The following is a 55,894-nucleotide window of genomic DNA, read 5'->3' as shown; positions in this document are numbered from 1 at the left end:
GCCAGACTCCCCTTGACGAAGCCCAGCTCAGACGAGCTGGGCTTTGTGCATTGTGCTTGCCGGGTAGCCACGCGCCTGCCTTCGGCAAACCTTCCCGACCTGTCGTCGCTACCCGTACAGACCCTGGCCAACGCACGGCTTCTGCGCCGCCTCCCTATCGGGTCTTTGGCCTCCTTGCCAGCCTCTTCGGCAAACAGCATGTATATTTCATAAAAATTAGCGAGCTCTCAGGCTGTCTGGAGGAGGGGATGCCCCGTTCCAATGGCAAGTAAAAAGACATACGCAGACATACGATATCGATGATGGTCGGAGCGTTATACAATGTCTTCCTTGCTTATGCGCCGGCTTAGGCTCGCTGACAAAACCCCAGATCCTGCGTTGCGTTTCCTTGTCGTACTTCGTGTACTGATTGTGGTTGCGTGCCTTGGCTCAGGACCTCGACAAGGTTGTGTTAGCTGCTCTTGCTATGCTTTGCCACACTTACCAAACCGGGGAGAAGGATTCTGCGCCGCCGTTACCACTTTTTCATCCTGCTCTGGATGGGGGCTTCGCTGCTGATAGGCATCCAGTGGATGGTGTCTGAGTACCAGCGCGTGCAGGAGGAGTTCGACAGGGGAGCGCGCTTGGCGCAGAGCGCCGTTGCCCGCAAGCTTGATCAGAACGAATCAGTGTTGGCAGCGCTGGACGCATTGCTGATGTCACGGCAAAAGTTTGATATGCCGGTGCTGAAAACCTTTTCCCATCACATTCTTAGTCACTATCCGCAGTTGTATACCGTGGAGTTCTTGCAGAATGTGAATCGGGATGAGCGTACGCAATTTGTCGAGCAGATGGAGGAGCGCTTCGGCGATACCTTCTTCATCCGGGATTTCGATATCCGCGGCAAGCGCGCTTGGTCTCCTTCGCCAGTCAGAGACCAGCATCTGGTGGTCACCATGATCGAACCAGATATTCCTGCGGCAAGTTCGGTATACGGTTATGACGTATTGCATGATCCCTACTTTGCACCCGAGGTGCGCAGAGCGATCGTGACAGGGCAGAAGGTGGCCTCCAAGCCCTTTGATCTGTATGAGGGCGGCAAGGTGTATTTGCTGATGAAGCCGGTTTATCTCGGACCTGGGCATGAGTTGAGCGCGGATGCGCGCAATGGCCGCTTGATGGGCATGGTGGCCTTGCTGGTCTATTGCGATAAGCTGCTGTCCGGCTCGCTGACGGACAGTGTGCCGCAGGATCTGGATCTGGCGATTCAGTCTCGCGATGCGCGCGGGGAGCGCTTGTTTGGTTCTGAGAGTAAGCGCGGGGCCAGGGAGTGGTTGCCGGCGCTGCGTCATTTTGAGGTAACGCTGCCGTTGAGCAGCGATACGCAGCCGTTTTCGCTCAAGGTATCGCGTGATCTGTATTTCAGCGATATCAGGCTCGGCGGCTTACTGGTGCGCGAGGCGCTGATACTGCTGCTGGTGCTGTCGTTCTGGCTGGTCTACTCGCAGCGAATCGCCATGCTCAAGGTGCAGACGCAGGCCGACGAAGCTTTGTATCTGCAGAGCGAACGGGCCGCTGTGACGCTCAATGCCGTACATGACGGCGTGATCACGCTCAATCAGGAGCAGGTGATAGAGATGGCCAATCCCATGGCGCTGACCTTGTTGGGGATGGAGCCTGCTGAGGTGGTGGGGCAGCCCTTTCACAAGGTGTTTCGCTTGATTGGCGAGTTGTCTGCAGAGTTGGCCGAAGACCCAGTGTCGCAGTGTTACCGCGAAGCCAAACCGGTGGAGTTGCCTGATCGCATGCAGCTGACAACGGCGAAGGGCCATGTCCGTCTGGTGGAAGGCGCGGTAGCGCCGCTATTCTCTCGCAGTGGCGCGCTGAATGGCGTGGTCTGCGCCTTGCGCGATATGGGACCGGTGCGCATGCGCGCGGCAGAAGCGCTGGAAGCCAGCGAGTTGCGGGTGAAAGAGCACCTGGAGAAGTTGTCGCATGTGGCGCGCTTGCACACCATGGGCGAGATGGCTTCGGGTATTGCGCATGAGGTGAATCAGCCGCTGACCGCCATTTCCAATTATTGCCAGGCGTCCTTGCAGTTGCTGGATAGCGTTGAGGAGACGCGGCCGCAGATCGAATCCGCTTTGCGTCTTGCCGTGGCACAGGCCGATCGGGCGGGCGAAATCATCAAGCGCTTGCGCGCGCTGGTGAGCAAGCGGGCGGTGGAGACCCGGCTGATCGATCTGAACCAGGTGGTGGGCAACTGCATGTTCCTGGCGGAGTACGATCTCAAGGAGCGCGGTATCGAAATGGTGCAGTTGCTGTCGGTGTATCCGATGGTAGTGATGGCGGACAGCATTCAGATGGAGCAGGTGGTGCTTAATCTGCTGTCCAATGCCATGGATGCGTTGAAGGATGAACCAATGATGAAGCGCCATATCATCATTCACACCCGGCGCGAAGGCAGCAAGGCGATTCTGGAAGTGCGCGACACCGGGCGCGGCATCTCGCCGGAGTCGCTGGAAGTGTTGTTCCACCCGTTCTTCTCGACCAAGCCCAACGGCATGGGGCTGGGCTTGTCGATCTGCCAGACCATCGTCGAGCAGTATGGCGGGCTGATCAGTGCGGTGAATATTCCCGCCAGCGGGGCGTGCTTCTGCATTGAGCTGCCCTTGTCGCCCACGATATTGCAGCAAAGCCAGCAACCTGCAGCCAGGTTGGACAAGGCCTGATATTGGCAGTCCTGCCAAGCCTGAAATAAACAACGCCGGTGGCACATTGTGCCGCCGGCGTTTGCTTTTGGAGCTGAACAGCGTGCATCAGCCAGCCTGTTGCGTGCGCTGGGCACGCTCTTCGCGCGGCGTGATGCCGAAGTGATTGCGGTAGGTGCTGGAGAAGTGCGGACCGCTGGAAAAGCCGCAGGCCAGACCGATTTGCACGATGGACTTGCTGGTTTGCTGCAGCAATTGCCGCGCCCTGCGCAGGCGCAGCTCCAGATAGTATTTGGAGGGTACGGTGTTGAGATACTGCTTGAACAGGCGCTCCAGCTGACGGCGCGATACGCCCACGTAATAGGCGATGTCGTCAGTGGTGAGCGGCTCTTCGATATTGGCTTCCATCAGGCTGACCGCTTCCGTCAGCTTGGGTTGGCTGCCGCCGATGCGGGTGGCAAGCGGGATGCGCTGCCTGTCGCTGCCGGGGCGAATGCGTTCGGTGCTGAACAGCTCGGACAAGCGGGAGGCGAATTCGTGGCCGTGTTGCGAGCCCACGGTGGACAGCAGGAAATCCAGCGTTGCCGCACCACCGGCGCAACTGGATCGGTTGCGGTCGGCTTCGTAGAGATTGGACGTGACGATCACATCCTGGAATTCTTCGGTGAAGCGATTGATTTCCTGCCAGTGGATGGTGGCGCGGTAGCCGTTGAGCAAGCCGGCGCGGGCCAGCCAGTAACTGCCGCAACCGATGGCGGAGATGGGCAGCTTGTCCGGGTGCAGGCTGCTCAGGCCCTTGCTCAGTTCATCCTGATTGATGTCCGCGCCGAGGTCGTCGGCCAGTACAAACAATGCATCCAGCTTTGGGGCGTAGTTGAGCGGAAGATCCACTGCCAGTTTCATGCCGTTGGACATGACCACTGGCTGGCCGTCCAGCGACAGGGGCAGGAATTCGTACAGGCGCTTTTCGGCCAACTGGTTGGCACGGGTCAGCACCTCGCTGGCAATGGCGAAGTCCGCCATGGAGGCGTGCGGGAGCAGGAGAAAACCGTAACGTAGCGGTTTGGCAGCGTGCGGCTGATGACCCATGATGTCCGAAAAAAGTGAGCACTATACCAAAAAAGCACCCCATGCCGGAGGGCATGGCGGTGCTGCGGTGGCGCTATTGTACGATTTATTTAAGACTGCCGGAGATGAATTGTGCAAGCCGCTCGCTCTTGGGATTGACCAGCACTTCCTTCGGATTGCCTTGCTCTTCGATCTTGCCCTTGTGCAGGAAAATCACGTGGTTGGACACCTCGCGGGCAAAACCCATTTCATGTGTCACTACCACCATGGTGCGGCCCTCGCGCGCCAGGTCCTGCATCACGCGCAGCACTTCGCCCACCAGTTCCGGGTCCAGCGCCGAAGTGGGCTCGTCAAACAGCATCACTTCAGGCTCCATCGCCAACGCGCGGGCAATGGCCACGCGTTGCTGCTGCCCACCGGACATGTGAGCCGGGTATTTGTGCTCGGCATCCTTCAGGCCCACCTTGTCCAGATACTTGCGCGCGCGGACGATGGCATCGTCGCGCGACAGGCCCAGCACGTGAATGGGGGCTTCGATGATGTTTTCCAGCACCGTCATGTGCCCCCACAGATTGAAGTGCTGGAACACCATCGCCAGTTTGGTGCGCACTTGCTCCAGTTGTTTGTGGCTGGCGGCTTTCAGATAGCCGGTTTTCTTGTCGGCGGCCAGTTTCAGCTCTTCGCCGGTTACCTGGATGGTGCCGCTGTTGGGATGTTCCAGCAGGTTGATGCAGCGCAGGAAGGTGCTCTTGCCGGAGCCGGAAGAGCCGATGATGCTGATGACGTCGCCGGCGTGGGCGGTAAGCGACACGCCCTTGAGTACCTCGTGGTCGCCGTAGCTTTTGTGCAGATCGGTCACCTGCAGCTTGATGTTGGCCGAAGCATTTGCAGTCATGAAGTTTTCCTCGGGTGGGGTATCAGCTCTTGCGCGGCGCCAGGTAGGACAGCCAGCGTTTCTCGGCCGATCTGAACAGGGCGACGAACAGGAAGGTAAGCGCCAGATACAGGGCGCCGGCAATCAGGAAAGGCTCGAAAGCCATATAGGTGTCGCTGTAGATGCGGCGCGCCACGCCGGTGATGTCCGCCAGTGTGACCAGACCGGCCACGGCCGTGCTCTGCATCATCATGATCACCTCGTTGCTGTAGGCAGGCAGCGCGCGGCGCAGGGCTGAAGGGATGACGATGCGGCGCATCATCAGCCACTTGTTCATGCCCATGGCGCGCGCGGCCTCGATTTCGCCCCAGTGTGTGGCGCGAATCTGCCCAGCGATGATTTCGGTGGTGTAAGCCGCGGTATTGAGCGTGAAGGCCAGCACGGCGCAGAAGTAAGCCTGCTGCAAATACTGCCAGGCCCAACTGGCGCGGACGGCGTCAAACTGGGACAGGCCGTAGTAAATGATGAACAGCTGCACCAGCAGCGGCGTGCCGCGGAACACATAGGTAAACAACCAGACCGGCCCGGCCACAAGCCGGTTTTTTGATACCCGGCCCAGCGCCAGTGGGATGGACAGCGCCAAGCCGAACAGCAGCGCCAGCGCCAGCAGCTGCAGCGTCATCAGCAGGCCGTCGCTGGTGCTCATCACCGGCTGGCCGTCGCTGGCGCCGAAGAAGGCGGGCAGCTTGTCGGCGATCAAATGCAGATCGATCACAGTTCACTCTCCTTCAGTCCGGTCGCGTAGTGCTTTTCCAGCGCGCGCAGCAGCAGGTTGGATACGGTGGTGATGGCCAGGAACAGCCCGGCAACCACCATGTAGACATTGAAGGGTTCCTGCGTGGTGGATTTGGCCGCATCGGCGCGATACATCACATCATTGAGGCCAATCACCGACACCAGTGCGGTGGACTTCACCAGTACCAGCCAGTTGTTGGAAAAGCTGGGCAGGGCGAAACGCACCATCTGGGGGAAGGTAATGCGGAAAAACACCCGCAACGGTCCCATGCCGTAAGCGTAGCCGGCCTCCATCTGGCCTTTGGGCACCGCCATGATGGCGCCACGGAAGGTTTCGGTCATATAGGCGCCGAAGATGAAGCCCAGCGTCAGCACGCCGGCAACAAAGGGGTCGATGTCGGGCGCGGGCCAAGCCATCGCGGCGCACAGGTCGTTGAGCAACATCTGCACGCCGAAGAACAGCAAAAACATCCACACTAGGTCCGGTACGCCGCGCACTACGGTGGAATAGAGTTCGGCCAGCAGGCGAAGTGGTCTGGACGGGGCCATTTTGAACATGGCGCCAATCAGGCCCAGCGCCACCGACACCGCCAGCGCGGCGCCAGCCAGCTTCAAGGTCAGCACCGCTCCTTCGAGGATGCTGGGTAGGTAACCTTGCAAGAACATTGGGAAGCTCCCCGGGAATACGTTGGAAGAGGAGGACATCGCATTGCTGTGCGCCTGCCGTTGCATTGCGCCCGCGCTGCAGCCGGGTTGGCCGAAGAGGGGACGGCAACGCCCCTGCCGGGTGAGCGGCATGAGCGTGGTCTGCAACGGGAGGACGCCGGCAACGGCAGTTGCCGGCGAGACAGCGGGACGTTGGGCTTGGAACCGCTAACAAAACCTCGTAGAGGCTCTGAGCCAAGGCGCGCGACGCAGGCAGTACCCGAAGTACGACAAGGAGGCGAGCGCAGGATCAGGGCTTGGGTCAGCGGGTCTTAGTTGCCGTAGACGTCGAAGCGGAAGTACTTGTCCTGGATCTTCTTGTAAGCGCCGTCCTTGCGGATGTCGACGATGGCCTTGTTCAGACGGTCCACCAGTGCCTTGTTGCCCTTCTTCACGGCAATGCCGGCGCCCAGGCCGAAGTACTTCACATCGGCGTAGTTGGGGCCGACAAAGGCATAGCCCTTGCCGCCGTCGGTCTTGAGGAATTCCTGGTCGCCCACTGCGCCGTCAACGAAAACGGCGTCAACGCGGCCGGCTTTCAGATCCAGGAAAGACTCGGGCGATTTGGTGTAGGCCACAACGGTAGCGCCGTTTTTGCCCCAGAAGTCCTTGGCGAATTTTTCCTGGGTGGAGGCACGCAGCACGCCGATTTTTTTGCCCTTGAAGGAGGTCTGGCTGACCTGGGTGCCTTCCTTGGCGATGATGCGGCTGGCGATGTTGTAGTACTTGTTGGTGAAGTCGACGGCTTTCTTGCGCTCTTCGGTGATTTGCATCGAAGACAGGATGGCGTCGAACTTGTTGGCGTTGAGGGCCGGAATCAGGCCGTCCCAGTCTTGCGGGACGATCTGGCAGGTGACTTTCATCGAGGCGCACAGGGCGTTCGCCATGTCGATGTCAAAACCTTGCGGTTTGCCGTCCGCGCCTTGTTTGGAGAAGGGCGGGTAGTTGAGGTCGACGCCGAAACGCACGGTTTCAGCCTGGGCGGCAAATGCGGAAACGCTGGCGGTCAGCGCGGCGGCAAGGAAAACCTTCTTCATATGATGTGTCTCTTTTTCTCGCAGGGACGACCGTTGGCGGCCTGCCCCGGGCAATGTAAACCCGATCCGATGGGGATTCCCGCCACTCTGTGCGGCAAGACGGACCGGAGCCTGTTATTGTTATGTCTGCTTTGCACCGGGTAAGCGGTGCGCGCTGGACAAAATGTTGGCATGGAAAACCCTTGTCCAACAATCCGCCAGAAACAGGCTACAACTGGACGGAAGGTACCGCGCGCATTCTACCCTTATTTGTATACAATGTGAAACATACAAAAAATCAAAGAGTTATGTGCGGACAGCAGGATTGTATACAATGCAAGGCGCCAAAGCCTTTTTGTAATTGATCGTCGCATTGCTATAAGGCTTGGTGTGGGAGAAAAATCCGGTTACTCATCCCGGCCGGTTTTTCATGCTGCAATGCATCCCATGTTTCTGTACGTCGGCGTCGCAATATGGAAATCCCGCAGGTAGCGGGGTTACTACAATGCCCCCGACACACTCCGTGCATACAACAAGAGAAGCCCCATGTCGCTTACCAACAAGACCGAACTGGCCAGCCTGATCGCTGATATCCAGGCTGTTGCCGAGAGCAAGCTTTCTTCCAAGGAGACACAAAAACTGGCGTCGTTCTTCCCGATCTACTTCGAGGAAACCGAACACGCCGACCTGCGGCAGTTCTCGTCGCTGGACCTGTTCGGCGCGGCGCTCGCGCATTACGAATTTGCCCAGAAGCGCGCCCCGGGCGTACAGAAGGTGCGCATTTACACCCCCGATTTCGAACGTGACGGCTGGCAAAGCACACACTCCGTGATCGAGATCGTGAACGACGACATGCCGTTCCTGATCGACTCGGTCACCATGCTGCTGGCGCGTTACAACATCAATCTGCACTTGCTGGTGCACCCGGTGCTGTCGGTCGGTCGCGACAAGAACGGCAACATTGTCGAGATCCGCCGCACAGAAGACCGCAGCCTGCCGCTGGAATCCTTCATTCATGTGCAGATCGACCGCGTCAGCGACGCGGCCACCCTCGCTAAGCTGGAAGCGGAGTTGACCCGCATCATCACCGACATCCGTCTGGTGGTGAGCGACGAGCCCAAGATGCGCGACATGGTGGGCAACATCGCCAAAGACCTGGGCAAGCTCAAAGGCCCGCGCGCCGATGAGGCCAAGGAAGCCGTTGACTACCTGCAGTGGATGGCCGGCAATCACTTCCTGTTCATGGGCTACTGCGACTACGATCTGGTCAAGCGCGACGGCAAGGACAGCCTGAAGATCGTCAAGGAAAGCGGCCTCGGCATCCTGCGCGATCAGGGTGACAAGGAATACTCCGCCAGCTTTGAGCTCTTGCCGCAGCAACTGCGCGAACTGGCGCACCTGCCGCAGCTGATCATCCTCAACAAGTCCCAGACCCGCTCCCTGATCCACCGTCCTGCATACGTCGATTTTGTCGGCATCAAGCGTTTCAACGACAAGGGCGAAGTGATCGGCGAGCGCCGCTTCCTGGGCCTGTACACCGCCAGTGCTTACCAGGCGTCGCCGAAAGACATCCCCATCATCCGCAAGAAAGTGGCGGGCGTGGTGGCCGGTTGCGACTACGTTGACGACAGCTACAAGGCCAAGACCCTCAGTTTCGTGCTGGAGTCCTATCCGCGCGACGAACTGTTTGAAATCCCGGCGGAAGTGCTGGGCCCGATCGCCGAAGGCATCGTCAGCCTGCAAGAACGTCCGCGCGTGCGCCTGTTTGTGCGCACCGACCGTTATCACCGTTATGTCAGCTGCCTGGTGTACGCGCCGCGCGACAGCTTCAACACCGAAGTGCGCCTGAAGATCGAAAAGGTGCTGATGGCGGCTTTCAACGGCAATGCCGCTGAATTCAGCGTGCAGATCAGCGACAGCTCGCTGGCTCGCGTGCATTACATCATCCGCACCAACGCCTCCAAGCTGCCGGCCTTCCGCGAAGCCGACATCGAAGCCGAAATCGCACGCCTGGTGCGCGGCTGGGTGGAGGAAATGCATCAGCAACTGGTGGAAATCCACGGCGAAGAAACCGGCAATTTGCTGTTCAAACGCTATCGCAGCGCCTTCCCAGTGGCCTATCGCGAAGAGTTTGCGGTACGCAACGCCGTACTGGACATCCAGCTGCTGGAGTCCGTCAGCGAAGCCAGCCCGCTGGGTATGAAACTGTACCGCCCGTTCCATCGCGACAATCAGGCTTTCAATCTCAAGCTGTTCCGCTTCAACGAGGCCATGAGCCTGTCTTCCAGCCTGCCGATTCTGGAAAACATGGGCGTGAAGGTGCGCGATGAGCATCCGTACTGCGTCACCCGTGAAGACGGCAGCAGCGTCTGGATCAGCGATTTCGGTCTGGACGTAGGCGCTTTCTTCGACCAGATGTCGGACGAAAGCGTACAGAAGGACTTCCAGGAGCTGCTGGCGCAAGTGTTCGCCAAGCGTTGCGAAAATGACGGCTTCAACCGTCTGGCGCTGATTGCCGGGCTCGACTGGCGCGAAATCTCGCTGGTGCGCGCGTTGGCCAAGTACCTGCGCCAGGGCGGCCTGACTTTCAGCCAGAGCTATCTCGAGCAGTGTGTCGCCAATTACCCAGACATCACCCGACGCTTGGTGGGCCTGTTCGAAGCCCGTCTGGACCCGGTCAAGGCCGACGACGCCCGCGCCGAGGCCCTGTTGGCCGAAGTGAAGACGCTGCTGGACAACGTGGCCAACCTGGACGAAGACCGCATCCTCAACGGCTTCCTGTCCGTGATTCTGGCGACCCGCCGCACCAACTTCTGGCAGAAGGACAAGGACGGCCAGTTCAAGTCCTATATGTCCTTCAAGCTGGAATCCGGCGCAGTGCCTTTCCTGCCGCAGCCGCGCCCGATGTTCGAAATCTGGGTGTACAGCCCGCGTGTTGAAGGCGTGCATCTGCGCGGCTCCAAGGTGGCGCGCGGCGGTCTGCGCTGGTCGGACCGCATGGAGGACTTCCGCACCGAGGTGCTGGGCCTGGTGAAGGCGCAGATGGTGAAGAACTCCGTGATCGTGCCGATGGGTTCAAAGGGTGGTTTTGTCGGCAAGCAATTGCCGGCGCCGAGCGATCGCGAAGCCTTCCTCGCCGAAGGCATCGCTTGCTACAAGATCTTCATTTCCGCGTTGCTGGACGTGACCGACAATCTGGTGAGCGGTCAGATCGTGCCGCCGGTCGACGTGCGTCGCCTGGACCCGGATGATCCGTATCTGGTGGTAGCGGCCGACAAGGGCACCGCCACCTTCTCCGACATCGCCAACGGCATTTCCGAAGCCTACGGCTTCTGGCTGGGCGACGCCTTCGCTTCCGGCGGTTCCGCCGGTTACGACCACAAGGGCATGGGCATTACCGCGCGCGGCGCCTGGGAGTCGGTAAAACGCCACTTCCGTCACTTGGGCGTCAACACCCAGGAGCAGGATTTCTCCGTTATCGGCATCGGCGACATGGCCGGCGACGTGTTCGGCAACGGCATGTTGCTGTCGGAGCACATCTGCCTGAAGGCGGCGTTCAACCACCTGCACATCTTCCTGGACCCGACGCCCAACGCCAAGGCGAGCTTCGCCGAGCGCGCGCGTCTGTTCAATCTGCCGCGTTCCAGCTGGACCGATTACAACCGCGAACTGATCTCGAAGGGCGGCGGCATTTTCGAGCGCTCCGCCAAGTCCATCCCGCTGTCGCCGGAAGTGAAGGCATGGCTGGAAACTGACAAGGATCACATGGCGCCGAACGAGCTGATCCACGAGATCCTCAAGGCCAAGATCGACTTGTTGTACAACGGCGGCATCGGCACCTACATCAAGGCCTCCAGCCAGAGCCACGCCGACGCCCGCGACCGCGCCAATGATCCGGTGCGCGTCAACGGCAACGAGCTGCAAGCCCGTGTTGTAGCGGAAGGCGGCAACCTCACCTGCACCCAGTTGGGTCGCGTCGAGTTTGCGCTGGCTGGCGGCCGCATCGCCACTGACGCCATCGACAACTCCGCCGGCGTGGATTGCTCCGACCACGAGGTGAACATCAAGATCCTGCTGGGCGCGGTCATGCAGGCCGGCGACATGACGCTGAAACAGCGGAATGAGTTGCTGGCTGAAATGACCGACGAAGTGGGGCATTTGGTGCTGCGCAACAACGTGCTGCAAACCCAGGTGCTGGCCATCAAGCGGCTGGAGGCGGCGTCCATGCTGTCCACCCACGCCCGCATGATCACGCACATGGAAAAGACCGGTGAACTCAATCGCGAGATCGAGTACCTGCCGTCCGACACCCAGATCAACGAGCGTCGCCTGGCCCGCCAGGGTCTGACCGTGCCGGAGATCGCCGTGTTGCTGGCCTACAGCAAGATTTCGCTGGATCAGGCCATTCTGGCGACGGATGTGCCGGATGACGCCGACTTCCTGCCGGTGCTGGTGAACTACTTCCCGAAACCGCTGCAAGAGCGCTTCGGCAAACAGATGGAACAGCATCAGCTGAAGCGCGAGATCATCGCCAACCAGCTGGCCAACCAGATCATCAACCGCATGGGCACCACCTTTGTGTTCCGCCTGCAGGAGGAATCGCCGTTCTCCGCGGCCGACATCGCCCGCGCATGGTGGATCGCCAGCCGCGTGTTCAACGCGGAAAGCCTGTGGGGCCGCATCGAGGCGCTGGACAACCTGATCCCGGCCGACCAACAGATGCAGATGATGGTGCTGGTGCGCACGCTGATCGAGCGTGTTACCCGCTGGGTGCTGCGCAACAAGCGTCCGTTCACCTCGGTGAACGCCGTCATTGCCCAGTACGCCGACAAGGTGCAAGCGCTGCTGGCCAAGCTGCCGGCGCTGGTGTCCGCTGCCCAGTACCCGGCCGTGGCCGAGCTGGAAGCCCGTCTGGACATGGCGAACATGCCGAAGGATCTGGCCAGCGTGCTGGCTCGTCTGGAGTTCGCCGTACCACTGATGGACATCATCGAAATCGCCGAAGGCGGCGAGCTGACGCTGGATGAAGTGGCGCAAAACTACTACCAGCTTGGCCGCACGCTGCAACTGGACTGGCTGCGCGACGCCATTACCGGCCTGCCGCGCGACAACCGCTGGCAGTCGCTGGCCCGCTCCGCGCTGCGCGATGATCTGTATCGCCTGCATCGCAAGCTGAGCAAGCTGGCGCTGAGCGAGGCGTCGGCCGACAAGGCCTTCGCAGATGTCTGGCTGACCAAGCGACGCGGCGAGCTGGACGTGTGCTACCAGATGTTTGCCGAGCTGCAGTCTTTCAGCTCGCTGGATCTGGCCATGCTGTCAGCCGGCATGCGCGAGCTCAACAACCACTTGCTGGCCTGAGTTAGCCGGCGCAAGCCTCTGCAGTAAAACGAAACCGGCCCCTGGGGGCCGGTTTTTTCATGTCTGCGCGCTGGCAAGCTGACGTGCTGGTCGCGGCTTGCAAGGGATGGGTTGGCAGGGGCGGGCCTGACGGAACAAGGCAAGCGTTGCAACGAAGGGGCTGGGGGGGAGCATGTCTTAGCGGCTGATGCTCTGCAGGCGCTCACTGATGCGGCTGGATTGCAGCAAGGCCTCGAAGTCTTCCACCGACATGGGTTTGGCAAAGTGGTAGCCCTGGCCGAACTCGCAACCTTCCTCCACCAGAAAACGCAGTTGCTCCTCGGTCTCAATACCCTCCGCCACCAGTTGCATGTGCATGGTGCGGGCCAGCGAGATGATGGCGCGGCAGATGCCGACATCGTTTTCGTTGTGCGGCAGGCCGCGGACGAAGGATTTGTCGATTTTCAGGGTCTGGATGGGCAGTTGCTTGAGATAGGCGAGCGAGGAGTAGCCGGTGCCGAAGTCGTCAATGGAGAGGTTAACGCCCAGCTCGCGCAAATTGCGCAGCACTTTCAGGCTCTCATCCGGGCGGTGCATGACGAAGGATTCGGTGACTTCCAGATCCAGCTGTTCCGGCGACAGGCGGAATTCGTTCAGCGCGTGCTGCAGGGTTTCCTGCAAGGGCGCGCGGCGGATCTGCGGTCCGGCGATGTTGATGCTGATCATGCCCGGTGTCAGGCCCATGTCCAGCCATTTGCGTATCAGCAGGCAGGTTTGCCGAAGGGTCCATGCGCCAATGGGAATGATGAGCCCCGTCTCTTCCGCCAGCGGGATGAACACATCCGGCGGCACGCGTCCCAAATCCGGGTGGTGCCAGCGCAGCAGCACCTCGGCGCCGCTGAGTTTGCCGTCGGTCAGCCGGTATTTGGGTTGCAAGGCTAGGTGCAGTTGTTTGCGCCGCAGGGCAGTACGCAGCTCCTGCTCCATCTTTACCCGCAACATGGCGTGACGGGTGAGCTCTTCGGTATAAAAGTGGAAGCAGGATTTGCCCTCGGCCTTGGACTGGTACATGGCGATATCGGCATTGCGCATCAGGGTTTCCGCATCCAGGCCATCGCGCGGGAACAGGCTGATGCCGATGCTGGCGGTCACCATCATTTCGTGGCCGTCCAGCAAGAAGGGCTTGCCGCAAGCGGCCACCAGCTTGGCGGCGATGTCTATCGCCGGGTTGTCCGAAGACTGGTTTTCCAGCAGCACAAGAAACTCGTCGCCGCCGATGCGCGCCACGGTGTCGGACTTGCGCACGCAGGTCTTCAGGCGGGTGGCCACTTCCAGCAGTAGCCGGTCGCCGGTGCTGTGGCCCAGGGTGTCGTTGACCTGTTTGAAGTTGTCCAGATCGATAAACAGGATGGCGACGCCTGCGCCGCTGCGCTTGGCGTTTTCGATCGCGTGATCGAGACGGGACAGGAACAACAGGCGATTGGGCAGGCCGGTGAGCGAGTCAAAGTGCGCCAGCTTTTCCAGATCGGACTCGGATTTCTTGATCTGGCTGATGTCGGAAAACACGCCAACATAATTGGTGACGACGCGCTGATCGTCGTATACCGCGCTGATGGTCAGCCATTCCGGGTAGATGTCGCCGTTTTTGCGCCGGTTCCAGATTTCGCCCTGCCAGTGGCCGGTGACGCGGATGGATTCGTGAATTTGCTGGTAGAAATGGTGGTCGTGCTTGCCGGACTGCAGCACTCGCGGATTTTTGCCAATGATTTCCTGCCGGCTGTAACCGGTAATCTGGCTGAAAGCCGGGTTGACGTCGAGAATGCTGAGATCGCGGTCGGTGATCATCACGCCTTCCAGCGTATTTTCGTAGACCGTGGCTGATTGGCGCAGCAGCAGTTCCTTCTGCTTGGCTTCGGTGATGTCCTGCAAGGTGCCGGTCATGCGCAAGGCGCGCCCGTTGTCCGACACGCGCACGATGGCCTGCTGGCACACCACCCGTTCGCTGCCGTCCGGACGGATGATGCGATGCTCCAGTTCTAGCGGCGTCAGTCTCTCCAGCGAGCGGTTGATGGCCTGGCGCACCAGTTTGCTGTCCTGCGGGTGGATCAGTCCGAGGAAATTGTCGTAGCTGCTGTCGATTTGCTCCGCATGCAGCCCGGCAATGCTGTACACCTCTTCAGACCAGTGCATGCTGTCGTGCAGGATGTCCCATTCCCAGCTGCCCACGCGCGCAATGCGCTGGGCTTCCAGCAAACGGCGACGGCTTTCGGTCAGCTCCAGCGTGCGGTAGTACTGTTCGATCGAGCCAGCCAGCATTTCCGCCACCGACTGCAGCATGCGGCTTTCAATCCATAGCCAGTGTCGGTCGCTCTGGCAATCCATGATGATCAGTTGGCTGATCTCCTGCTGCTGACGCAGGGGTGCGATCAGCAGCGAGCGGCTGCCGTTGACGCGCATCAGCGCTTTGAGGGTGCCGCCTTCCGCCGGCAGGCTGGTGTCGGCGTCTACTGTCAGGAAGCCCTGGCGCTCCAGTTCGCCGCACAGCCAATCCATGCCGCTGGTGGGAATATTCAGGGCATTGGGCAAGGGCAGGCCGTCTTCGCCCGTTTTCTGCCACAAGTGCGTCAACAGGCTGCTGCGCTTGAGCCGGTCAAGCCGTATCAGGCAGCCCCGGTCGGCATGCAGCATGCTGCCCACTCGGCCCAGCATGTCCGGCAGACGGTCCCACAGGGTTTCGATCGGGTCGTTGGCCAGTTGGGTGGACAGCGTGCCCAACAGGGATTGGATGTCCAGGTGGCGCTTCAGCAGCAGTTCGGCTTCGCGCCGTTCGCTGACGTCACGGAAAACCGCCATCAGGCAGGGTGTCTGGCCAAAACGGATGGGAGAGCTTTTGACGTCGGCGTAGAACAGGCTGCCGTCGCGGCGCTTTACCGGAATCTCCGAGGCGATGGCCAGCCGGCCCTCATTCATCTGGCGCATGGTTTTACGGATGTCTGGCAACTCGCTGTCGGGGTGGATGTGCGGCATGCTGAGGCCAGTCAGCTGGCCGCTGGTGTAGCCCAGCATCTGGCACATGGCCTGATTGGCGAAAATAAAGCGGCCGCTGGATTTCTCTGACACCAGAATGCCGTCGCCAGTGGCTTCGACAATGGTGCGAAAGCGGTCTTCTGATTCGCGCAGCGCGTTCTCCGCCAGGGTGCTGGCAGTGATGTCGCGGCCGCTGATAAGGTAGCGCTGCTCGGGCAGGGGGACGCCGTTCAGTTCCATGATCAGGCTGCGTCCATCTTGCCGGCGCAACCTGAACTCTCCGCGTAAAAAGCCGTTGTGCTGCAGCGCCTGAAACTCGCGCAAATGGCGCGGCATTTCTTCCGGCGGGCTCAGGTCGGTGAGGTTGAGGCGCAGCATGTGCTCGCGCGTATAGCCCAGCAGATTGCAGGCAGCGTTGTTGGCGTAGCTCAGACGGCCGCGAGTGTCGGTGACGATGGTGGCGTCGGCGGCGTTTTCCATGGCGATGCGGAATTCCGCGTTTTGCCGGTCTGCCTGTTGCCTGCGTTCGCGCTGTTCCAGCGCCTGCTCCAGGCACTGCGCCAAGCGGTACAGGCGTTCGCTTTCGGTAGCCAGAAAGGTGGAATCCGTCTCATCGCCGGCCAGGCTCAGCTCGAGGTCGCCGGCCACTTGTCCGTCCACCAGCAGGGCTATGTGCAGGCGGGTGCGGTCTGCATCGTAGGCTTCGCTGCAGACATGCCATTGGCGAAACAGCAGGTGGATGCCGCAGGCGGGTGGCCAGCCGAGGCCGGCGGGCAGCAGCTCTGCTATTTGCTGCAGGGCGGTTGAGAGTTCGCCGGGGGCGGCGAGCAGGCGGTTGATGGCGTGCGCGCAGCGCCATTCGCGCTGATGTGCTTCGCGTTGGCGCTGCTGTTCGTGTTCCAGCGAAGATGCGGCATAGCGCAACAAGAGATCATGGCTGTCGCGGTGGCGTCGCCGCCAGTGCCGAAGCGCGCCGCGCAGCGCGTCATGGGCGGCGTCTCCGGGCTCGCTCAGCGCCGTGTCGATCTTTTCCAGCAGTTGTTGGTGTTCGGCAAGGTGGCCGTCTGCCGCTGCGCTTTCCAGCCCGCAACGATGAATCAGCGCGTCCTCTTGGTGGAACAGTTGGCCGAAGGCCTCGCGCAGGCGCGCGCACAGTGCCGCATCGCGATCGCCGCCGTCATCCCACTGGCGCAGCAGCCCGGCGATGGGTAGGTGCAGTTTGTCCAGCCGCGCCAGTTCCGACTCTCGTGGCAGATTCCATTCATGCATCGGCATGTGGCGCAATCCTGATCATTGAACGATTGTGCGTCACGGGCTACGCCTCCTCGCCGGGCGCCGCCTGGCGTCGTGCGCGGCAGGGGCGGTCGATGTCGGCTTTTGTCCTTATGGTGCGCGCAAGGGCTCATTCTAACGGAGCCGGGCTTGGCGACGGGCGATGCATCTGGCATGTCCGTGCTTTTATTGATAGGCCTTCACCGATGAAAATGGAAGAAAAACCGCAGCCGGTTCTAAGACGTTTCTGGGTATTCGCGTCGCGGCGGCAACGTTTCCATCGCGGGTGAGTTGGCCATGCTTGCCGGGGATGCGGGGAAGAGGGCAAGCAAAGCCGCCATTGCTAGGCAGTGCTTTGCCGCGCAGTTGGCATCGTCTGCGGTGGTCGGGTTGCCAGATGGTTCGCCAGCTGCCCGGCCAAAAATACCAGTGCGAATTCAGGCGGAAGCCAGTTGCTGGTGAGCGAGCATGCCGATGCGGGTCAGTGCCGCCACATAACGTTCATCCATCGGGTAGCAGCATGACAGGCGCATGGCGTTGCGATAGCGGCCCCCGGGCGAGTACAGCGGGCCGGGCATGATGCTGATGTTTTCTGCGATGGCCGCGTGAAACAGTGCCACGCTGTCTACCTGCTCGGGCAGTTCCAGCCAGATGAGAAAACCGCCGGCCGGATCGGTGGCGCGGGTGCCGGCCGGAAAGTGGCGGGCGATCAGGCCGCGCACCTTTTCCACATGAGCGGCGTAGCGGCGCTTGAGGGCGCGCAGATGGTGATCGTAGCCGCCGGACTCCAGAAACGCCCCCAGCGTTTCCGACAATACTTGCGGCTGGGCTACGGAGGAGGCGAATTTCAGCTTGCGCAGGGCGTCGCCAAAGCGCCCGCCTTCCATCCAGCCGACGCGGAAGTCGGGCGCTAGCGTCTTGTTGTAGCTGGAGCAGACGATGACCCAGCCGTCGTCGTCAAAGGCCTTCACCGCAGGCGACAGCGTGTCGCTGAACTGCAGTTCGGCGTACAGCGCGTCCTCGATCAAGGGCACCTTGTACTGGTTCACCAGTCGGGCCAGCCGTTTCTTGGCTTCCAGCGGCATGCTGCACCCAAGCGGGTTGTGCACATTGGGCATAGCCACCAGCGCCGTGATGCGCTGCTCGGACAGCAGCAGCTCCACCGCATCCATGGCCAGTCCGGTTTGCGGGTCGGTGGGAATTTCCACCGCCTTCAGGCCCAGGCTGGCGAACAAGGGCAGCAGATTGAAATAGGTGGGCGACTCCAGCCCCACCGCGTCTCCAGGCCGCGTCACGGCGCGCAGCGCCAGTTGCAAGGCCTCCATGCAGCCATTGGTGAGGATGATGTTGTCCGGCTCCAGCGCCATGCCCAGCTCCAGCCCGCGCCGGGCAATCTGCACCCGCAGGCGTTCGGAACCGGGCGGCAGGGCGTAAGTGCTGATCATGCCGGGCTGCCGGCGCAGGATCTGCCCCATCAGGCGGGCCAGTTTATTGCCGGGGTAGAAGTCGCCGCCGCGCGGGCAGGCCAGCGCCAGATCGATAAAGCCCGGAGTTTGCTGAGCTGCCAATACGGTGCCGATCAGGTCCAGCACCTTGTTTTCGGTGGGCTTGGCCGGGCCGCTGCGGGTGGTAGGTGCACGGGCTGGCGAGGGCAGTCTGGCGCGCACGTAGTAGCCGGATTGCGGTCTGGCTTCCACCAGCCCCCGGTCCTCCAGCACTCTGTATGCCGCCACAACGGTATTGAGGCTGAGGTTGCGGCTTTGCGAGGTGCGTCTGACCGAGGGAAGGCGCGCACCGGGCGGCAGCGTGCCGCGCGAAATGGCGAGGGACAGATCATCCGCCAATTGCTGGTAAAGGGTGGCGTTGGCCGAATCGGTCATGGTGGGGTCCGGGTAAGCGCTGCATGCAAGTAATGGTTACAGTGCCTGAGAATGCGGCAGTGCGGCAGTGACAGTAATCATCATAGAGAATGGTGACAGTGCCGGCAAATACACGACTGTCACCATGACAATGGCGGGTCTTTGCGGCTGTCACCAAACGGGCGCGGCTTTCAGAATGTAAGGGCAGTCAGGCAAACCCCGTTGCTTGTTCAAGACCTCCGCCGTCACGGCGAGGGTGTCCGACAACAGGAAAGTCTGACGGCCAGGCTGCCGGCCAACGCTTTCGCGCCAGAGGTTTTTCAGCGCAGGGGACATTGGGGGCAAGCCATTTCCTGATCATTTCGCCAAGGTGCCCGTCATGCTTGAAGTCGCTCTGATGTCCTATGTGGGCGTGATGTCCATCACGCCCGGCCCCAATAATCTGATGCTGGCGGCGTCTGGCGTCAATTTCGGTTTCCGTCGCACGCTGCCGCACATGCTGGGGATCAGCCTGGGCTGCGCGGCGCAGGTATTCATTACCGCCAGCCTGCTGTCCTGGGTGCTGGGCTGGCTTCAATCCGCTCGCTTGCCGCTGGCGCTGGCCGGCTGCGTTTATTTGCTGTGGCTGTCCTGGCGCATTGCCGGTTCCGGCAAGCCGGAGGCGAGGGAGGAGGCGCAGCCGATGAGCTTTCTTGGCGCGGCGCTGTTCCAGTGGGTCAACCCAAAGGCCTGGGTGATGGTGATCAATGCCGCAATCCTGTTCATGCCTGCGGACCCGGCCTTGCGCATCGGCGGTGCGCTGACGTTGGCCGTGGTGTTCGCCATCGTCAACCTGCCGTGCATCAGCCTGTGGGCTTGGGTGGGCGAAAAACTGCGCCACTGTTTGTCCGGTGCGCGCGGCCTGATGGTGTTCAATCTCAGCATGGCCGTATTGATGGGCGGTACCGCCATGTGGCTGCTGCTGGATGAGTTGCGGCATGCCGGGCTGGTGTAAGCCGCTTAAAGCGGTTAACAAAAATCGGTATCACGACTGAGGCGCAACGCAGCGTCAGGAGTTTGGTAAACCGCTTTTCAAGAGATGTCCGTTTTTGGCAGGGTATTGTCCGCGCATGGCCTGAAACAGCCTTGCCGGGTGATCTAGACTGTGTCCGTCCACTCAAGGCAAACGGTCGACGATGTCGATCGCAAGGAGACTGAAAATGAGCAAGGCGGCATTGTTGGTGATCGATGTGCAAGACTCTTTCCTGCACAGGGATTATTGGGAAGAAAGCGGGCTGCCCGCGTTCCGGCAGGCGGTGTCGGCGCTGATAGCTGGCGCACGCGAGCGCGGCGTGCCGGTGGTGCAAGTCTTGCACGAGGACGGCGAGTATCCGTTTGACCAAGCCTCCGGGCTGGTGCGGGCGCAAGCCTGGCTGCCGGACGCGCCGGATGCCATTTTCATCAAACATGTGCACAATGCCATGATCGGCAGTGGTCTGCATGAGTGGCTGACCGAGCGCGGCATCGGCAAACTGCTGGTGTGTGGCATTCGTACCGAGCAATGCTGTGAAACCACCACTCGCGTGGCCTCCGATCTGGGCTATCAGGTGGATTTTGTCAGCGAGGCCACGCTCACCTTTGCTATGACCCACCCGTTCAGCGGCAAGCGCTACTCGCCGGCGGAGATTCGCGAGAAAACCGAACTGGTGCTGGCCGGCCGCTTTGCCCGCATCGCTTCGGTGGCGGAAGCTCTGGATGGTTTGCCGAAGGAGCGCTGACATGCTGACATTGCGACCCAACTGCGAGTGCTGCGACGTCGATCTCCCACCTGATAGCCTCGAGGCCATGATCTGCACGTTTGAGTGCACGTTTTGCCGTCCATGCGCCGAACAGCGCCTTGGCGGCGTTTGTCCCAATTGCGGAGGGGAGCTGGTGAGAAGGCCGAGGCGGCCGCCTGCGGCGCTGGCGCGCCACCCGGCCAGCGCCAACAGGGTGTTGCGCGAGCAACCCTGCCCGCGCCCGGCGGCAGATCCCTCAGGCGACGCGGCCTGAACGTCGACAGGGCGACAGGGGCGGCGGGCCCCTGCTTGCTGGCGCGCCGCGCTGCCGCTTGTTTCGCCTTGTCCCGGTCTTGCGCGCGAGATATTGAACAGCCTTTCAGCACAGAAGGAATGAATGGCATGCCCCTTCAGGATGTTTTGCAAGCTCTCGCCATTGTCGTGGTGTGGGGTATCAACTTTGTCGTCATCAAGTGGGGCGTGGCGGATGTGCCGCCCCTGTTGCTGGGCGCCTTGCGCTTCGCGCTGGCGTCGTTTCCGGCCTTGTTGTTTATTCGCCGACCAGCCATCCCCTGGCCTTGGGTAGCGGCTTATGGTCTGACCGTGGGGCTGGGCCAGTTTTCCTTCTTGTTCAGCGCCATCAAGTTGGGCATGCCGGCGGGGCTGGCGTCGGTGGTGTTGCAATCGCAAGCCTTCTTCACGCTGATTCTGGCCGGGCTGGTGCTGAAGGAGCGCTGGCAGGCGGCGCAGGTGGGCGGTTTGCTGTGCGCGGCGGCCGGGCTGGCGCTGATCGGCATGGCCAAGGGCGGCAATATGACTGCCATCGGCTTTGGCCTGACGCTGGCGGCGGCGGTCTGCTGGGCCGGTTCCAACATCATTATCCGGTTGATCGGCAAGGCCGGTTATCGCATTCAGCCGCTCAATCTGGTGGTGTGGTCCAGCCTCGTGCTGCCGCTGCCGTTCTTTGCGCTGTCGTTGCTGATCGAGGGCGGCGAGCGCGTCACAGCTGCGCTGAGCGGCTTTTCCTTGTCGTCCTTTCTGGCGGTGGCCTACCTCGCCTTCATGGCCACCTTGCTGGGTTACGGCATGTGGAGCCGGCTGCTGAGCCGGCATCCCGCCAACAAGGTGGCGCCGTTTTCCTTGCTGGTGCCGGTGGTGGGGGTGCTGACATCCTCCCTATTGCTGGGCGAGCGGCTCAGCGTGCTGCAAGCCGCCGGCAGCGTATTGCTGCTGGGCGGGCTGATCGTCAACCTGTTTGGCGGGCAATGGCTGCAGCGCTTGCGTACACGACCGGTGCGGCATGGCGCGTGAACTGTATTTTGTGTTGACGCCCGGCTTCATGTTGCTGGACTTCGCCGGGCCGGCGGAGGCCTTTCGCATCGCCAATCAGTTTGGCGCGGCGCTGCATTTGCATTACTGCGCGCCGCACGAAGCCACGCCCAGCTCGCTTGGGCTCCCGCTGGGCGGGCTGGCACCCTTGCCCGATACGCTGCCCGACGGCGCCGTGATACTGATCCCCGGCGCGGCCGGATCGGCCGATGCCTATGCCCAGCCGGAGGCGCGGACAGTGATTGCCTGGCTGCGCCGCGTGTTCGATCCCGCCCGCCACATTCTCGCCACGGTATGTTCGGCCGCTTTGCTGGCAGCCGAGGCCGGCTGGCTGGCGCACAGGCAATGCACCACCCATCACACCCTGCTGGCAAGGTTGGCCGAAAGCGCGCCTTCGGCCCGGGTGCAGGACAATCGCGTGTATGTGCAGGACGGCCCGGTGTGGAGCAGCGCCGGCATCACCGCAGGCATAGACATGGCGTTGCAGATGGTCAGCCAGCTGGCGGGGCCTGCCATTGCCCGCGACGCCGCGCGGCACATGGTGGTGTACTTTCGTCGCTCGCCGGGCGATCCGCAGCTGTCGCCGTGGCTGGCGCACCGTAATCACCTGCATCCCGCAGTGCACCGGGCGCAGGATCTGATTGCCGCCGCGCCGGACGAGTCATGGCCGGTGCAAAGGTTGGCCGAAGCGGTGCATGTCAGCGCCCGGCACTTGTCGCGGCTATTTCGCGAGCAGGCCGGGGTGTCGGTGCATGACTACCAGACCGCGCTGAGGCTGGCGTTGGCCATGCAATGGCGCCATGCAGGCTTCTCCAAGGAGAAGGCCGCGCTGGCGGCGGGATTTTCCTCCGCGCGCCAGTTCAATCGCGCCGCCGCCGCGCCGGCGCTGTGCGATAGCGTGAAATAAGCCTCAAGTTTCCACGGGTATGGCCGATAACGGAGTGTCGTGGTGGAGGGATCCGTCGCGACGCGCCTCCAAAACAAGTAGAAACGGTCATCGCCATGAACACCTGCACTCGCCATGTTCTCGCTCTTTCCATCCTGCTGGGCCTGACGGCCTGCGCCTCCGCCAGTCAGCCTGAACCGGTTGCCGGCGTTCGCCCCGTCGTTGCCAGGGAGCCGGCCCCCGGCGGCGCGATGACCGGTGTGGGTTACGCCGGTCCGGGCATCGAGCCCGAAGCGCCCAGGGTGGTGGTGAAGGAGGTCAATCCTTACGCGCCCGTCACGATTCGCGTTACCGGCAGCGGCGCGGCCCCTTACAGCTCGGCCCTGACGCCGTCCCAGCGCAAGTTGCTGGCCATGCGCGCGGCGCGGCTGGACGCTTTCCGCTCCATCGCCGAGCAAGTGCAAGGCATGAAGCTGGTGGGCAACAGCTCGGTGGCCAATATGGTGTCCACCAGTGATAGCTTCCGCACCTATGTGGATGCCTACCTGCGCGGCGTAAGTGTGATCTCCACTTCCATGCGGCCGGACGGCACCAGCGAGGCGGTGGCGGAGATCGTGCTGGATCAGGACTTCTACAAGCAGTTCAAGAATGCGCTGGAAAAAAATGGTAGTGTTATGAAAGCCGCGCAGGAAAACGCTGCGGTGGGAGTGGAGTGCGCCGAAGGCAATTGCGGCGCCTCGCGTTACGAAAGCAACTTCTACGTAGCCCACTGATGACCATACGGACTTTCCGTTACACAGTTGCCGCCCTTGTGGCGGCATTTGTTTTTTCACCGTTCGCGTTAGCCGCGCCGGTAACCGCCGAGGGCATTGCGCCGCTGGACGGCGGGCAGGCCGCCGCGCGCGAGCTGGCTATCCGCGATGCCCTGCAGCAAGCCGCCATCAGCCAGGGCGGCGAATTCAAATCCCTGCAAATGATGGAATCCGGCAATGTGGCGGAAACCAGCACGCTGTCCGCCCCTTCCTTGCAGGGCAAGGTAAAGGTGTTGAAAGAGTACAGCGCGGATGGGCTTTACCATGTCCAGCTGCGAATAGACCCGTCCGCCGGCGCGGCAACGCCGCAGGCTAAGCCGCAAAGCGCCGCCTGTGGCATGCCCGCAGGCCGCGTATTGCGCCGCAAATTGCTGACTACCTATTTCCACGTGGTGCGCCCGGCGGAAGCCAACGATTTGCAGGAGCTGGCCACCTCGGTGCCTACCGATCTGGCGCGTCGCCTGTCGGCCAAGGGTGGTTTCGATGTGCGCGATGCCGGCCGGCTGACCGTGCTGTCCAACTCCTACAGCAGCGAGCCCGCCGCCGGTTGGGAAACCGTGCATGAAATCGGTCGCAAGGAAGACATCCAGTTTGTGGTGGCCGGTCGCATTCTCTCCACCGCCGTCACGGACAAGGCGCTGCGCGCCAGTCTGTATGAGTCCAACAACGTCAGCGAGCAAGGCATGTACTACAACGGCCCGTTTGCTAATCTGCTGGGCGGGGCGGTGAAATTCCGTCCCACTGCGCGCCAGTTCGATATGGAGGTCTGGGTATACGACACGCTGACCGGCGCCGTGCTGGCAAGCCGCCGCGTCAGCAATGTCGCGCAGGGCAAAGTGCTGTCTCCCATCAAGGTGCCATTCGGCTCCGCGGCTTTCTGGGATACCGATTATGGCCGTATGGTGAATGGCGTGCTGGACAAGGCGGCGAATGAAGTGGCGGACGTGGTGGCCTGCATTCCCTTGGCCGCCAAAGTGGTGAAAGTGGATGGCGGCAAGCGCGTATACCTGAATGTGGGTGGTCTGGACGGCATTGCCACGGGCGATCAGTTGCTGCTCTACAAACCGCGATCGGCGGAGGTGGTGCGCAGCGGTGGGGGCGTGCGCGAGCTGGGTGTGCCGGAGGACTTGTCCGGTAGCGTGTCGGTGATTCAGGTGCAGCCCAATTTTTCCATCGCGGTGGTGCAAAGTGCCCGTTTGCCGGTGGAAGAGGGTGATTACGTCCGCTTCATGACCCGCAAGTAGATACTGTCAATCGCAGACTCTGGATGCCTCGGGGCAAGGTTTGCGCAATGCTTGAATAAGAAAAGCCCGGTCCGCGCAGATCCGGGCTTTTTCTTGGGCGTGATCGCGGTTCAGGCCCCTTCGGCAAACCTTTGCAGCGCATCGCCGGCCAGACGGTAGCGCACCCATTCCGACTGTGGTTCTGCACCGAAGGACTGGTAAAAGTCGATGGCGGGCTGATTCCAGTCCAGCACGCTCCATTCGAAACGGCCGCAACCTTGTTGCACCGCCAGCCTCGCCAAATGGCGCAGCAGGCACTTGCCTGCGCCGCTGCCGCGCGCCGCGGGGGTGATGTAGAGGTCTTCCAGATAGAGGCCCGACTTGCCAAGCCAGGTGGAGTAACTGAAAAAGTAGACCGCATAACCGACGGGATGCCCGTCTTGCAGGCAAATCAGTCCGCGGGCCGGAGAGTTGGCGTCGAACAGCGAGCTTTCGATATCGGTCACGCTGGCCACCACTTCGTGTTCGGCCTTCTCATAGATGGCCAGTTCGCGGATGTAATGCAGGATGAGGGCGGCGTCGCCGCGCTCGGCGGGACGGATTTCAATGGTCAAGGCTGCGCTCCGGTTGCATGGGCAAAGCCCTAACGCTAGCAGCAAGCGCTGGGAAAGGAAACCCGTGATGCCATGCAGGTAAGCGGCGCGTGATCGGACGCAAAAAAAGCCGGACAGTGTCCGGCTTTTTCGTCTGCGGTTTTTAACCCGCCAGCCAGCTGGCCGGGTGGGCTTCCAGCCAGGTCTTGATGTTGCGGGCGTCGTTGAAGCGCGCCGCGCTGCCGCCTGCGGCCAGCAGCACGATGATCAGCGGCTGCGAACCCACCGTGGCTTGCATCACCATGCAGCGGCCGGCCTCTTGGATGTAGCCGGTTTTCTGGATGCTGATGTCCCAAGTGCCTTCGCGCACCAGCGCATTGCTGTTGCGGTATTGCAGCAGGCGGTTGCGCACGGAAACGATCTGGTGCTCAGGCGTAGTGGTGAAAGCGCGGATCAGCGGATAGGTGTGGGCGGCTTTCACCATGCGGGCGAGGTCGGCCGCTGTGGACGTGTTGCGCAGATCAAGCCCGGTGGGGTCGTAGAAAACCGTCTCGGTCATGCCCAGGCTGCGCGCCTTGTGGTTCATGCGCTCCACGAAGGCCTGCGTGCCGCCGGGCAGCGCGGTGCGCGCCAGAGTGGCGGCGGCGCGGTTTTCCGACGACATCAGCGCCAGTAGCAGCATTTCCTTGCGCGTCAGCGTGGTGCCCACGGCCAGGCGCGAGGTGGTGTTCTTGACGCGATCGATTTCCGCGTCGGACACGGAAACTTCCTGATCCAGCGATACGCCGGAATCCAGCAGCACCATGGCGGTCATCAGTTTGGAGATGGACGCGATGGGCATGCGCTGGTGGATGTTCTTTTCGTAAAGCGGTTCGCCGGTGACGCCATTCAGCACCAGCACCGAATGGGAATTCAGACGGGGTACCGCGTGGTCGGCCATCTGGCTGGCCACCATGACGCCTTGCGGTGGCGCGGCGACAGCCGGCATTGCCAGCGCGGCCGACACCAGAATGGCGGCGAATTTCCTCAGCATGATTTTTACACTCCCGTGTCTTGTCATTTGGAGATACGGCATCACGGAATGCCGCCGGCTTATTCTTGCCGGTCAGTCATCCCGACTCTCGGAATAGTTATCGGGTTGCCTGCATTTTAAACAATCTTTCGCCTCTGCGGCGGGCAAATTCGCGATTAGTGATACGAAACGACAACAGGTGAGTTCGTCCTTTTATCGGCGTAGAATTCCCATTCTTCAGACCCGCTCAGAAATATCCATGCTGACATCTTTTCCTGGCAGTCCATTCCGTCTCAATCAGGTGTTCGAGCCTGCCGGCGACCAGCCCACCGCCATCGCCCAGTTGGTGGAAGGGCTGGAGGATGGCTTGTCGTATCAGACGCTGCTGGGGGTGACCGGGTCCGGCAAGACTTTCACCATGGCCAACGTCATCGCCCGCACCGGGCGGCCCGCCATCATCATGGCGCACAACAAGACGCTTGCCGCGCAGTTGTACAGCGAGATGCGCGAGTTTTTCCCGGAAAACGCCGTGGAATACTTCGTCTCCTACTACGACTATTACCAGCCGGAAGCCTATGTGCCCAGCCGTGATCTTTTCATTGAAAAAGATTCCAGCATCAACGAGCACATCGAGCAGATGCGCCTGTCGGCCACCAAATCCATTCTCGAGCGGCAGGACTGCGTGATCGTGGCCACGGTGTCCGCCATCTACGGTATTGGCGATCCGTCCGACTACCATCAGATGATCCTGCATCTGAAAGAGGGCGAAAGCATCCCGCAGCGGCAGATTATCAGCCGTCTGACCGGCATGCAGTACGACCGCAACGATACGGATTTCGCCCGCGGCACCTTCCGCGTGCGCGGCGACGTGATCGATATCTTTCCGGCGGAAAGCAGCGATACCGCTTTGCGGGTGAGCCTGTTCGACGATGAAGTGGAAACGCTGACCTTGTTCGACCCGCTGACCGGCAGCACCAAGCAGCGTGTCGGTCGCTATACCGTGTTTCCGTCCAGCCACTACGTCACGCCGCGCGACACCGTGTTGCGCGCTTGCGAGAAGATCAAGACCGAGCTGACCGACCGCGTGGCCTGGTACCAAAAGGAGGGCAAGCTGGTGGAGGCGCAGCGCATTGAGCAGCGCACCCGGTTTGACCTGGAAATGCTGTACGAAATGGGCTTCTGCAAGGGCATCGAAAACTATTCGCGGCATTTTTCCGGCCGCGGGCCGGGCGACCCGCCGCCCACGCTGATCGATTACTTGCCGAAAAACGCCTTGATGTTCATCGACGAGTCGCATGTCACGGTGCCGCAGGTGGGGGCCATGTACAAGGGCGACGCCGCGCGTAAACAGAATCTGGTGGATTACGGTTTCCGTCTGCCGTCTGCGGCGGACAACCGCCCGCTCAAATTCCACGAGTTTGAAAAGCTGATGCCGCAAACGGTGTTTGTTTCCGCCACGCCCGCCGCCTATGAGAAGGAACATGCGGGGCAGGTGGTGGAGCAGGTGGTGCGGCCTACCGGCCTGGTGGACCCGGTGATCGTGATCCGTCCCGTAGCGACGCAGGTGGACGATCTGCTGTCGGAAATCCGTCTGCGCATGGAGCGTTCCGAGCGGGTGCTGGTCACCACGCTGACCAAACGCATGGCCGAGCAACTGGCCGATTACTACACCGAGCACGGCATCAAGGTGCGCTATCTGCACAGCGATATCGATACCGTGGAACGAGTGGAGATCATTCGCGACCTGCGACTGGGCATGTTCGACGTGCTGATCGGCATCAACTTGCTGCGCGAGGGGCTGGATATCCCGGAGGTGAGCCTGGTGGCGATTCTGGATGCGGACAAAGAGGGCTTCCTGCGCTCGGACCGCTCGCTGATTCAGACCATCGGCCGCGCCGCGCGCAACCTCAACGGCATGGCCTTGCTCTACGCCGACCGCATCACCGATTCCATGAAGCGCGCCATCGACGAAACCGAACGCCGCCGCAACAAGCAGCTGGCCTTCAACGCCGAGCATGGCATTGTGCCCAAGGGCATCGACAAGAAGGTGAAGGACATCATCGACGGCGTGTACAGCCCGGACAACGAGCGCAAGCGGTTGGTGGACGATGCCCGCGTGGCGATGATGGACGAGAAAACGCTGGCCAAGGAAATCAAACGGCTGGAGAAGGAAATGCTGGAAGCGGCGCGCAATCTGGAGTTCGAAAAAGCCGCCGGCCTGCGAGACCAGCTGAAAACCCTGAAAGAAAAAGCCTGGATCAGCGATTTGTAAGTTGCGGCGCGCCGGTAACCTTCCGCAGTGCGGGGGCGGCTGGCTTCGGCCAACCTTGCCCCTGCCGGCCTGATCAGGCCTCGGCGCCGGCGTTGGCCGCTTCGCGTTCCGCGTAGCGCTGGTGATACCGCTGGGCGAGGAAGGCGCATACCATCAGCTGGATCTGATGAAACAGCATCAGCGGCAGGATCAGCGCACCAAAGCTTTGCCCGGCAAACAATACCTTGGCCATCGGCACACCGCTGGCCAGGCTTTTTTTAGAACCGCAGAACATGATGGTGATGCGGTCCTCTTCATTGAATCCCAGTTTTTTGCTCAGCAGCGTGGTGGCCAGCAGCAGCACGGCCAGCAATACCACGCAGCATAGCGCCAGCCCGGCCAGCGCGCTGGCGGGCAGCTGCTGCCACAGCCCGTTGTACACTGCCGCGCTGAAAGCCGTGTACACCACCAGCAGAATCGATCCCTGATCCACGTATTTGAGCATGGCCTTGTGCTTGTCCACCCAGCGGCCGATATGACGGCGGGCGATCTGGCCGGCGATGAAGGGCAGCAGCAGCTGCTCGACGATATTCAGCACCGAATGCCAGCCCTGGCTACCGGCATCGCGATGCACTACCAGCATGCCCACCAGCAGGGGGGTGAGCAGGATGCCGAACAGATTGGACGCTGTGGCGCTGCAAATGGCTGCAGGCACATTGCCTTTGGCTAGCGAGGTGAAGGCAATGGAAGACTGCACGGTGGAAGGCAGCATGCACAGATAAAGAATGCCCAGGTACAAGTCGGGCGTGACCAGTGGACTCAGCACCGGCTTGAGCAGCAGCCCCAGCAAGGGGAAGAGGGCAAAGGTGCAGGCCATCACCAGAAGATGCAGACGCCAGTGGGTGGCACCGGCGATCACCGCTTCGCGCGACAGTTTGGCGCCGTGCAGGAAGAACAGCAGTGCGACGGCAAAGGTGGTGACGCCGTCCATCAGCGCGGCGAATTGCCCGTGCACGGGCAGCAGGCTGGCCAGCGTCACAGTGCCGATCAGCGCCAGGGTGAAGGAATCCAGAATCTTGAACATGACATGACCTGTCATCGAGAAAACACGAGCCGCTATTGAACAATGGATCAATTGATCATACAAATGGATTTATCGGATCAATTGATGAGAAATCAGCATGAATGTTCGTTTGCGGCAACTGGAAGTCTTTCTGGCGGTGGCGCGGCAGCAGGGTTTCGGTCGCGCCGGCGACGCCATCGGCCTGTCCCAATCGGCCGTCAGCCGCAGCATTCGCGAGTTGGAGGCCGAGCTGGCGGTGCGGCTGTTTGACCGCACCACGCGCGAAGTGGCGCTGACCGATATCGGCCGACGTTTTTATCTGGCGCTGAGCCGGCAGCTGGAGCAACTGGATCAGGTGCTGGAGGAAACCCGCAGGTTGGCCGAAGGCGAGCAGGGCACGGTGCACGTGGCCACCAGCCCCACGCTGTCCGGTGGGCTGATGCCGGCCATTCTGGCCGCCTGCGGGGCGCAACTGCCCTCGGTGCACCTGCAAGTACATGATCAGGTGCAGAAACTCAATATCGATAGCGTGCGCGCCGGTGAGGTAGATTTTGGCATCGTGGTGGAGGCGGATGATCTGGACGACCTCGACTGCCGGCCGCTGCTGACGGACGGCTTCTGGCTACTGTGTCGCAATGACCACCGTTTCGCCGCCATGGCGTCGGTGGCGTGGCGGCAACTGCACGGTGAAAAGCTGGTGTTGCTGGATTACCAGTCCGGCAGTCGCAGTCTGATAGATCGCTTGCTGGGCGAATACGGTGCGCACTGCCCGGTGGCGCAGCAGCTGGGGCACTCCACCTCGGTATTCCGGCTGGTGGCGGCCGGCGTGGGCGTGACGGTGACGCCGGGGCTGGCGCTGCCCGTGCCGGAAGGCTCGCCGGTGCGCCTGCTGCCGCTGCTGCCCTATCGCCAGCGCACCATCATGCTGATTCGTCGTAAACGCCACGGTTTGTCGCCAGTGGCGGAAAGGGTCTGGCAGCTGATTCTGGCCCAATCCGCCGAGCTGCAGAAGCTGGCGCCGGCAGCCCCCGAGGCGTTGACCGGCGAGGCCGGGTAGTACGCCCGGACCGATCTGTTGCGCGCCAGCGCAACAGACAGCGCGGCGGCTTTTCAAACGGAGCGCGCTGTTTTCTGCGATACTGCGCACCCGCCTGTTTACGTTTTCATTGCCGCCATGAGTTCATCTTCCGTCAGCCTGCATCCGCGCAACCGCCATCAGGGCCGTTACGATCTGGTCGCGCTGCAAGCCGAGTGTCCGCAGCTTGCCGCCTATCTCGTCACCACGCCCGCCGGCGAAACCAGCATCGATTTTGCCGACCCGGCGGCGGTGAAGTGCCTCAACCGCGCCTTGCTGGGCTTGTGGTACGGCCTGCGTGACTGGGACATCCCCGAAGGCTATCTCTGCCCGCCCATCCCGGGGCGCGCCGATTATGTGCATTGCGTGGCGGATTTGCTGCGTCAGAGCGGCGGCGGCCAGGCCCCGGCGCGCACCCGCATGCTGGACGTGGGCACCGGCGCCAGCGCCATTTATGTACTGATTGGTCGCGCCGAGTACGGCTGGGATTGTGTGGGCAGCGACATCGACAAGCCGGCGCTGGATAACGCCGCCGCCATTCTGCGCGCCAATCCGAGCTTGGCCGAAGGCATTGCCTTGCGCGTGCAACGCAAGAGCCAGCAGGTGTTCGACGGCATATGGCGTCAGGGCGAGCGCTTTGAAGTGGTCATGTGCAATCCGCCTTTCCATCTTTCCGCCGACGAAGCCGCCAAGGCCACCGAGCGCAAGTGGCGTCACCTGGGCAAGGGCAAGGAAGAGCGTCGCGGGGTGCTGAACTTTGGCGGTCGCGCGGATGAGCTGTGGTGTCAAGGCGGCGAAGTGGCCTTCATTGGCCGCATGGCGGAAGAGAGTCGCCGCTATGCCCGCCAGTGCTTGTGGTTTACCAGTCTGGTGTCGCGCGAGGACAACCTGCCGGCCATTCGCCGCGCGGTGAAGGATGCTGGGGCGCGTCACAGCAAGGTGGTGACGATGGGGCAGGGGCAGAAGCGCAGCCGTTTTGTGGCCTGGACTTTCCTCGACAAGGCGGCGCACCTGGAGTGGGTGAAACAGAGCGTGGCGGCGGCCAAACAGGGCGTGTGACCGTTCTTGCCTGCGCATGAACGCAGGCAGGCGCGGGTTGCAATGAAAAAGCGGGCTGCCTCAGCCCGCTTTTTTCTTGCTTTGGCGCAGGTGATGACACTGTGCAGAGCGCCAGGGCCAAGGCGCAGGGCTTGCCGTCAGAAGGCGCCGCGATACACCAGATTGTCCGCCATGTCGCGGCCGGCGAGGAAACGTTCGCAAGCGTCCAGCACGGCGGTTTCCACATCCGGGCGTTGCGCGTTCACCGGCAGCACGTCCAGGCTGCGCATCCAGGTGAGCTGCCGCTTGGCCAGCTGGCGAGTGGCGGCGATGCCGCGTTCGATGAATTCCGCCTCGCTGCAGGCACCGTCCAGATAATCCCAGGCCTGACGGTAGCCCACGCAGCGCATGGAGGGCAGGTCCGGCGTCAACGCCGGCCAGGTTTGCCGAAGCGTGCGCACTTCTTGCAGAAAATTCTGCTCCATCATCAGCCGGAAGCGCAGCGCGATGCGTTCGTGCAGCCAGCCGCGCTGTTCGGGCGCCAGCGCCAGCGGCAGGAAGCGGAAACTGGCGGCGGCTTCTTTGCCGCGAGCAATCAGCGCGGACATGGGCTGGCCGCTGATCAGACAGACTTCCAGTGCGCGGTGGATGCGTTGCGAATCGTTGGGATTGAGGCGGGCGGCGGTGTCCGGGTCCAGCGCCGCCAGCTTGCGGTGCATGCCCGGCCAGCCCAGCTCCGCCGCTTCCGCGTCCAGCCGGGCGCGCAGCTCGGCATCCGCTTGCGGCAGGTCGGATAAGCCTTCCAGCAGCGCCTTGTAGTAGAGCATGGTGCCGCCGGCCAGCACCGGCAGTTTGCCGCGCGCGTGGATGTCGGCGATCAGACGATTGGCGTCGGCATGAAAGCGCGAGGCCGAGTAGGTTTGCAGCGGATCGATGATGTCGATCAGGTGATGCGGACAGACCGCCATTTCCTCCGCGCTGGGCTTGGCGGTGCCGATGTCCATGCCCTGGTACACCAGAGCCGAGTCCACGCTGACAATCTCCACGGGAAAGCGCTGGGCCAGCGCCAGCGCGAGGCCGGTCTTGCCGGAGGCAGTGGGGCCCATCAACAGCAGGGCGCGCGGGGTATCGGTCATGGCGGAAAACGGAAAATCGGACAGGGGGCGATTGTCGCACAAGCCGCCGCCGGATGGCAGCGGCTTGTCCTGATGGCGAGCGGGCCTTCGGCCAACTTGGTCCCTGGAAAGGCGAGGCCGTTTTTCAGACTGCTGGCGGCAGGATCAGAGCAGGATAGTCGGCCAGCGCTTGCAACACCTCGGCGCGGCGCGGGTCGTCGCCAGGCGCTTGCGCGGCCAGTTCTTCGCGGAAGGACGCCAGCGTGCGGCCCGGAATGCAGCCGTCCCGCAGCTTTTGCCCTCGCCAGTCCAGCCAGCGGGCTTGCTCGCTGGCGGAGAGGGTGTCCGGAAAATTGCGGGCGCGGTAGCGAAACAGCAGTTCGTTGAGTTGAGCGTCTTCAAAAAAGGGCATTTCGTTGGTCAGCAAACCCGCGCTTTGCTGGCGCAAGCGGGCCAGCACCTTGCGATCGTTGTTGGAAACAAAGCCGCCGTAGAGATTTTCGTCCACGTCGCGCGGGCCGTTGTCTTCGCGCTGGTAGACGCTGCGCCATACCGGGGTGAGGTCGGGCAGGGCGGCGGCGTGCTCGGCATGGCGCTGGATGTCCGCCATATTGATGCCCCAGTGCTCGCGCCGCTCGTCGCTCAGCACTTTGAGATTGGCCACGACGAAGGGGGACTTGTTGATGTGGATAGTCTTGATGGGCAGGCGGGTGAGGCCTTCTGGCAGGTCTTCGCTGCGGGTGTAAAGCCGCTGGCGGATAGCCTCCGGTCCCAGGCCGCGCAGCTGGTCCGGGTCTTGCGCCAGATCCCAGACAATCACTTCATTGCTGTTGCCGGGATGTTGGGCCAGCGGCCAGACGATGGCGATGTTGCCGCGCTCCGGGCCATACATGCCGGAAATGTGCAGCAGGGGCTTGGGCGCGTGCAGGTTGAGTTGCAGCTTGACCGCGTCCTTGCGGCGCAAGGCGAGGTAGTAGTCGAACAGCTTGGGCTGGCGCTGGCGGATCAGCCGCGCCAGTGCGATGGTGGCGCGCACATCGGACAGGGCGTCATGAGCTGCTTCGTGCAGCAGGCCGTTGGCGGCGCTGAGGTGTTCCAGCTTGAAACTGGGACGGCCGTCTTCATGAAGCGGCCACTCGATGCCCTCCGGACGCAGCGCGAAGGTGGCGCGCACCAGATCCAGCAGGTCCCAGCGCCCGCACTGGTTTTGCCACTCGCGGGCGTAGGGGTCGATCAGATTGCGCCAGAACAGGAAGCGCGTCACTTCATCGTCAAAGCGCAGCGAGTTGTAGCCCACGCCAATGGTGCCGGGGGTGGCCAGTTCGCGCTCGATCACGCCGGCGAATTCGTGCTCCGGCACGCCGTGTCGCAGGCAGTGCTGCGGCGTGATGCCGGTGAGCAGGCAGGCTTCCGGCGCCGGCAAGTAATCCGGGGCGGGTTTGCAGTAGAGCATCACCGGTTCGCCGATTTCATTCAGCTCGGCGTCGGTGCGCACACCGGCAAATTGCGAAGGGCGGTCCTGGCGCGGCACGGCGCCGAAGGTTTCGTAATCGTGCCAGAAGAAAGTGTGGGACATGGTGCTGTTCAGTGGGCTGAGGCCGGCAGTGTCGCATCCCCGGCCGCCGCGGCCAAGGCCGGGCTGTCCGGCTCGCCTACATGAAAGCAGCGGCCGCAGACGGCGCGGTAGCGGGTTTCTCCGCCGATTTCCACTTGCGGGCCGTCTTGCACCCTGCGGCCGTCGGCATCGATGCGGATGTGCATGGTGGCTTTCTTGCCGCATTCACAGATGGTTTTGATCTCTTCCACGTCTTCCGCTCGCGACAACAGCCAGGCGGAGCCGGGGAAGGGGTGGCCGCGAAAATCGATGCGCAGGCCGAAGCAGATCACTGGCACATTGCGGGTGTGCGCCAGCTGGTGCAATTGGCACACTTGGTCCGGGGTGAGAAATTGCGCCTCGTCCAGCAGCAGGCAGGCGATATCCGCATAGTCGCGCTGAAGAAAATCCAGCTCCGGGTCAAAAGTCAGCGCATCCCGCTGGATATTCAGCCGCGAGGTGATCTTGCCCACGCCGAAGCGGTCGTCGATGGCGGCGGTGTAAAGCAGTACGGCCTTGCCCATGCTTTCGTAGTTGTTGGCGATTTGCAGCAATTGCGTGCTCTTGCCACTGTTCATGGCGGCATAGCGGAAAAACAGTTTGGCCATTTCGGCGGGTCTTTCAGATTCGGGTGGCGCGGCTCAACGGCCGCGCATGAAGAGATTGTCCAGGTCTTTCATGGTGAGCCGCGCCCAGGTGGGGCGTCCGTGATTGCACTGGTTGGAGCGCTCGGTGGCCTCCATGTCGCGCAACAGTGCGTTCATCTCCGCCAGTGTCAATTGCCGGTTTGCGCGCACTGCGCCGTGGCAGGCCATGGTGGCCAGCAGCTCGTTGCGGCGCTCGGTGAGCACCCGGCTGAGGCCGAATTCGCGCACGTCTTTCAGCACGGCCCGCGCCAGATCCACCGGGTTGCCGTCCTTCAGCCAGACCGGCACGCCGCGCACCGCCAGCTGGGTGGGAGACAGCGTGGCCAACTCTACGCCCAAGGCCTTCATTGCTTCGCCATGCTCGTGCACGGTGGCCACTTCCATGCGGTCGGCGGCAAAGGATACCGGCAGCAGCAGCGGTTGCATGGGGATGGCGTCGGTTTCCATGGCGGCTTTCAGCCTTTCATACACAATGCGCTCGTGCGCCGCGTGCATGTCCACCACGATCAGCCCCTCTTCGCACTGACTGAGAATGTAGACGCCGTGGAGTTGCGCCAGCGCGAAGCCCAGCGGCGGCATGCCCTCGCTGGCGGGCGGCAGCGCGGCAATGTCGGCTGCCGGCAGCATGGAAGGCAGGGCCGGCGCAGGATCCGCATCAAGGTTGGCCGAAGGCGCGGCGCGCTCTTCTTCGCGCAAACCGGAGAACAGCTTGTCGTAAATGCCGATGGATTCGCGCACTACCTGCAGCGGGATGCTCTGTTGCTGGTAGGCGAATTGGCGGGCCGGCGCGCCGCCGCTGGCGGGCGCGCCCGGGCGTGTGGCGAACGGGCTGTCCGGCGCGGCTTGCGTCGGCGCTGACTCTGCGGGCGACGCGCCGGCGGCGGATGGCCCGGTCAGGCCGGCGCTGGTGCCGGCCAGGGCTTTGTTGAGGCTGTGAAACAAAAACTGGTGTATGGCCTGACTTTCCCGGAAGCGCACCTCGATCTTGGTGGGGTGCACATTCACGTCCACGCCTGCCGGATCCATGGTGAGGAACAGCGCATAAACCGGATGGCGCTCGTGATGCAGTACATCGCGGTAAGCCTGGCGCAGTGCGTGCTGGGCGGTCTTGTCGCGCACGAAGCGGCCATTGACGTAAAAAAACTGCGCGTCGCGGCTGGACTTGGAATAGGTGGGCGAGCCGATGAAGCCGCTCAGCGTCATCTTGCCGGCGGCGGTTTCGACGGCCAGAGAGGACGCGGTGAAATCTTTGCCCAGCAGAGCAGTGACACGGTCCACCAGGCTTTGCGCCGGCAGTCGCCAGACTACCTTGCCGTTGTGGCGCAGCAGAAACTCCACCTGCGGATGGGCCAGTGCGATGCGCTCGAAGGTGGCTTCGCAGTGGGCGTACTCGGTGTTTTCGCTCTTGAGGAATTTGCGGCGCGCCGGCGTATTGAAGTAGAGATCCACCACTTCCACGCTGGTGCCCGGCGCATGCGCGGCTGGCTCTACCGGGTGCAAGGCGCCGTCGATGGCGATGATCTGGTGCGCGTGCGGACTGTCGGCGGGGCGGCTGGTGAGGGTGAGCCGCGACACAGAACCGACGCTGGCCAGACCTTCGCCGCGAAAGCCCAGCGTGCCTACTTGTTCCAGATCGTCCAGCGACTGGATTTTGCTGGTGGCGTGGCGGTCCAGCGCCAGCGGCAAATCGTCTTTGTCGATGCCGATGCCGTTGTCGGTGACGCGGATCAGCTTGATGCCGCCTTGCGCCAGATCCACGGTGATCTTGTCCGCACCGGCGTCCAGGCTGTTTTCCAGCATTTCTTTCAGCGCGGAAGCTGGGCGTTCCACCACCTCGCCGGCGGCGATCTGGTTGACGAGATGATCGGGTAGCTTATGGATGCGTTTCATAAGAGCGACATGATAGTGCCAGCCGGCGCAGGAGGGTAGAAAAAGCAGAGGCCGCATGCGGCGGCCTCTTTGTTTGCGATGTTTGAGCTGGGTTTGGCCGCCGCTGCGACGTAGCGTTGCGGCGGCCAAACCGGTATCCAATCCGCCGGTTTCAGCGAGGGGGCGGGATTTATTTTGCCGCGCGCTTGTGCCGCCAGAACTCGATGATGGCGGGCAGGAAGGAAACGAAAATGATGCCGAAGATCAGTAGCTCGAGGTTTTTGCGCACGAAGGGCAGGTTGCCGAAGAAATAGCCCGCGTAGGTGAAGCCAGCCACCCACAGCACCGCGCCGGCCACGTTGTAAACGGTGAACTGGCGGTAGCCCATGCTGCCGATGCCGGCCACAAAGGGCGCGAAGGTGCGGATGATGGGCACGAAGCGGGTGAAGATGATGGTCTTGCCGCCGTGCTTGTCGTAAAAGGCGTGGGTCTTGGCCAGGTATTCCGGTTTGATCAGCTTCGGGTAGCGCTGCAACAGCGCATTGCCCAGATAGCGACCGATGGTGTAGTTGACGGTATTGCCCAGAATGCCGGCCAGGATCAGCGAGCCGGTCAGCAGATGCACATCCATCTTGCCCATGGCTGCCAGCGCGCCGGCAACAAACAGCAGCGAGTCGCCCGGCAGGAAAGGGGTTACCACCAGGCCGGTTTCGCAGAAGATGATGAGGAACAGGATGGCGTAGATCCACACGCCGTAATCGACCACCAGCTGGGCCAGATGTGTGTCGATGTGGAGAATGAAGTCGATAAGGAAAGTCAGCACTTCCATGGAGTGTCCCGATAGGTGAGGCAGGTTGGCCGAAAGGGTGCCGCATAAAAAACTGGCCGGTCAAGACCGGCCAGTTGTCCGTTGGGGCGGTGAATCAGACCACCGCTTCTTCTTTCGGTTTCGTCGGCTTGATCATGTGTTCGCGACTCACACCCAGCCACAGGGCGATCGGGCTGGCCACCAGCACCGAGGAGTAAATGCCGAACACGATGCCGATGGTCAGCGCCATGGCAAAGCCGTGCAGCGCCGGGCCGCCGAATACCAGCATGGACACCACCATCATTTCCGTGGAGAAGTGGGTAATGATGGTACGGCTCATGGTGGCGGTGATGGCATTGTCGATGATGGATGCCGTGTTGCGACCGCGCATGCCCGGCTTGCGGAAGTTTTCACGGATACGGTCGAACACCACCACCGATTCGTTCACCGAGTAGCCCAGTACCGCCAGTACGCCGGCCAGCACGGTCAGCGAGAACTCCCAGCGGAAGAAGGCGAAGCAGCCAAGGATGATCACCACGTCGTGCATGTTGGCGATGATGGCCGACACGGCAAAGCGCCACTCGAAGCGGATGGCCAAGTAGAGCATGATGCCGATGCAGACCAGCACCGCGGCGGTCAGGCCGTGACTCACCAGCTCCTCGCCCACGGACGGGCCGACAAAGTCCACTTTGCGCAATTGCACGCTAGCATCCTTGGTCTTGAGCAGGCTCATCACCTTTTCCGACAGCTGGGCGGACGTGATGCCCGGCTTGTTGGGCAGGCGGATCATGACGTCGCGGCTGCTGCCCAGCGTCTGCACCGTGGCTTCGCCCAGTTTCAGGCTGTCCACGCTGTCGCGGATCAGATTGAGGTCGGCCGACTGCTGATACTGCACTTCCAGCACGGTGCCGCCGGTGAACTCAACGCTGTAGTTGAGACCACGGGTAGCGAGGAAGAACACGGCCAGGATGAAGGTGACCAGCGAAATCGCCGTGGTCAACCGGCCGTAGCTCATGAACGGGATATCCCGTTTGATACGGAAAAGCTCCATGATGCCCGTCCTTATTTCTCAGGTTTCCACACCTGGCCAATGGCCAGGGAGGTCAGTTTGCGGCGGCGGCCGTACCACAGGTTCACCAGACCGCGCGAAACCAGCACGGCGGAGAACATCGAAGTCAGAATGCCGATGCAGTGCACCACGGCGAAACCACGCACCGGGCCGGAGCCGAAGATCAGCAGCGCAAGGCCGGCGATCAGGGTGGTGACGTTGGAGTCGAGGATGGTGGCCCAAGCGTGGCTGTAGCCGGCCTGGATGGCCGAATGCGGCGGCACGCCGTTGCGCAACTCCTCGCGGATGCGCTCGTTGATCAGCACGTTGGCGTCAATGGCCATACCCAGCGCCAGCGCGATGGCGGCGATGCCGGGCAGGGTGAGCGTGGCTTGCAGGATGGACAGGATGGCCAGCAGCAGGAACACGTTGACGGCCAGCGACAGCGCCGAGAACACGCCGAACACCCCGTAGTAAATCACCATGAACACGGCGATGGCGGCAAAGCCCCACAGTGTGGAATGGAAGCCCTTCTCGATGTTTTCCTTGCCGAGGCTCGGGCCTACCGTGCGTTCTTCCACGATGTTCATCGGCGCGGCCAGCGAGCCGGCGCGCAGCAGCAGGGCGGTGTCGTTGGCTTCGGCCGGATTCATGCTGCCGGAAATCTGCACGCGGCCACCGCCGATCTCGCTACGGATCACCGGCGCGGTCACCACCTCGGCGCGGCCTTTTTCCACCAGCACCATGGCCATGCGTTTGCCGATGTTTTCAGCGGTTACCTGACGGAAGATGCCGGCGCCGGTGGTGTCCAGATTGATATGGACGGCCGGGGCACCGTTTTCATCAAAGCCCGCCTGGGCGTCGTTGATGTTGTCGCCGGTCAGCTCCACGTCCTTGCGCACCAGAATCTTGCTGGAGCCGCGCGAGGAGGCTTCGTCAAGCAAGTCGTAGCCGGCCGGCACATTGCCCGCCATGGCTTCGTTCATCTTGCCCGGATCGTCTTCCACCATGCGCACTTCCAGCGTGGCGGTGCGGCCGATGATGTCCTTGGCGCGCGCGGTGTCCTGAATGCCGGGCAGCTGCACCACGATGCGGTTGGGGCCGGCCTGCTGGATGATGGGCTCGGAAGTGCCCAGTTCGTTCACCCGGTTGTGCAGGGTGGAGATGTTCTGTTTGACGGCGTCGCTCTGGATTTTGCTGATCTCTTCCGGCTTCAGCGTTGCAACCAGGCGGAAGTTGGCGTCGTCGGTGCTCAGGCCCAGTGTGGGAAGAGCGCGGGCCACTGCGTTCTGTGCGGCCTTGAGGGTGTCGGCGTCGCGCAATTGCACTTCCAGCGAAGTGCCGTTGCGCTTGATGGCGCCGTAACGCACTTGCTTGTTCTTCAGTTCGCGGCGGATGTCGCCGGCGTAGCTGTCCAGCTTCTTGTCGGTGGCGGCCTGCATGTCCACTTCCAGCAGGAAGTGCACGCCGCCGCGCAGGTCGAGGCCGAGGAACATCGGGTAGGCGTGCAGGCGGCTCAGCCAGTCGGGCGAAGCGGGCAGCAGGTTCAGCGCGATGATGAAATTATCGCCTAGCGCGTGCTGGATGGCGTCGCGGGCCTTGATCTGGGTGTCGGCGTCCTTGAAGCGGATCTTCAGGCTGCTGCCGTCAAGGAACAGGCCGTCGTAGGGGAGGTTCTGCGCTTTCAGGGCTTCTTCCACCTTGCCCATCAGGGCGGTGTCCACCGGAATGGACTGGCGGGTGCTGGAGACCTGGACCGCGGGCGTCTCGCCGTAGAAATTGGGCAGCGTGTAGATCGTGGCGATGATCAGGGCTACCGCAATGACGAGGTACTTCCAGAGAGGATAGCGGTTCATTGGGTTTCTATGGAATGAAAAACGAAACCGGCCGCCGGGCGGGGAGCGCGGCGGCCGACCTGGGCCTTACAGGGACTTCAGGGTGCCCTTTTCCAGCTTGCCGCCTACGGCGCCGCGCTGAACGTTGATTTCAACGCCGTTGGCCACTTCCAGGGTCAGGTATTGTTCGCCGGTCTTGACGACGCGACCCACCAGACCGCCTTGAGTAACCACTTCATCACCCTTCTGAATCTCGGACAGCATCTTCTGATGGTCTTTCATTTTCTTCTGCTGCGGACGAACCATCAGGAACCAGAACAGAACGAAAATGACCACCATGGGCAGGAAGGACATGATGTCGAAACCGCCGGTCGGTGCGCTGCCTGCGGCAAAAGCCTTGTCAATGAAGGGCATTGTTTGCTCCCTTGTTATCAGTAGTGTTGATACAAACGGGCCATTGTAGCCACGCTCTCTGTCTTTTCCAACCTTGCCGGGGTTGGCCGAAGCCTCGGACAGTCGCGACGCTGCCCGGGTTCCGCACGGGAGCGCCGGGCGATAACGCTCACGCCACGCCGCGCGCGCGGTTGGCGTGGAAGGCCAGGCGGAAGTCCTCGAAGCGGTCTTCCTCGATGGCGCGGCGCATCTGCCGCATCAGTTCCTGGTAGTAATAGAGGTTGTGAATGGTGTTCAGGCGGGCGCCCAGGATTTCGCCCACGCGATGCAGATGGTGCAAGTAGGCGCGGCTGAAGTTGCGGCAGGTGTAGCAGTCGCACTCCTCATCCAGCGGCTTCTTGTCGTCTTTGTAGCGCGAGTTCTTGATCTTCACATCGCCCCACTGGGTAAAGATCCAGCCGTTGCGGGCGTTGCGGGTGGGCATGACGCAGTCGAACATGTCGACGCCGTTGGCTACGCCGTGCACCAGGTCTTCCGGTGTGCCCACGCCCATCAAATAGTGCGGTTTCTCCGCCGGCAGCATGTCGCGCAGCTCGGTCAGCATGCGGTACATCTCGGGCTTCGGTTCGCCAACCGACAGGCCGCCGATGGCGATGCCGTCGAAACCCACCTGCATCAGGCCTTCCAGCGACTCCTGGCGCAGGTCGGTGTACAGATTGCCCTGAACGATACCGAACAGCGCGTTGGGGTTTTTCAGATCGTCAAAGGCGCGGCGGGAGCGCTCGGCCCAGCGCAGGCTCATTTGCAGCGACTTTTGCGCGGTGGCGTGATCCACCTGGCCCGGCGTGCACTCATCAAGCTGCATGACGATGTCTGAATTCAGCACCGTCTGGATCTTCATCGAGATTTCCGGCGACAGGAACAGCTTGTCGCCGTTGATCGGGCTTTGGAAGGTGCAGCCTTCTTCCGTCAGCTTGCGCATGTCGGACAGGCTGAATACTTGGAAACCGCCGGAGTCCGTCAGGATGGGTTTGTCCCAGCCGATGAACTCATGCAGGCCGCCAAACTGCTCCACGATTTCCAGCCCCGGGCGCAGCCACAGATGGAAGGTGTTGCCGAGAATGATCTGGGCGCCGATCTCGTTCAGCTCCAGTGGGCTCATGGCCTTCACCGAGCCGTAGGTGCCCACGGGCTGGAAAACCGGGGTTTCCACGGTGCCGTGGTTGAGTTCCAGCGTACCGCGTCGCGCGCCGCCGGAAGTCTTGTGTACGGTAAACTTCAGCATTGTTGGTATTTGTTTCGCAAAATCAGCGGGCTAGTATACCTCAAGCCGGGGAGGGCGGCATGCGGTCGATCAAAAGTGCTTGCATTCGTTAAGGCGCATGGGTAATATGTGCACCTCGACGACAGGCACGTAGCTCAGTTGGTTAGAGCATCACCTTGACATGGTGGGGGTCGTTGGTTCGAATCCAATCGTGCCTACCAGAACATATCCGCATGGAGATTTCGCAGTGAAACACTGGCGAACTACCACAACCCGTTATTCTCACGCTTGCTGAGCCTCGCGGGTTGTACCATGCAAAAAAAGAGCGGCTCAGCCGCTCTTTTTTTTTGACTTTTTCGCTTGCTACCTTGACCTCGCTGGAGTTGACATGCCTGACATTCGCCTGCCGGACGGTTCAATCCGTTCGTTTGACAAGCCGGTAACGGTTCATGAAGTGGCCGCGTCCATCGGCGCCGGTCTTGCTCGCGCCGCTTTGGCCGGTCGCGTGGACGGCGTGCTGGTGGATACGTCCTACGCCATCGATCGCAATGCCGATCTGGCGATTGTGACCGACAAGGATGCCGATGGCCTGTCCATCATCCGCCACTCCACGGCCCACTTGCTCGCGTATGCAGTGAAAGAGCTGTTCCCCGAAGCGCAGGTCACCATTGGACCGGAGATCGAGAACGGCTTCTACTACGACTTCTCCTACAGGCGCCCGTTTACGCCGGAAGATCTGGTCGCTATCGAGAAAAAGATGGCCGAGCTAGCCAAGCAGGATATTCCGGTGGAGCGTTACGAGCTGTCTCGCGATGAGGCGATCGCCTACTTCAAGAGCATTGGCGAGAAGTACAAGGCCGAAATCATCGAGTCCATTCCGCAAGATCAGGTGCTGTCCCTGTATCGAGAAGGCGCGTTCACCGACCTCTGTCGCGGCCCGCACGTGCCGTCCACGGGCAAGTTGAAAGTGTTCAAGCTGATGAAGGTGGCCGGCGCTTACTGGCGTGGCGACAGCAATAACGAGATGCTGCAGCGCGTATACGGTACTGCCTGGGCCAAAAAGGAAGATCTCGACGCCTACCTCTACATGCTGGAAGAGGCGGAGAAGCGCGATCACCGCAAACTGGGCGTGCAGCTGGATCTGTTCCATTTGCAGGATGAGGCGCCGGGTATGGTGTTCTGGCACCCCAAGGGTTGGCAGTTGTGGCAAAACGTTGAGCAATACATGCGCGGCAAGCTGAACCGCGAAGGCTATCAGGAAGTGCGCACGCCGATGATGATGGACGCTACCCTCTGGGAGCGCTCCGGTCACGCCGCCAACTACCGCGAAAACATGTTCATTACCGAGTCCGAAAAGCGCGACTATGCGGTGAAACCGATGAACTGCCCGGGTCATGTGCAGATTTTCAACAGTGGCCTGCGCTCCTATCGCGATCTGCCGCTGCGTTATGCCGAATTTGGCTCCTGCCACCGCAACGAGCCGTCCGGCGCCTTGCACGGCATCATGCGCGTGCGCGGTTTTGTACAGGATGATGGTCACATCTTCTGTACTGAGGACCAGATCAATCAAGAAGCCAAGGATTTCCATCGCCTGGTGATGGAAGTGTACGACCGCTTCGGTTTTGACAAGGTCTCCATCAAGCTGGCACTGCGCCCGGAAAAGCGCATCGGCGCGGAGGAGACCTGGGACAAGGCGGAGGAGGGTATGCGCGAAGCGCTGCGCGCCTGTGGCGTGCAGTGGGAAGAGTTGCCGGGCGAGGGCGCTTTTTATGGTCCGAAGATCGAATACCACATCAAGGACGCGCTGGGTCGCTCCTGGCAGTGCGGCACGCTGCAGCTGGACTTCATGTTGCCCGAGCGTTTGGATGCCGAATACGTGGCAGACGACAACAGCCGCAAACGCCCGGTAATGCTGCATCGCGCGGCGCTGGGTTCGCTGGAGCGTTTCCTCGGCATTCTGATTGAAAACCACGCCGGTGCCTTCCCTTTGTGGCTGGCTCCGGTGCAGATGGTGGTGATGAATATCACCGAAGCGCAGGCGGATTATGCGGCTGATATCGCCGAATCGCTGAAAAAACAAGGCTTCCGAGTCGAGCTTGACTTGAGAAACGAGAAGATCGGCTATAAAATCCGCGAGCACAGCCTGCAAAAGCTGCCGTACCAGATCATCGTGGGCGACAAGGAAAAGGCAGGCGGACTGGTTGCCGTGCGCGCCCGAGGCGAAGACCTGGGGCAGCTCACGCTGGATGCCTTCGTGGCCCGTCTCAAGGCTGAGATGCCTGAGGCCTGATCCGGCAGCGGCTGGCATTTGATTGATTGATAGGAGATTTGGCTATAGCTCAGGAACGCGAAGCACGGATCAACGGCGAGATTACCGCTCGCGAGATTCGTCTGGTAGGTACGGAAGGTGAGCAGATTGGCGTTGTCAGTCTGCGCGAGGCAATGGCGCTCGCCGAAGAGAATGATGTAGATCTGGTGGAAATTTCCCCCACTGCTCAGCCTCCGGTGTGCAAGCTGATGGACTACGGCAAGTTCAAGTACGAACAGTCCAAGAAGCGGCACGAAGCCAAGCAAAAGCAGAAGCAGATCCAGATCAAGGAAGTGAAGTTTCGTCCGGGTACGGACGATGGCGATTACAACGTCAAGCTTCGCAACCTGATTCGTTTTCTGAATGATGGCGACAAGGCCAAGATCACGCTGCGTTTCCGCGGTCGTGAAATGGCTCACCAGGACATTGGTCTCGCGCTGCTCAAGCGCGTGGAGGCTGATCTGGTCGAGGTGGGTACTGTAGAACAGTTCCCGCGCTTGGAAGGTCGTCAGATGGTAATGATGATTGCCCCGAAAAAGAAATAATCGGGTATAATCATCGTCTTGGCACGGCAGGGTCATTCCTGCCGTGTTGATTTTGTAGGCCTCAAAGCCTCTAAAAGCGTGACGTTGCGGTCCAAAGCGCCTTCGGGCCACCGTACGTCTAATCTAAACAAAATTCAGCAGGAGCATTTCCATGCCGAAAATGAAGACCAAGTCGAGCGCGAAAAAGCGTCTCAAAGTACTGGGTGGCGGTGGTTTCAAGCGTGCCCACGCCTTCAAGCGTCACATCCTGACCAAGAAGACCACCAAGAGCAAACGTCAGTTGCGCGGCACCTCCATGGTGGACGCTACCAACGTGGCTTCTGTTCGCGCCATGATGCCCTACGCTTAAGGAGACCTGAAATATGCCACGCGTAAAACGCGGTGTAACCGCACGTGCTCGTCACAAAAAAATCCTTGCCCTGGCGAAAGGCTATCGCGGCCGTCGCAAGAACGTCTATCGCATCGCCAAACAGGCGGTGATGAAGGCGGGTCAATATGCCTACCGCGACCGTCGTCAGAAAAAGCGTCAGTTCCGTCAGCTGTGGATTGCCCGTATCAACGCCGCTGCGCGTGAATGCGGTCTGCCGTACAGCAAGTTCATGAACGGTCTGAAGAAAGCCGCCATCGAAATCGACCGTAAGGTTCTGGCCGATCTGGCCGTGTTCGACAAGGCCGCTTTTGCCCAGATCGTTGAAAAGGCGAAAGCTTGCCTCGCTTGATAGCAAGACTGTGAAAAGGGAGGCTGATGCCTCCCTTTTTTTTCATTTGATCCAGTAGCGGCGTTGTCGCAAGAGCGTTGACCGGACTGCCAAGAGTGCGGTCAGCCTTTTTGTTCCGGCGTTGTGTTGCCTGGGCGGCTTCGGCCAACCTTGGGTGGCGCATATCCCGGATAAGACGCATACGGTGTGAGACCCAATGACTAACGTTGACGCGATTCTGCAACAAGGCCTGACTGCCGTCGCGGCAGTGCGGGACCTGATTGAACTGGAACAGGTCAAGGCGCGCTTTCTCGGTAAAAGCGGCGAGTTGACCGAGCTTCTCAAGCAGCTGGGCAAGCTGCCGCCGGAGGAGCGCAAAACCGCCGGCGCCACCATCAATGTGGCCAAGCAGGCCTTTGAAACCGCACATAACGACAAGCGCGACGCGCTCAATGCCGCCAAGCTGGAAGCCCAGTTGGCCGCCGAAGCGCTGGACGTCACCTTGCCGGGTCGCGGCCTGTCCACGGGTGGACTGCACCCCGTGGCGTTGACGCTGGACCGCATTGCTGCGCTGTTCCGCTCCATGGGCTTTCAAGTGGCTGACGGTCCGGAAATCGAAACCGATTTCCATAACTTCCAGGCGCTGAACATCCCTGAGAATCATCCCGCCCGGGCCATGGCCGATACTTTCTATGTGGAAGGCGGCGATGTGCTGCGCACGCATACCAGCCCGATTCAGGTGCGTTACATGCTGGACAACGAGCCGCCGATCAAGATCGTCGCACCCGGTCGCGTCTATCGGGTGGACTCCGACGCCACTCACTCGCCTATGTTCCATCAGATGGAAGGCCTCTGGGTGGAGGAGGGCGTCTCCTTCGCCGATCTGAAAGCCGTTGTCACCGACTTCCTGCGCCGCTTCTTTGAGCGCGACGATCTGCAAGTGCGCTTCCGTCCGTCCTTCTTCCCGTTTACCGAACCCTCGGCCGAAATCGACGTGCTGGGCGAGCGCGGCTGGCTGGAAGTGGGCGGCTGCGGCATGGTGCATCCCAATGTGCTGCGCAACGTCAATATCGATCCTGAGAAGTACACCGGTTTCGCTTTCGGCATCGGTCTGGACCGCTTCGCCATGCTGCGCTATGGCGTGAACGATCTGCGACTGTTCTTCGAGAACGATCTCAACTTCCTCAAACAGTTCAATTGACGGCGGGCAAGGGGTAAACAATGCAATTTTCCGAACAGTGGCTGAGAAGCTGGGTCAACCCGTCGTTGACCTCTGACGAGTTGTCCTACCTGCTGACGATGGCGGGTCTGGAAGTGGAAGAGGTGGTCGCGGCCGCTCCGGCATTTACCGGTGTGGTGGTGGCGGAAGTCAAAGAAGTAGTCAAGCACGAAAATGCCGACCGCCTGCGCGTCACCAAGGTGGATGTCGGCAACGGTGAACTGGTGCAGATTGTCTGCGGCGCGCCCAATGTGGCGGTAGGCCTGAAAGTGCCTTGCGCCTTGCCGGGGGCGGTGCTGCCGGGTGATTTTCGCATCAAGCCCACCAAGATGCGTGGTGTGGAATCCGGCGGCATGTTGTGTTCCGGCAAGGAGCTTGGCATACCCGACGATGCTGACGGTTTGCTGGTGCTGGCGGCTGATGCGCCGGTGGGGCAGAGCATTCGCGACCATCTTTGCCTGGATGATCAGCTGTTCACACTCAAAATCACGCCGAATCGGGCCGACTGCCTGTCGATCAAGGGTATCGCACGCGAAGTGTCCGCGCTGACCGGTGCGGTCAACAGCCCGGTGGCTATCGCCGCCGTGGCTCCTCAGCATGACCAGGCGCTGCCTGTCCGCATTGACGCGCCCAAGGCTTGCGGCCGTTATCTGGGGCGCGTGGTGCGCGGCGTAAATGCCGCAGCGCCGACGCCGGACTGGATGAAGCGCCGTCTCGAACGCGCCGGCATCCGCTCCATCTCCGCCATTGTCGACATCACCAACTATGTGCTGCTCGAACAAGGCCAGCCCATGCATGCCTTCGACCTGTCCCGCATTGATGGCGGTATTGTGGTGCGCATGGCGCGCGAAGGCGAAGAGTTGCTGTGCCTGAACGAGAAAACTGTCAAGTTGGCCGAAGACAATCTGGTGATTGCCGACAACAGCAAGGCATTGGCTATTGGCGGCATCATGGGCGGCGAAGAAAGCGGCGTCACCACGGCCAGTACGGAAATATTCCTGGAGAGCGCCTTCTTTGCGCCTGAAGCCATTGCCGGCAAGGCACGAGTATGGGGTTTCGGTTCCGACTCATCCTTCCGTTACGAGCGAGGGGTGGATTTCGAACTGCAGCGCGACGCCATGGAGCGCGCTACCGGCCTTGTGCTGGAAATTTGCGGCGGCGAAGCCGGTCCGGTGACGGAGGCGCTGGGTGAGCTGCCCAAGCGCAGCGCCGTCAAGGTACGTGTCGAGCGTGTTGCCAAGGTATTGGGCATCAACCTCTCTTGCGACGCGATCGCCGGCATTTTCAGTCGCCTTGGCCTGACTTTCCGTTCGATTGATGGTGGTTTTGAAGTAGATGCGCCGTCTTTCCGTTTCGATATCGAGATTGAAGAAGATCTGATCGAAGAAGTGGCGCGCGTTCATGGCTACGATGCCATTCCGGCGGAAGCCCCGGCGTCCCGTCTGCGCATGCTGGCGTTGCCGGAGGTGGTGCGCCCGCGCGAAGTCATCCGCCACTTCCTGGCTGGTCGCGACTATCAGGAGGTGGTCAGCTACGCCTTTGTCGAAGAACGCTGGGAGCGCGACTTCGCCGGCAATGCCGATCCGGTGCGCCTGATCAATCCGATTGCATCGCAGATGAGCGTGATGCGCTCCAGCCTGATTGGCGGTCTGGTGGATGTGCTGGTCGGCAACCTCAATCGCAAGCAGCCGCGCGTACGTGTGTTTGAAGTGGCGCGCGTGTTCCACAAGTCGGCCGAAGGCAAGGTCGATGCCGCCAGCCAACCGGAAATGGTGGCTGGCCTCGCTTGGGGCCCGCGCTTTGCCGAACAGTGGGGTCAGAAGTCCGAGCGCGTCGATTTCTTCGATGTGAAGGCTGATGTGGAGGCTTTGCTGCATCCGGCTCGCGCCGAGTACGTCAAGGCGACCCATCCCGCCTTCCATCCCGGCCGCTGCGCGCATATCCTGCTGGATGGCGAGGTGGTGGGCGTTATTGGCGAACTGCACCCGCGCTGGGCGCAGGAGTATGGCCTGCCCACGCCGCCGGTGTTGTTTGAGCTGAGCTTGAAAGCCGTGGACGCGCGCGTGCCGGTACAGGCCACGCCGGTGAGCAAATTGCAGCCTGTTCGTCGTGATCTGGCGCTGGTGGTTGACGAGCAGGTGGCGGTAGCTGCTATGCTGGCAACTTTTACCCGGCAAGCCGGTCCGCTGGTGCGCGAAGTGGCTTTGTTTGACATTTACCGTGGCAAGGGTGTGGACGAGGGCAAAAAGAGCTTGGCTTTCCGAGTCTTGTTGCAAGATGAGTCCCGCACGTTGACGGACGAAGATGTCGAGCCGGCTATCAAGGCATTGCTGGATGCCGTCGCCGCCGAGCATGGCGCGCAACTGCGTCTTTGATATTCCGTAGAAAGGCCGCCTGCTGGGCGGGCGGCCATGTTGCTTAAATGATGTAGTTTTGAGAGGTAGTCATGACTTTGACCAAAGCCGAGTTGGCCGATCTGTTGTTTGATCAGGTAGGCCTGAACAAGCGCGAAGCCAAGGACATGGTAGAAACGTTTTTCGAAGAAATCCGTACTGCGCTGGAAGCGGGGGACTCGGTAAAGCTGTCGGGCTTCGGCAACTTCCAGCTGCGCGACAAGCCGCAGCGTCCGGGACGCAACCCCAAGACCGGGGAAGAAATTCCCATCACCGCCCGCCGCGTGGTCACTTTCCACGCCAGCCAGAAACTCAAAGGAATGGTCGAGCAATTCCATGCCAACAAGCAAGGTTGATCTGCCTGCGATTCCGACCAAGCGCTACTTCACCATCAGTGAGGTCAGCGAGCTTGCCGGGGTCAAACCTCACGTCCTGCGCTATTGGGAGCAGGAGTTTTCCCAACTTCGTCAGGTGAAGCGTCGCGGTAACCGCCGCTATTACCAGCATCACGAAGTGTTGTTGGTGCGTCGCATTCGCGGCCTGCTTTACGATGATGGCTTTACTATTCAGGGTGCGCGCCAGCGTCTTGGCACGGGTGAGGATGGTCCGCAGCCGATTACTGCCCAAGAAGTGCGCCAGGAACTGGAATCCATTCTGAATTGGCTGGATTCTGGTATTGGCAAACAAGCATAAAACAGTTACAATGCGTTTCTCTTGAGTCGGGGTGTAGCGCAGCCTGGTAGCGCACCTGCATGGGGTGCAGGGGGTCGGAAGTTCGAATCTTCTCACCCCGACCACAAGAACCACTGAAGTATCAAACATTTAGGCCATCCACACGCGGATGGCCTTTTTGTTTTTCTATATGCAGATTCAGCCGCACTTCATACTTCATGGCCTCAACAACGCGCTCACGCTGCGCGCTTGGCCGAGGGGGTTCAACAGTCCATTTCCAACCGATGTGAGTCACATCACTTGATCACGCCACAGGCCAGTCTTGCGCCACCACCACCAAGAGGCGACGGATGGTCTGAGTGATTGTCGCCGCCTGCGTGAATCATCAAGGCGTGCCCCCGGATGTCTTCAAGGTGGCTTAGGCGTGGCGCCAGCACCGGGTAGGCTGCTGTACCGTCGCTGGCGACGTATAGGGCAGGCAAGTCTCCAAGGTGGCCATTGCCATAGGGGCCGTCATGTTTTCCAGTGGCGGCCGGGTCCCAGTGTCCGCCTGCCGCCAATGCCGCTACCGGCTTGCCCTCTTTCATCATGGGTTCGCACGACGCGTTTTGATGAATATGAAAGCCATGCACACCGGGCGGCATATCCTGGATGGCTGGCGTAAATATCAAGCCATAAGGCGATTCGCTGATGGTAATGGCGCCGGCGGGGGAGCGGGCTCCATGTTCATCGACAAGCTGCATCGGGACAGTAAGGCTGTCTGTTTCGGCAGCTAGAGCGCTGCCGGCGTGCATGAGGGCAAAGGCCAGTATCAGATTTCTCATGTCCACCTCCTTGTTGATGTGACACGAGTCTATGTTTGACTGGGGTTCCGTGAAAGCCATTTAAATTTATGGCTTCCATTCATTGACACTATACATGAGGCGGCGCAGACGCAGACGCAGACGCAGACGCAGACGCAGACGCAGGCACGTGGCCACAGTGGCAATGCAGCGGGTTTTGCTTGGGCATGGCCTTGCCGCATTGTCTGTCCGCAGTTGACTCGGGCCTCGAGGATTCGCTTAGTATTCGTACGCATATTTAGGTAATAAGCATGAAATATACTATCGGCATCAATTGCTAAAGAGGTGCCGTGTGCGTCTATTTCTTGCGCTTGCGATGACAATGATGTTCTTGGCGGCTTTTGCTCTGCAGGAGGCAGGGGTCGTGATGGGTGCTGCCCTCTGTGCTGCAGGTTGCATTGCCGGTGGGGTGCTGTTGAAGCTGGAGGGGCGCAATAGCCCGCTTGCGCATGGGGATGTGTATGATCGTCCGGTATCGATTGCGGATTATCAATCCGCCTTGTCCCGGGCGGTCAAGCATATGCATCTGGCGGCTGATTTGTCGGAGAAAGAGCGGATTTTGAATCAGTCGGCGCAGTTGCTTCGCTGGATGAAGGAAGATTATCCCATGGCCTATTACGAACATGGCGAGTTGGTGGCGGAGCGTTTGAGGCACCTCTATACCGGTTGATGCGCTGCTTGCTGCTGAGCCTGGGTCCGCCAGAAAGATAGCCCCGTTTGCGGGGCTTTTGTTTTAGTGCGCCGATGGTGGGGGGGCGTGATTACACACATTGGCCGAAGGACGGCAAGTCAGCTGGCGTCCAGATAGTCGTGGCCAGCCCAGTCAAGCTTGTAGGCTTTGAGGTTGTGACTAAGTGTCACCAGCTTGAGCAGGCCATTGCGCAGCATGTTGCTCAGGTGGAAAGCCAGCACGTCGGCAGGATATTCAACGCCGGTCTCGCGGCGCAGCGCTTTGCGGATGTGTGCTTCATCAAGATACTGTGCATGTCTGGTCTTGAGTACCCGTAAAATACGGAAGACCAGCAATTCATCTCGGGACATTTGTGTTGATCTGATTGCATGGATCTTTCATTTATCTGACACTTTTGCGACGCTAGTCAAGTTATATGACATTTATATTGCAAGTGGATGCCAGCCAGTTGGCGCGACCAGACTCGCCATGCATCGCGCGCTGTACGACGGCAGTTGGGGATAATGTTTGCCGCGGTTGTGGGCGCACCTTTGGTGAAATCAGCCAATGGTGTTTCATGGATGCATCCGAACGCGAGACGGTATGGCGTCGTTTGCCTGCCAGGCAGTGGTTGCTGCTGTTGGCCGAAGAGGCTTCCGTGCTATTGCAGGACATGGAGATGGATGATGAAGGCGAGTGGGGGGTATTGCCGCTGGATGGCGCGATATTGCGCCTGAGTCCAAGGTATGAGGGCGTGCGGGTGCGAGTAAAGCCAGGCCCGGCATCAAGCTTTCCTCATTGCGAAACGCCAGCGGCCATGCTGCAGCAACTGCGTCACTGGTTGGCGCAGTAAATCATCACATCATGGAGTACTGAAAATGGCTCAGGACAGTTCCTTGCCAGACTTCTGGAATACGCGTTACCAGAATGGCGTTACTCCTTGGGAGGGCGCAAGCTTGCCTTTGGTAGCGCGTTCATTTTTTGAAGCGTTGCCGCGTGGCGGCCGCGCTCTGGTGCCTGGGTGCGGCAGCGCCGGCGATGCGCTGGCCTTGTCTTCAATTGGCTTTCAGGTGGATGCCATCGACTTCAGCTCTGAGGCGGTGGCGCGCGCTCAGGTCGCGTTGAGCGGTTCGCCAGTCAGATTGTGGCAAGCGGATTTTTTTGCACTGCCAGAAGATGGGGCCTATTCGCTGATACTGGAGCGTGCTTTTCTTTGCGCATTGCCGCCGGCACTTTGGGCGGATTATGCAAAAAAGATGGCGTCTCTGCTGAAGCCTGATGGCCTGCTGGCAGGTGTGTTCTTTGGCATGCCTACGCCCAAGGGCCCACCCTTTGGCATTGCGCTGGAAGATTTGAAGGCTATGCTTGAACCGTTATTCAAGCTTGAAGCCGTAGAGCAAGTTGGCAATGGTTTACAGGTTTTTGCCGGGCAGGAGTTCTGGATGCGCTGGCGGCTAAAAAATTAGAATTTTCTGATATTTTAGCTTTTGGTCACACAGTTTTTGCCTTTCATGGCAAATGAAAAATAATGTGTCGCATTTATGATTTTTGACTGGCTGGTTTCGGAAAATACAGTAAGAATGGACAGCAGCTTTTAAACCAAAACAATCAAAAACAGCGCGGTAGGAGAGATAGCATGGATTGGTTCTGGCGGCTGTATACGCTGGTCGAGAAAACATTCTGGAACTCGCTGTCCAAAAAGCTTTGCAGCTTCTTTTTTCTGAGTCTTTTCCAGCTGCTTGCAGCGGCTTACATATATTTCACGCTTGAGGATATCCGCAAGCAGTTGCATGGGCAGAACCTGTCCGCATCCTCGCTTGCCGCCATGGATAGCCAGATATCCAGTGCTATTTTCTGGACAATGGGCATGTGGGTGTTCTGCCTGCTGCTGACGGGTTTCATGGTTTGGTACCTGCGTTATCTGATTGTGCGTCCCTTGCGCATGATCATCAGCATCTTTAATGAGATTGGCGCGGGGGAGGGTGATCTGTCCCGCGATATACCCACGGTTACCTACGATGAAATCCGTGAGGTCTCGCTCTCGTACAACCGGTTCCAGATGAAAATGCGCGAAATCATCAGCAACGTGCGCTTGATGACGGTGCGCATTGCCATGGACTCCGCCCGCACCCGCAAGAACATCGGCGAATCATTGGGCAGTGCGCGCAAGCAGGATGAGTCCGCCACCCGGGTGCGCGACGCCAGCGACCAGACCACGACGGGCATCAATCAGGTTACTACTCAAACTCAGGCAATTTCCGATACCACTTTGGCCAATCTGGATGTGGCCCGGGAGTCCAATGATGAATTGCGCACCGTGGCGGATCGCATCTATGACATCAACCAAAAGGTGGGTCACTTCAATCAGACGGTAGAGGATCTCAGCCAGCGTTCCGCCAGCATCAAGACCATCGTCGATCTTATCAAGGACATTTCTGATCAGACCAATCTGCTGGCACTCAACGCCGCTATCGAAGCGGCCAGGGCGGGAGAGTCGGGTCGCGGGTTTGCCGTGGTGGCGGACGAGGTGCGCAAGTTGGCCGAAAAAGTTAAAACCGCCACGGACGAGATATCCGGCAACATCGATAGCATGCTGGGTCTGGTGTCGCATACACAGGTAGAAACGGCAGAAATTACCGAGGGTACGATCAGGGCGAGGGATGTGGTCTCGCGTGCCTCTCAGCATTTTGGTCGCATGATGGGGGATTTCGAGTCTACAGCATCCAGTCTGACGCAGATTGCCGGCACGATGGCCGAGTTCGCGCAAACCAACCGCGAAGTGAATCAGCATGTTTCGGAAATTCATGATCTGGGCAAGGTGGTGACGGAGCGGTTGAATCACACTGCGGATGTGGCTGATGAGTTGTCGGGAGTGGCGGAGCAGGTGCAGGAGATGGTATCCCGCTTCATTATCGGAGAGGGCGAGTTTGACCGCCTGATCAATCAGTCGCGCCGTACCCGCGATGAGTTGCAGGGCGAGTTGCAACGCATGCTTAAGTCCGGGGTAAACCTCTTTGATCAGCGGTATCAGGCCATTGCCGGTACGCAACCGGTAAAGTACCGCACGGCTTACGATCAGGCATTGGAGAAACTGGTGCAACCTACATATGATCGGCTGGCAAAAGACATTGCTGGCGGTCGCTTCTGTCTGCTGGTTGATGTGAACGGCTACGCACCTACTCACAACAGTTGGTACAGCCAACCGCTAAGCGGCGATATGCAGAAAGACTTGGTGAATAGTCGCGACAAGCGCATTTTCAATGATCAGGCCGGTTTGAAATCGGCGCGCAACAAAGAGCCTTTCTTGCTGCATACCTATGTGCGAGATACTGGAGAGGTGTTGTCCGAAGTGGCGTTGCCAATCGAGTTGGACGGCCGCCATTGGGGGGCATTGCGGGTTGGTTTTGATCCTACGAGTTTGTTGGAAAGCATCAAGAAGCCCGGTTAGGCGTCATGGTGTGGATCACATAAGAAAAGGGACCGGTAGGTCCCTTTTTTCGTCGAGGCGGCTGCTCAGTCCAGTTGCGAGGTGCAGCAGGGGCAGCGCGTGGCTTTTTCCGGCACGCTGGAGAGGCAGTAACGGCACTCTTTAGTGGCCGGGGTGGGTGCGGCTGCTTCGGACGGGGCTTCGCGTTTCAGTTTGTTGATGGCTTTGACCAGCATGAAAATGGCGAACGCGACGATGGTGAAGCTGACCAGCGAATTGATGAACAGGCCAATATTAAGCGTAACGGCGCCAGCTTGTTTCGCTGCGGCTACAGAGGCGTAAGGGCCGGCTTGCTTTGCGCCTTCCTTGAGTACGACAAAAAGATTGGCGAAGTCCACATTGCCAATCAGCATGCCAACCGGCGGCATGATGATGTCGTCGACCAAGGATTTTACGATTGAGCCGAATGCGCCGCCGATCACCACGCCAACAGCCAGATCGATCACGTTGCCTTTTACCGCGAATTCTTTGAACTCTTTCAGAATGGACACATTAACTCCTGACATATTGTTTAATATGAATTAACGGTATGAATTGTAGCATGATGGCTTGCCTCATTCGGCAATGATTGTGGAATCGGCGTGTCGTCTTGTCAAAATTCATGCAAGACGCGCAAAAAAAGAAAAGCCCGCAGAAATTCTGCGGGCTTTGTCTGGCTCCCCGAGCAGGGCTCGAACCTGCGACCTGCGGATTAACAGTCCGTCGCTCTACCAACTGAGCTATCAGGGAATAAATCATGCATTGCTGGGGTGGCTCCCCGAGCAGGGCTCGAACCTGCGACCTGCGGATTAACAGTCCGTCGCTC

General features: G+C 60.7%; 46 protein-coding genes and 3 tRNA genes. 26 read left to right on the top strand and 23 right to left on the bottom strand.

Annotated features, from left to right (window positions below; translation table 11 throughout):
- The first annotated feature begins 539 nt into the window (after positions 1–539).
- Positions 540–2,711, top strand: coding sequence for an ATP-binding protein (locus Q0P52_RS17630; RefSeq protein ID WP_293765773.1), 2,172 nt, complete (start codon positions 540–542; stop codon positions 2,709–2,711).
- 87 nt (positions 2,712–2,798) lie between these two features.
- Here Q0P52_RS17630 and Q0P52_RS17625 read toward each other — a convergent pair whose 3' ends face one another.
- The 5 genes from Q0P52_RS17625 to Q0P52_RS17605 form a co-directional block, all read right to left on the bottom strand.
- The gene (locus tag Q0P52_RS17625; protein WP_293765772.1) at positions 2,799–3,779 is read right to left on the bottom strand and encodes a GlxA family transcriptional regulator; all 981 of its coding nucleotides are present in this window, start codon (positions 3,777–3,779) and stop codon (positions 2,799–2,801) included.
- A gap of 85 nt (positions 3,780–3,864) precedes the next feature.
- A complete protein-coding gene (locus Q0P52_RS17620) occupies positions 3,865–4,653 on the bottom strand; it encodes an ATP-binding cassette domain-containing protein (RefSeq protein ID WP_293765771.1) in 789 nt (262 codons plus the stop codon).
- A 22-nt stretch (positions 4,654–4,675) separates the two neighbouring features.
- Entirely contained in the window at positions 4,676–5,407 is a 732-nt protein-coding gene (locus Q0P52_RS17615) for an ABC transporter permease (RefSeq protein WP_293765770.1), read from the bottom strand.
- Positions 5,404–6,093, bottom strand: coding sequence for an ABC transporter permease (locus tag Q0P52_RS17610; protein ID WP_293765769.1), 690 nt, complete (start codon positions 6,091–6,093; stop codon positions 5,404–5,406). Before Q0P52_RS17610 ends, Q0P52_RS17615 begins: the two co-directional genes overlap by 4 nt.
- Positions 6,094–6,404: 311 nt before the next feature.
- Positions 6,405–7,169, bottom strand: coding sequence for an ABC transporter substrate-binding protein (locus Q0P52_RS17605; protein ID WP_293765768.1), 765 nt, complete (start codon positions 7,167–7,169; stop codon positions 6,405–6,407).
- A 525-nt stretch (positions 7,170–7,694) separates the two neighbouring features.
- On the opposite strand from Q0P52_RS17605, the gene Q0P52_RS17600 reads away from it, so the two are divergent.
- Positions 7,695–12,506, top strand: coding sequence for an NAD-glutamate dehydrogenase (locus tag Q0P52_RS17600; RefSeq protein ID WP_293765767.1), 4,812 nt, complete (start codon positions 7,695–7,697; stop codon positions 12,504–12,506).
- A 177-nt stretch (positions 12,507–12,683) separates the two neighbouring features.
- Here Q0P52_RS17600 and Q0P52_RS17595 read toward each other — a convergent pair whose 3' ends face one another.
- Positions 12,684–16,787: an EAL domain-containing protein gene (locus tag Q0P52_RS17595; protein WP_293765766.1), complete on the bottom strand. Its 4,104-nt coding sequence runs from the start codon at positions 16,785–16,787 to the stop codon at positions 12,684–12,686.
- 434 nt (positions 16,788–17,221) lie between these two features.
- On the bottom strand, positions 17,222–18,664 hold the full coding sequence (locus Q0P52_RS17590) for a PLP-dependent aminotransferase family protein (protein WP_293765765.1): 1,443 nt from the start codon (positions 18,662–18,664) through the stop codon (positions 17,222–17,224).
- Positions 18,665–19,022: 358 nt separating this feature from the next.
- On the opposite strand from Q0P52_RS17590, the gene Q0P52_RS17585 reads away from it, so the two are divergent.
- The 7 genes from Q0P52_RS17585 to Q0P52_RS17555 all read left to right on the top strand — a co-directional run bounded on the left by Q0P52_RS17585 (position 19,023) and on the right by Q0P52_RS17555 (position 24,671).
- On the top strand, positions 19,023–19,637 hold the full coding sequence (locus tag Q0P52_RS17585) for a LysE family translocator (RefSeq protein WP_293765764.1): 615 nt from the start codon (positions 19,023–19,025) through the stop codon (positions 19,635–19,637).
- Positions 19,638–19,842: 205 nt separating this feature from the next.
- Positions 19,843–20,400 carry an isochorismatase family protein gene (locus tag Q0P52_RS17580; protein WP_293765763.1) on the top strand — a complete coding sequence of 186 codons (558 nt, stop codon included), beginning with the start codon at positions 19,843–19,845 and terminating at the stop codon, positions 20,398–20,400.
- Positions 20,378–20,674, top strand: coding sequence for a DUF1272 domain-containing protein (locus tag Q0P52_RS17575; protein ID WP_366062659.1), 297 nt, complete (start codon positions 20,378–20,380; stop codon positions 20,672–20,674). The genes Q0P52_RS17580 and Q0P52_RS17575 overlap by 23 nt, the downstream gene beginning before the upstream one ends.
- A gap of 128 nt (positions 20,675–20,802) precedes the next feature.
- Positions 20,803–21,711, top strand: a complete 909-nt coding sequence (locus Q0P52_RS17570; protein WP_293765761.1) for an EamA family transporter — start codon at positions 20,803–20,805, stop codon at positions 21,709–21,711.
- Positions 21,701–22,636, top strand: a complete 936-nt coding sequence (locus Q0P52_RS17565; protein ID WP_293765760.1) for a helix-turn-helix domain-containing protein — start codon at positions 21,701–21,703, stop codon at positions 22,634–22,636. The genes Q0P52_RS17570 and Q0P52_RS17565 overlap by 11 nt, the downstream gene beginning before the upstream one ends.
- A 95-nt stretch (positions 22,637–22,731) precedes the next feature.
- Entirely contained in the window at positions 22,732–23,388 is a 657-nt protein-coding gene (locus Q0P52_RS17560; RefSeq protein WP_293765759.1) for an LPP20 family lipoprotein, read from the top strand.
- The gene (locus Q0P52_RS17555; protein ID WP_293765758.1) at positions 23,388–24,671 is read left to right on the top strand and encodes a flagellar assembly protein T N-terminal domain-containing protein; all 1,284 of its coding nucleotides are present in this window, start codon (positions 23,388–23,390) and stop codon (positions 24,669–24,671) included. The genes Q0P52_RS17560 and Q0P52_RS17555 overlap by 1 nt, the downstream gene beginning before the upstream one ends.
- A 110-nt stretch (positions 24,672–24,781) precedes the next feature.
- Here Q0P52_RS17555 and Q0P52_RS17550 read toward each other — a convergent pair whose 3' ends face one another.
- Both Q0P52_RS17550 and Q0P52_RS17545 read right to left on the bottom strand, forming a co-directional pair.
- Positions 24,782–25,264: a GNAT family N-acetyltransferase gene (locus Q0P52_RS17550; protein WP_293765757.1), complete on the bottom strand. Its 483-nt coding sequence runs from the start codon at positions 25,262–25,264 to the stop codon at positions 24,782–24,784.
- 142 nt (positions 25,265–25,406) lie between these two features.
- Complete coding sequence (locus Q0P52_RS17545) at positions 25,407–26,276, bottom strand: serine hydrolase (RefSeq protein ID WP_293765756.1); 870 nt, start codon at positions 26,274–26,276, stop codon at positions 25,407–25,409.
- A 238-nt stretch (positions 26,277–26,514) separates the two neighbouring features.
- Between Q0P52_RS17545 and uvrB the strand changes: the two genes are divergently transcribed.
- Positions 26,515–28,527, top strand: a complete 2,013-nt coding sequence (gene uvrB / locus Q0P52_RS17540) for an excinuclease ABC subunit UvrB (RefSeq protein WP_293765755.1) — start codon at positions 26,515–26,517, stop codon at positions 28,525–28,527.
- Between the two features lie 73 nt (positions 28,528–28,600).
- Here uvrB and Q0P52_RS17535 read toward each other — a convergent pair whose 3' ends face one another.
- Entirely contained in the window at positions 28,601–29,590 is a 990-nt protein-coding gene (locus Q0P52_RS17535; RefSeq protein WP_293765754.1) for a bile acid:sodium symporter family protein, read from the bottom strand.
- Positions 29,591–29,687: 97 nt separating this feature from the next.
- On the opposite strand from Q0P52_RS17535, the gene Q0P52_RS17530 reads away from it, so the two are divergent.
- Together Q0P52_RS17530 and rlmF are read left to right on the top strand one after the other, a co-directional pair.
- Entirely contained in the window at positions 29,688–30,626 is a 939-nt protein-coding gene (locus Q0P52_RS17530) for a LysR family transcriptional regulator (RefSeq protein ID WP_293765753.1), read from the top strand.
- A 117-nt stretch (positions 30,627–30,743) separates the two neighbouring features.
- Entirely contained in the window at positions 30,744–31,703 is a 960-nt protein-coding gene (rlmF, locus tag Q0P52_RS17525) for a 23S rRNA (adenine(1618)-N(6))-methyltransferase RlmF (protein ID WP_293765752.1), read from the top strand.
- Between the two features lie 137 nt (positions 31,704–31,840).
- Here the strand turns inward: rlmF and miaA are convergent, their stop codons facing one another.
- The 9 genes from miaA to tgt all read right to left on the bottom strand — a co-directional run bounded on the left by miaA (position 31,841) and on the right by tgt (position 42,276).
- Positions 31,841–32,818: a tRNA (adenosine(37)-N6)-dimethylallyltransferase MiaA gene (miaA, locus tag Q0P52_RS17520; RefSeq protein WP_293765751.1), complete on the bottom strand. Its 978-nt coding sequence runs from the start codon at positions 32,816–32,818 to the stop codon at positions 31,841–31,843.
- A gap of 124 nt (positions 32,819–32,942) precedes the next feature.
- Complete coding sequence (gene sbcB, locus Q0P52_RS17515; RefSeq protein ID WP_293765750.1) at positions 32,943–34,373, bottom strand: exodeoxyribonuclease I; 1,431 nt, start codon at positions 34,371–34,373, stop codon at positions 32,943–32,945.
- An 8-nt stretch (positions 34,374–34,381) separates the two neighbouring features.
- Positions 34,382–34,999, bottom strand: coding sequence for a thymidine kinase (locus tag Q0P52_RS17510; RefSeq protein WP_293765749.1), 618 nt, complete (start codon positions 34,997–34,999; stop codon positions 34,382–34,384).
- 33 nt (positions 35,000–35,032) lie between these two features.
- Positions 35,033–36,928, bottom strand: a complete 1,896-nt coding sequence (gene mutL / locus Q0P52_RS17505) for a DNA mismatch repair endonuclease MutL (protein WP_293765748.1) — start codon at positions 36,926–36,928, stop codon at positions 35,033–35,035.
- A 169-nt stretch (positions 36,929–37,097) separates the two neighbouring features.
- Positions 37,098–37,730 carry a DedA family protein gene (locus Q0P52_RS17500; RefSeq protein WP_293765774.1) on the bottom strand — a complete coding sequence of 211 codons (633 nt, stop codon included), beginning with the start codon at positions 37,728–37,730 and terminating at the stop codon, positions 37,098–37,100.
- Positions 37,731–37,830: 100 nt separating this feature from the next.
- Positions 37,831–38,766, bottom strand: a complete 936-nt coding sequence (gene secF, locus Q0P52_RS17495; protein WP_293765747.1) for a protein translocase subunit SecF — start codon at positions 38,764–38,766, stop codon at positions 37,831–37,833.
- An 11-nt stretch (positions 38,767–38,777) separates the two neighbouring features.
- A complete protein-coding gene (secD, locus tag Q0P52_RS17490; RefSeq protein ID WP_293765746.1) occupies positions 38,778–40,619 on the bottom strand; it encodes a protein translocase subunit SecD in 1,842 nt (613 codons plus the stop codon).
- A 66-nt stretch (positions 40,620–40,685) separates the two neighbouring features.
- Complete coding sequence (yajC, locus tag Q0P52_RS17485; RefSeq protein ID WP_293765745.1) at positions 40,686–41,012, bottom strand: preprotein translocase subunit YajC; 327 nt, start codon at positions 41,010–41,012, stop codon at positions 40,686–40,688.
- 148 nt (positions 41,013–41,160) lie between these two features.
- Positions 41,161–42,276, bottom strand: a complete 1,116-nt coding sequence (gene tgt, locus Q0P52_RS17480; RefSeq protein ID WP_293765744.1) for a tRNA guanosine(34) transglycosylase Tgt — start codon at positions 42,274–42,276, stop codon at positions 41,161–41,163.
- A 123-nt stretch (positions 42,277–42,399) separates the two neighbouring features.
- On the opposite strand from tgt, the gene Q0P52_RS17475 reads away from it, so the two are divergent.
- The 10 genes from Q0P52_RS17475 to Q0P52_RS17430 all read left to right on the top strand — a co-directional run bounded on the left by Q0P52_RS17475 (position 42,400) and on the right by Q0P52_RS17430 (position 50,215).
- Positions 42,400–42,476, top strand: a tRNA-Val gene (locus Q0P52_RS17475).
- 167 nt (positions 42,477–42,643) lie between these two features.
- Positions 42,644–44,545: a threonine--tRNA ligase gene (gene thrS / locus Q0P52_RS17470; protein ID WP_293765743.1), complete on the top strand. Its 1,902-nt coding sequence runs from the start codon at positions 42,644–42,646 to the stop codon at positions 44,543–44,545.
- A gap of 38 nt (positions 44,546–44,583) precedes the next feature.
- Positions 44,584–45,108, top strand: coding sequence for a translation initiation factor IF-3 (infC, locus tag Q0P52_RS17465; RefSeq protein WP_293765742.1), 525 nt, complete (start codon positions 44,584–44,586; stop codon positions 45,106–45,108).
- Positions 45,109–45,259: 151 nt separating this feature from the next.
- The gene (gene rpmI, locus Q0P52_RS17460) at positions 45,260–45,457 is read left to right on the top strand and encodes a 50S ribosomal protein L35 (protein ID WP_048407849.1); all 198 of its coding nucleotides are present in this window, start codon (positions 45,260–45,262) and stop codon (positions 45,455–45,457) included.
- Positions 45,458–45,470: 13 nt separating this feature from the next.
- Entirely contained in the window at positions 45,471–45,827 is a 357-nt protein-coding gene (rplT, locus tag Q0P52_RS17455) for a 50S ribosomal protein L20 (RefSeq protein ID WP_293765741.1), read from the top strand.
- Positions 45,828–46,023: 196 nt separating this feature from the next.
- Complete coding sequence (gene pheS, locus Q0P52_RS17450; protein WP_293765740.1) at positions 46,024–47,007, top strand: phenylalanine--tRNA ligase subunit alpha; 984 nt, start codon at positions 46,024–46,026, stop codon at positions 47,005–47,007.
- 20 nt (positions 47,008–47,027) lie between these two features.
- A complete protein-coding gene (gene pheT / locus Q0P52_RS17445; RefSeq protein WP_293765739.1) occupies positions 47,028–49,400 on the top strand; it encodes a phenylalanine--tRNA ligase subunit beta in 2,373 nt (790 codons plus the stop codon).
- Between the two features lie 71 nt (positions 49,401–49,471).
- Positions 49,472–49,774 (top strand): integration host factor subunit alpha, encoded by a 303-nt coding sequence (locus Q0P52_RS17440; protein ID WP_293765738.1) that lies wholly within the window; start codon positions 49,472–49,474, stop codon positions 49,772–49,774.
- Positions 49,755–50,111 carry a MerR family transcriptional regulator gene (locus Q0P52_RS17435; RefSeq protein ID WP_293765737.1) on the top strand — a complete coding sequence of 119 codons (357 nt, stop codon included), beginning with the start codon at positions 49,755–49,757 and terminating at the stop codon, positions 50,109–50,111. Before Q0P52_RS17440 ends, Q0P52_RS17435 begins: the two co-directional genes overlap by 20 nt.
- A 27-nt stretch (positions 50,112–50,138) precedes the next feature.
- Positions 50,139–50,215: transfer RNA gene (locus Q0P52_RS17430), tRNA-Pro, on the top strand.
- A 171-nt stretch (positions 50,216–50,386) separates the two neighbouring features.
- On the opposite strand, the gene sodC is transcribed toward Q0P52_RS17430, so the two are convergent.
- Positions 50,387–50,914 (bottom strand): superoxide dismutase [Cu-Zn] SodC, encoded by a 528-nt coding sequence (gene sodC / locus Q0P52_RS17425; protein WP_293765736.1) that lies wholly within the window; start codon positions 50,912–50,914, stop codon positions 50,387–50,389.
- Between the two features lie 310 nt (positions 50,915–51,224).
- On the opposite strand from sodC, the gene Q0P52_RS17420 reads away from it, so the two are divergent.
- Entirely contained in the window at positions 51,225–51,602 is a 378-nt protein-coding gene (locus Q0P52_RS17420) for a hypothetical protein (protein WP_293765735.1), read from the top strand.
- Positions 51,603–51,721: 119 nt separating this feature from the next.
- Here the strand turns inward: Q0P52_RS17420 and Q0P52_RS17415 are convergent, their stop codons facing one another.
- Positions 51,722–51,973, bottom strand: a complete 252-nt coding sequence (locus Q0P52_RS17415; protein WP_293765734.1) for a hypothetical protein — start codon at positions 51,971–51,973, stop codon at positions 51,722–51,724.
- A gap of 65 nt (positions 51,974–52,038) precedes the next feature.
- Here Q0P52_RS17415 and Q0P52_RS17410 point away from each other — a divergent pair, with 65 nt between their 5' ends.
- The 3 genes from Q0P52_RS17410 to Q0P52_RS17400 all read left to right on the top strand — a co-directional run bounded on the left by Q0P52_RS17410 (position 52,039) and on the right by Q0P52_RS17400 (position 55,050).
- On the top strand, positions 52,039–52,455 hold the full coding sequence (locus Q0P52_RS17410; protein ID WP_293765733.1) for a DUF1289 domain-containing protein: 417 nt from the start codon (positions 52,039–52,041) through the stop codon (positions 52,453–52,455).
- A 25-nt stretch (positions 52,456–52,480) separates the two neighbouring features.
- The gene (locus Q0P52_RS17405) at positions 52,481–53,068 is read left to right on the top strand and encodes a methyltransferase domain-containing protein (RefSeq protein ID WP_293765732.1); all 588 of its coding nucleotides are present in this window, start codon (positions 52,481–52,483) and stop codon (positions 53,066–53,068) included.
- A gap of 170 nt (positions 53,069–53,238) precedes the next feature.
- On the top strand, positions 53,239–55,050 hold the full coding sequence (locus Q0P52_RS17400; protein ID WP_293765731.1) for a methyl-accepting chemotaxis protein: 1,812 nt from the start codon (positions 53,239–53,241) through the stop codon (positions 55,048–55,050).
- A gap of 65 nt (positions 55,051–55,115) precedes the next feature.
- Here Q0P52_RS17400 and mscL read toward each other — a convergent pair whose 3' ends face one another.
- Entirely contained in the window at positions 55,116–55,580 is a 465-nt protein-coding gene (mscL, locus tag Q0P52_RS17395; protein ID WP_293765730.1) for a large conductance mechanosensitive channel protein MscL, read from the bottom strand.
- Positions 55,581–55,742: 162 nt separating this feature from the next.
- Positions 55,743–55,818, bottom strand: a tRNA-Asn gene (locus tag Q0P52_RS17390).
- Positions 55,819–55,894: the final 76 nt, after the last annotated feature.

The sequence above is a fragment of the uncultured Aquitalea sp. genome (assembly GCF_945957525.1).
Taxonomy (GTDB): Bacteria; Pseudomonadota; Gammaproteobacteria; order Burkholderiales; family Chromobacteriaceae; genus Aquitalea.
The sequence above is the reverse complement of the archived record's forward strand: the minus strand, read 5'-3'. Positions and strand labels throughout refer to the sequence as shown.

Excerpts from the sequence above, each read along its gene's own strand:
- Q0P52_RS17530 (WP_293765753.1), top strand. The coding sequence starts at position 29,688 with ATGAATGTTCGTTTGCGGCAACTGGAAGTCTTTCTGGCGGTGGCGCGG.
- secF (WP_293765747.1), bottom strand. The coding sequence starts at position 38,766 with ATGGAGCTTTTCCGTATCAAACGGGATATCCCGTTCATGAGCTACGGC.
- pheT (WP_293765739.1), top strand. The coding sequence starts at position 47,028 with ATGCAATTTTCCGAACAGTGGCTGAGAAGCTGGGTCAACCCGTCGTTG.
- Q0P52_RS17510 (WP_293765749.1), bottom strand. The coding sequence starts at position 34,999 with ATGGCCAAACTGTTTTTCCGCTATGCCGCCATGAACAGTGGCAAGAGC.
- Q0P52_RS17555 (WP_293765758.1), top strand. The coding sequence starts at position 23,388 with ATGACCATACGGACTTTCCGTTACACAGTTGCCGCCCTTGTGGCGGCA.
- Q0P52_RS17580 (WP_293765763.1), top strand. The coding sequence starts at position 19,843 with ATGAGCAAGGCGGCATTGTTGGTGATCGATGTGCAAGACTCTTTCCTG.
- Q0P52_RS17585 (WP_293765764.1), top strand. The coding sequence starts at position 19,023 with ATGCTTGAAGTCGCTCTGATGTCCTATGTGGGCGTGATGTCCATCACG.
- Q0P52_RS17545 (WP_293765756.1), bottom strand. The coding sequence starts at position 26,276 with ATGCTGAGGAAATTCGCCGCCATTCTGGTGTCGGCCGCGCTGGCAATG.
- rlmF (WP_293765752.1), top strand. The coding sequence starts at position 30,744 with ATGAGTTCATCTTCCGTCAGCCTGCATCCGCGCAACCGCCATCAGGGC.
- mutL (WP_293765748.1), bottom strand. The coding sequence starts at position 36,928 with ATGAAACGCATCCATAAGCTACCCGATCATCTCGTCAACCAGATCGCC.
- Q0P52_RS17620 (WP_293765771.1), bottom strand. The coding sequence starts at position 4,653 with ATGACTGCAAATGCTTCGGCCAACATCAAGCTGCAGGTGACCGATCTG.
- rpmI (WP_048407849.1), top strand. The coding sequence starts at position 45,260 with ATGCCGAAAATGAAGACCAAGTCGAGCGCGAAAAAGCGTCTCAAAGTA.
- secD (WP_293765746.1), bottom strand. The coding sequence starts at position 40,619 with ATGAACCGCTATCCTCTCTGGAAGTACCTCGTCATTGCGGTAGCCCTG.
- Q0P52_RS17560 (WP_293765759.1), top strand. The coding sequence starts at position 22,732 with ATGAACACCTGCACTCGCCATGTTCTCGCTCTTTCCATCCTGCTGGGC.
- Q0P52_RS17535 (WP_293765754.1), bottom strand. The coding sequence starts at position 29,590 with ATGTTCAAGATTCTGGATTCCTTCACCCTGGCGCTGATCGGCACTGTG.
- pheS (WP_293765740.1), top strand. The coding sequence starts at position 46,024 with ATGACTAACGTTGACGCGATTCTGCAACAAGGCCTGACTGCCGTCGCG.
- Q0P52_RS17570 (WP_293765761.1), top strand. The coding sequence starts at position 20,803 with ATGCCCCTTCAGGATGTTTTGCAAGCTCTCGCCATTGTCGTGGTGTGG.
- Q0P52_RS17440 (WP_293765738.1), top strand. The coding sequence starts at position 49,472 with ATGACTTTGACCAAAGCCGAGTTGGCCGATCTGTTGTTTGATCAGGTA.
- Q0P52_RS17630 (WP_293765773.1), top strand. The coding sequence starts at position 540 with ATGGGGGCTTCGCTGCTGATAGGCATCCAGTGGATGGTGTCTGAGTAC.
- Q0P52_RS17625 (WP_293765772.1), bottom strand. The coding sequence starts at position 3,779 with ATGGGTCATCAGCCGCACGCTGCCAAACCGCTACGTTACGGTTTTCTC.
- Q0P52_RS17565 (WP_293765760.1), top strand. The coding sequence starts at position 21,701 with ATGGCGCGTGAACTGTATTTTGTGTTGACGCCCGGCTTCATGTTGCTG.
- Q0P52_RS17400 (WP_293765731.1), top strand. The coding sequence starts at position 53,239 with ATGGATTGGTTCTGGCGGCTGTATACGCTGGTCGAGAAAACATTCTGG.
- Q0P52_RS17605 (WP_293765768.1), bottom strand. The coding sequence starts at position 7,169 with ATGAAGAAGGTTTTCCTTGCCGCCGCGCTGACCGCCAGCGTTTCCGCA.
- sbcB (WP_293765750.1), bottom strand. The coding sequence starts at position 34,373 with ATGTCCCACACTTTCTTCTGGCACGATTACGAAACCTTCGGCGCCGTG.
- thrS (WP_293765743.1), top strand. The coding sequence starts at position 42,644 with ATGCCTGACATTCGCCTGCCGGACGGTTCAATCCGTTCGTTTGACAAG.
- Q0P52_RS17435 (WP_293765737.1), top strand. The coding sequence starts at position 49,755 with ATGCCAACAAGCAAGGTTGATCTGCCTGCGATTCCGACCAAGCGCTAC.
- rplT (WP_293765741.1), top strand. The coding sequence starts at position 45,471 with ATGCCACGCGTAAAACGCGGTGTAACCGCACGTGCTCGTCACAAAAAA.
- Q0P52_RS17600 (WP_293765767.1), top strand. The coding sequence starts at position 7,695 with ATGTCGCTTACCAACAAGACCGAACTGGCCAGCCTGATCGCTGATATC.
- tgt (WP_293765744.1), bottom strand. The coding sequence starts at position 42,276 with ATGCTGAAGTTTACCGTACACAAGACTTCCGGCGGCGCGCGACGCGGT.
- sodC (WP_293765736.1), bottom strand. The coding sequence starts at position 50,914 with ATGAGAAATCTGATACTGGCCTTTGCCCTCATGCACGCCGGCAGCGCT.
- Q0P52_RS17405 (WP_293765732.1), top strand. The coding sequence starts at position 52,481 with ATGGCTCAGGACAGTTCCTTGCCAGACTTCTGGAATACGCGTTACCAG.
- Q0P52_RS17610 (WP_293765769.1), bottom strand. The coding sequence starts at position 6,093 with ATGTTCTTGCAAGGTTACCTACCCAGCATCCTCGAAGGAGCGGTGCTG.
- Q0P52_RS17590 (WP_293765765.1), bottom strand. The coding sequence starts at position 18,664 with ATGACCGATTCGGCCAACGCCACCCTTTACCAGCAATTGGCGGATGAT.
- uvrB (WP_293765755.1), top strand. The coding sequence starts at position 26,515 with ATGCTGACATCTTTTCCTGGCAGTCCATTCCGTCTCAATCAGGTGTTC.
- Q0P52_RS17410 (WP_293765733.1), top strand. The coding sequence starts at position 52,039 with ATGACATTTATATTGCAAGTGGATGCCAGCCAGTTGGCGCGACCAGAC.
- Q0P52_RS17415 (WP_293765734.1), bottom strand. The coding sequence starts at position 51,973 with ATGTCCCGAGATGAATTGCTGGTCTTCCGTATTTTACGGGTACTCAAG.
- Q0P52_RS17595 (WP_293765766.1), bottom strand. The coding sequence starts at position 16,787 with ATGCCGATGCATGAATGGAATCTGCCACGAGAGTCGGAACTGGCGCGG.
- miaA (WP_293765751.1), bottom strand. The coding sequence starts at position 32,818 with ATGACCGATACCCCGCGCGCCCTGCTGTTGATGGGCCCCACTGCCTCC.
- Q0P52_RS17575 (WP_366062659.1), top strand. The coding sequence starts at position 20,378 with ATGGTTTGCCGAAGGAGCGCTGACATGCTGACATTGCGACCCAACTGC.
- yajC (WP_293765745.1), bottom strand. The coding sequence starts at position 41,012 with ATGCCCTTCATTGACAAGGCTTTTGCCGCAGGCAGCGCACCGACCGGC.